Source organism: Pluralibacter sp. (genome assembly GCF_019237635.1).
Lineage (GTDB): Bacteria > Pseudomonadota > Gammaproteobacteria > Enterobacterales > Enterobacteriaceae > Enterobacter_B.
Genome location: NZ_JAFAGS010000186.1, coordinates 1 through 57,671 on the forward strand (window position 1 = coordinate 1; position 57,671 = coordinate 57,671).

A 57,671-nucleotide genomic window follows, 5' to 3' on the forward strand; every position below is an offset into this window, starting at 1 on the left:
AAAACCCCGGCGCAGGCCGCCGCTGGCGCGTCTGGCGAGCGCGATCGCATTTTCGCCCACTGCTACGGGCTGTACGATGCGCACCTGAAGGCCTGCAACGTGTTGGATTTTGACGACCTTATTTTGCTGCCGACGCTGCTGTTGCAGCGTAACGCCGAGGTGCGTGAGCGCTGGCAGAACAAAATCCGCTACTTGCTGGTGGATGAATACCAGGATACCAACACCAGCCAGTACGAGCTGGTGAAGCTGCTGGTGGGGAGCCGCGCCCGCTTTACCGTGGTGGGCGATGACGACCAGTCTATTTACTCCTGGCGCGGCGCGCGTCCGCAAAACCTGGTGCTGTTAAGCCAGGACTTTCCGGCGTTGCAGGTGATTAAACTTGAACAGAACTACCGATCGTCCGGGCGCATTCTGAAAGCGGCGAACATTCTGATCGCCAACAATCCGCACGTGTTTGAAAAGAAACTCTTTTCCGAGCTGGGCTATGGCGTGGAACTCAAAGTGCTGAGCGCCAACCATGAAGAACATGAGGCCGAGCGGGTGGCCGGGGAGCTTATTGCGCATCACTTTATCAACAAAACCCAGTACAAGGACTACGCCATCCTGTACCGCGGGAACCACCAGTCCCGGGTGTTTGAAAAGCTGTTGATGCAAAACCGCATTCCGTACCGCATCTCGGGCGGCACCTCGTTTTTCTCGCGCCCGGAAATTAAGGATCTGCTGGCTTATCTGCGCGTACTGACCAACCCGGACGACGACAGCGCGTTTTTGCGTATTGTGAACACGCCGAAGCGCGATATTGGCCCGGCGACGCTGCAAAAGTTGGGCGAATGGGCCACGACGCGCAACAAAAGCCTGTTTTCCGCCAGCTTCGATATGGGGCTTAACCAGACGCTGACCGGGCGCGGCTATGATTCTCTGACCCGCTTCACCCAGTGGTTGGGCGAGGTTCAGCGGCTGTCAGAGCGGGAACCCATTGCGGCGGTGCGCGACCTTATTCACGGTATTGACTACGAATCCTGGCTGTTCGAGACCTCGCCGAGCCCAAAAGCCGCGGAAATGAGGATGAAAAACGTCAACACGCTGTTCGGCTGGATGACGGAGATGCTGGAAGGCAGCGCCCTGGATGAGCCGATGACCCTGACGCAGGTCGTCACCCGCTTTACCCTGCGCGACATGATGGAACGAGGGGAGAGCGATGAGGAACTCGATCAGGTGCAGCTGATGACGCTGCACGCGTCAAAAGGTCTGGAGTTCCCGTATGTGTACCTGGTGGGAATGGAAGAGGGTCTTTTGCCGCATCAGAGTAGCATCGATGAAGATAACGTCGATGAAGAGCGCCGCCTGGCCTACGTGGGTATCACTCGCGCGCAGAAGGAACTGACCTTTACCCTGTGTAAAGAGCGTCGCCAGTACGGCGAGCTGGTGCGCCCGGAACCGAGCCGCTTCCTGCTGGAGCTGCCGCAGGACGATCTTATCTGGGAACAGGCGCGTAAAGTGGTGACGCCGGAGGAGCGAATGCACAAAGGGCAGGCCAACGTCGCCAATATTCGCGCGATGCTGGCAAAGGCGAAAGAGAAGTAAACGTTATTGTCTCACTCAGGAAGAGGGGGACGCTATTTCCAGAGGCCAGTGAACGTAGCTTTGCCACTGGCTTTCCTGCTCGACCATCTCGGTGCCGAGTGGGTGTTCTTCCAGCCAGCCTTGCGGTAGCTGCAGCGTCAGCGCTTCGCCGTGGGCGCCAAGCGAAACTTCCGGCAGCAAATCATCACGGCGACGGCTGGCGAAGAGAATGACCAGCCGCAGCAGACGGCAAAGATGTTCGGCAACCCGTGGCGGCACGGCATTTTGTTGGTGCAGCGACGGCAGATCGATGGTGCTGGTCTGATTGAGCACCAGCGTGGCCAACAGCTTTTTCTGCGCCGGGGTAAAGCCAGGCAGATCGAGATTTTTGACCAGATAGGCCGCGTGCTGCGGCGCGTATTTAAAATCAACGCTGAGGCCGATTTCATGCAGATGACAGGCGCTGAGCAGCAGCTCACGGCTTAACGGCTCCAGCTCCCACTGCGCGCCCACCTGATCGGCGAAATGCAACGCCAGCTGCGCGACGCGTTGCGCCTGTTCGGTATCCACCATAAAACGGCGCTGAATATTGCGCAGCGTACGGCGACGGATGTCCTGATCGACCGCAAGGTGCAGCATGCCGTAGACCAGACCTTCCCGCAGCGCACCGCCCGCAAGGGTCATGCACTGGATGTTGAGTTCGGTGAAGATGGCGATAAGAATCGCCAGCCCGCTGGGGAAAACCAGCGCGCGTTCGAGCGTCAGCCCCTGAATTTCCAGCTCTTCGAGACGTCCGCACTGGATGGCGCGCTGCTTAAGCTGCTGCAGCTTGGCAAGGGTGATCCGCTCATCCATACCCTGCGCCATCATGATTTCCTGCAACGCCTGTACGGTGCCGGATGCGCCGACGCAGACCTTCCAGCCATGACGACGAAGCTCGTCGGCGACCGGGCGCAGCACATCGCGCGCCGCCTGTTCTGCAGTATCGAAATGCGTTTGTTCGAGATTACGATCGGAGAAGTAGCGCTCAAGCCAGGTGACGCAGCCCATCGACAGGCTGAACAGCGACGTGGTTTGCGCCCCGGTGCCGGTGACCAGCTCGGTGCTGGCGCCGCCGATATCCACTACCAGACGCCGATCGTCGCCGCCTGTGGTGTGCGCCACACCCTGGTAAATCAGGCGCGCTTCTTCTTCGCCGCTGATGACCTGTACAGGACAGCCGAGGATCTCCTGCGCTTTTGCGATAAACGCCTGGGCGTTAACGGCAAGACGTAATGTAGCGGTCGCCACGACGCGAATTTGCGCCTGGGGGATATCTTGCAGACGCTCGGCAAACAGGCGCAGGCATTGCCAGCCGCGCTCCATCGCTTCCGGCGCCAGGACGTTATCGTGAGATAACCCGGCGGCCAGACGCACTTTGCGCTTAATTCGGGTCAGGGTCTGAATGCTCCCTGCTACCTCGCGCACAACCAGCATATGAAAACTATTAGAACCGAGATCAATGGCTGCATAGAGCGAGGTAGTGCTGAGCATATTTTCGTTAACCCGAACGACGACGGTTACGTGGCGCGCCGGTACGACGCGGACCATTACCCGGGCGCGAACGCGTCAGGCGGAACGGTTTCGGCAGCCCCGTCATCAGCGCGTCCGGATTGTACTTGCTCACCGGAATCGAGTGACCGATGTAGGTCTCGATAGCTGGCAGGTTCAGCGCGTACTCTTCACAGGCGAGGCTGACAGAGTGACCGCTGGCGCCAGCACGTCCGGTACGACCGATACGGTGAACGTAATCTTCGCAGTCATCCGGCAGGTCGTAGTTAAAGACGTGGGTCACGGCCGGGATATGCAGGCCGCGAGCGGCAACGTCGGTCGCGACCAGAATATCGAGATCGCCACGGGTGAATTCGTCCAGAATGCGCAGGCGTTTTTTCTGCGCCACGTCGCCGGTCAGCAGGCCGACGCGGTGACCGTCTGCGGCAAGATGGCCCCAGATATCTTCGCAACGGTGCTTAGTATTAGCGAAGATGATGGCGCGATCCGGCCACTCTTCTTCCAGCAGCGTTTGCAGCAGGCGCATTTTCTCGTCATTCGACGGGTAGAACAGCTCTTCTTTGATACGGTGGCCGGTTTTCTGCTCCGGTTCCACTTCGACGTACTCGGCGTTGTTCATCTGCTCGAACGCCAGTTCGCGTACGCGGTATGAGAGCGTGGCGGAAAACAGCATGTTCAGGCGCTGATTGGCTGGCGGCATGCGGCGGAACAGCCAGCGAATATCTTTAATAAAGCCGAGATCGTACATGCGATCGGCTTCGTCCAGCACCACGACCTGAATCGCGCCCAGGTTAATGTGGTTTTGCTTGGCGTAATCAATGAGGCGACCGGTAGTGCCGATCAGAATATCGACACCGCTTTCCAGCACTTTCAACTGCTTATCGTAGCCGTCGCCGCCGTAGGCGAGGCCCAGTTTCAGGCCGCTGGCGCTTGCCAGGGGTTCGGCATCCGCGTGGATCTGTACTGCCAGCTCGCGCGTTGGCGCCATGATCAGGGCGCGCGGTTGGTTCACCTGACGATTTTCCATCGCCGGATGAGAAAGAAGATAATGAAACGTTGACGTCAGGAACGCCATCGTTTTGCCAGTACCGGTTTGCGCCTGACCCGCAACGTCACGACCCGCAAGCGTTAGCGGCAGAGCCAGCGCCTGAATGGGGGTACAATTATGAAACCCTTTCTTTTCAAGGGCTTCGATCACCGTTGGGTGCAGGGCGAAGTCGGAAAACTTCTGTTCTGTTAAATGTGTTTTGCTCATAGTGTGGTAGAATATCAGCTTACTATTGCATTAAGAAAGCGTATCCGGTGAAATAACGTCAACCTTTCGTTGGCTAAAGCAACATCAACGAGGCGTTGAATGTTGATTAATGCTACACCAACACACCAGGCTTATTCCTGCGGAGTTAACTATGAGCGATAAAATTATTCACCTGACTGACGACAGTTTTGACACGGACGTACTCAAGGCTGACGGGCTGACCCTCGTCGATTTCTGGGCAGAGTGGTGCGGTCCGTGCAAAATGATCGCCCCGATTCTGGATGAAATCGCCGAAGAGTTCGACGGTAAACTGACCGTGGCCAAACTGAACATCGACCAGAACCCGGGTACTGCGCCAAAATACGGCATCCGCGGCATTCCAACCCTGCTGCTGTTCAAACAGGGCGAAGTCGTAGCGACCAAAGTGGGCGCGCTGTCCAAAGGTCAGCTGAAAGAGTTCCTGGAAGCTAACCTCGCCTGAGGATAGCGTCAATATCGCGGCGTTCACGGTTCCTAAAATAGAGGGATTGCTGGACGCCTGCGATAAGTCGTGCTAAGTTAAGGTTGACTTCGTTTTAAACATACCTAATGTAGTTTGAATCTGGTTTTACTCAGGCTTCCCGTATCACTCGCGTGAGGCTTAAAGATTTCAGGCTTATCGCTTATTCCGTCTCGTCGTTCCAGTTCTGTGTTCTTTCTTATGACCAGGCCGCGTACAGACATGAGTTGAAAGCCGTAAACAGGCATGGATGACCCTGCCATACCATTCACATATACGTTCGAGATTTACCCCTCACACCACTATGAATCTTACCGAATTAAAGAATACGCCGGTTTCTGAGCTGATCACTCTCGGCGAAAATATGGGGCTAGAAAACCTGGCCCGTATGCGCAAACAGGACATCATTTTTGCCATCCTGAAGCAGCACGCAAAGAGTGGCGAAGATATCTTTGGCGATGGTGTGCTGGAGATTCTGCAGGATGGATTTGGTTTCCTCCGCTCCGCAGACAGCTCCTACCTCGCCGGTCCTGACGACATCTACGTATCCCCCAGCCAAATCCGCCGTTTCAACCTCCGCACTGGTGACACCATTTCAGGTAAGATTCGTCCGCCGAAAGAGGGTGAACGCTACTTTGCGCTGTTGAAAGTTAACGAAGTTAACTACGACAAACCGGAAAACGCGCGTAACAAGATCCTGTTCGAGAACTTAACGCCGCTGCATGCGAATTCTCGTCTGCGTATGGAGCGTGGCAACGGGTCTACCGAGGACTTAACCGCGCGCGTATTGGATCTGGCATCGCCGATTGGTCGTGGTCAGCGTGGTCTGATTGTGGCGCCGCCGAAGGCGGGTAAAACCATGCTGCTGCAGAACATCGCGCAGAGCATCGCTTACAACCACCCGGACTGCGTGCTGATGGTGCTGCTGATTGACGAACGTCCGGAAGAAGTGACCGAGATGCAGCGTCTGGTCAAAGGCGAAGTGGTTGCCTCCACCTTCGACGAACCGGCATCCCGTCACGTTCAGGTCGCGGAAATGGTTATCGAGAAGGCGAAGCGTCTGGTTGAACACAAGAAAGACGTTATCATCCTGCTCGACTCCATCACCCGTCTGGCGCGCGCGTATAACACCGTGGTGCCGGCTTCCGGTAAAGTACTGACCGGTGGTGTGGACGCGAACGCCCTGCATCGTCCGAAGCGTTTCTTCGGTGCGGCGCGTAACGTGGAAGAGGGCGGCAGCCTGACCATCATCGCGACGGCGCTTATCGATACCGGCTCCAAAATGGACGAAGTTATCTACGAAGAATTTAAAGGTACAGGCAACATGGAACTGCACCTGTCTCGTAAGATTGCTGAAAAACGCGTCTTCCCGGCTATCGACTACAACCGTTCCGGTACCCGTAAAGAAGAGCTGCTCACCACGCAAGAAGAGCTGCAGAAAATGTGGATCCTGCGCAAAATCATCCATCCGATGGGTGAAATCGATGCCATGGAGTTCCTCATTAATAAACTGGCGATGACCAAAACCAACGACGATTTCTTCGATATGATGAAACGTTCGTAAAAACCGCCGGTTAGAAAACGCCACGTCTTTTTTTGCGTGGCGTTTTTGTTTTTCTAATACATGGCGTGAATGTAATAACGACAGAAACGTGGTGATAAATTTTGCACATCACAAGCGGCCATGGTGTTTTCTGATTAAGAAACAGATAAATCCATCTATTTCTCCCCTGTATTCCTCTTCAGGAGAAGCGCTTTCGTGAGTATACTTTCGCTATTAATTTTCGCAGAGAGCACGAATTGTGAATTTACTGACAGCGGGTGCTGATCTGATCAGTATTTTTCTATTCACAACCTTATTCCTTTTTTTTGCACGTAAAGCGGCTAAAAAGGTGGGTTTAGTGGATAAACCCAATTACCGTAAACGCCATCAGGGGATGATTCCGCTGGTGGGAGGGATCTCTGTTTACGCCGGGATATGCTTCACCTTCAGTATTATCGATCACTACATCCCTCACGCTGCGCTATATCTGTCCTGTGCAGGTGTTCTGGTGCTGGTCGGGGCGCTCGATGATCGTTACGACATCAGCGTTAAGATTCGCGCTGCCGTTCAGGCGGTCGTCGGTATTGTGATGATGGTCGTCGGCAAGCTGTATCTCAGCAGCCTCGGCTATATTTTCGGCTCGTGGGAACTGGTGCTGGGGCCGTTTGGCTATTTCCTGACGCTGTTTGCCGTGTGGGCTGCGATTAACGCATTCAATATGGTCGACGGCATCGATGGCCTGCTGGGCGGGCTCTCCTGCGTCTCGTTCGCCGCTATTGGGATCATCCTGTGGTTTGACGGTCAGACCAACCTCGCGATGTGGTGTTTTGCCATGATTGCCGCCATCGTCCCCTATATCATGCTTAACCTCGGCGTGCTTGGTCGTCGCTATAAAGTATTTATGGGCGATGCGGGCAGTACGCTGATTGGCTTCACGGTCATCTGGATCCTGATGGAAACCACCCAGGGCGTGACGCACCCGATAAGCCCGGTCACTGCGCTGTGGATTATCGCTATTCCGCTGATGGACATGGTGGCGATTATGTTCCGCCGCCTTCGTAAAGGCATGAGTCCCTTCTCGCCTGACCGCCAGCACATTCATCATCTGATCATGCGCGCCGGGTTTACCTCCCGTCAGGCGTTTGTGCTAATTACGCTGGCGGCTGCGCTGTTAGCGGGGATTGGCGTGGCTGGTGAATATACGCACGTCATTCCTGAATGGGTCATGTTGATCCTGTTTTTCTTTGCCTTTTTCTTGTACGGATACTGCATTAAACGCGCATGGAAAGTGGCGCGGTTTATCAAACGCGTGAAGCGCAGAATTCGCCGAAACAGCGGTAAGACGCCAAAATTAACCAAGTAAAACTGGAAGAACGATGACTCAACCATTACCGGATGCACACTCAGCAAACGCTGAAAATGAGCTGGATATTCGCGGTCTGTTTCGTACGTTATGGGCGGGAAAACGCTGGATAGTGGGGATAGCGCTGCTGTTTGCGCTGGTGGTGCTCGTGTATACCTTTTTCGCCCGCCAGGAGTGGAGCGCGACGGCCATTACGGACCGTCCGACGGTGAACATGTTGGGGGGATATTATTCCCAGCAGCAGTTCTTGCGTAATCTGGATAACAAAATGAATCCGGCCATCGCCGGGCAGCCCACGGTGATGGACGAAGCCTACAAAGAGTTCATCATGCAGCTGGCGTCATGGGATACCCGCCGCGACTTCTGGCTGCAAACGGATTACTACAAGCAGCGGATGTCGGGAAATTCAAGAGCGGATGCGGCGCTGCTGGATGATATGATAAGCGATATTCTGTACACCCCGGGCGATACGGCAAAAAGTATCAGCGACAGCGTGAAGCTGGTGGCGGAGACCGCGCCGGATGCGAATAACCTGCTGCGTCAGTATGTGGCGTTCGCCAGCCAACGCGCTGCCGGTCATCTCAACGAAGAGCTGAAAGGCGCATGGGCGGCACGCACTATCCAGTTCAAGGCGCAGGTGAAGCGCCAGGAGGCGGTGGCGCAGGCGATTTTTGACCGTCAGGTGCACAGCATCGAGGAAGCGCTGAAGGTCGCGCAGCAGCACAACCTGTCGCGCAGCGCGACCGATGTGCCCGCCGAAGAGTTACCGGATTCCGAGCTTTTCTTGTTAGGGCGACCCATGCTGCAGGCGCGACTGGAAAATCTGCAGGCAGTCGGGCCAGCGTTTGATCTCGATTATGATCAAAACCGCGCCATGCTGACGACGCTGAACGTGGGGCCGACGCTGGACCCGCGTTTTCAGACCTATCGCTATTTGCGTACTCCTGAGGAACCTGTAAAACGCGACAGCCCTCGCCGTACGTTTCTGATGGTGATGTGGGGCATTGTTGGTGGGCTCATCGGCGCTGGCGTTGCGTTGGCGCGCCGCCGTGAGTACTAGTGTCTTCCCCACATTGAAGGGTGGTTTGCCTTTATCATCTAATCGAAGAGAAGCGATGTGAAAGTACTTACTGTATTTGGCACTCGGCCAGAAGCTATCAAAATGGCGCCTCTGGTTCATGCGTTAGCAAAGGATCCTCATTTTGAGGCGAAAGTATGCGTAACCGCGCAGCATCGGGAGATGCTCGATCAGGTGTTGAAGCTGTTTGCCATTGTGCCGGACTATGACCTCAACATCATGAGTTCAGGCCAGGGGCTGACGGAAATTACCTGCAAGATCCTGCAAGGGCTTAAACCGGTGCTGGAGTCTTTCCAGCCGGACGTTGTCCTGGTCCATGGCGACACCACCACCACCATGGCGGCGAGCCTGGCGGCGTTTTATCAGCGTATTCCTGTGGGGCACGTTGAAGCGGGCCTGCGTACCGGCAACCTCTACTCGCCCTGGCCGGAAGAGGCTAACCGCTCGCTGACCGGACATCTGGCGGCGTGGCACTTTGCGCCGACGACCACTTCGCGTGAAAACCTGCTGCGGGAAAATATCCCGGAGCAGCGGATTGTAGTCACCGGCAATACGGTGATCGACGCCCTGTTCTGGGTTCGAGACAGCGTGCTGAGCGAAGCGTCGCTGCGCGCGGAGATGACGGCGCGCTATCCGTTCCTCAATAACGGTAAAAAGACGATTCTGGTCACCGGCCACCGCCGGGAAAGCTTCGGCAGCGGCTTTGAGCATATTTGCCAGGCGCTGGCGACGCTCGCCACGACCCATCCTGATGTGCAGGTTGTCTACCCGGTACATCTCAACCCGAACGTCAGCGAACCGGTAAACCGTATTCTGGGCCATGTGGAGAATGTGGTTCTGATTGAGCCCCAGGACTATCTGCCGTTTGTCTGGTTGATGAACCACGCGTGGCTTATTCTCACCGACTCCGGCGGCATTCAGGAAGAGGCGCCGTCGCTCGGCAAGCCGGTTCTGGTCATGCGCGAGACGACCGAACGCCCGGAGGCCATCGATGCAGGAACGGTGCGTCTGGTGGGGACCGATACACAACGTATTGTCGACGAAGTCACGCGTTTACTTCGCGACGACAAGGAATACCAGGCGATGAGCCGCGCGCATAACCCTTATGGCGACGGACAAGCCTGCGCACGCATTTTGTCAGCACTTAAAAATAATCAGGTAACGTTATGAATTTTTCGACCATCTCTGTGATTGGCCTGGGCTACATCGGGCTACCAACTGCGGTAGCGTTCGCATCACGGCGTAAACAGGTGGTGGGTGTAGATATCAATCAGCATGCAGTAGACACCATTAATCGTGGTGAAATCCATATTGTTGAACCGGAGCTTGATAAGGCGGTGAAAGCCGCAGTGACCGGCGGTTATCTGACCGCCAGCACCACGCCGGTTGAAGCGGATGCATGGCTGATTGCCGTACCGACGCCGTTTAAGGGCAATCACGAACCGGATATGGCGTACGTTGAAGCCGCCGCAAAATCGATAGCGCCAGTACTGAAAAAAGGCGCGCTGGTGATCCTCGAATCAACATCACCGGTGGGCGCAACGGAGCAGATGGCGCAATGGCTGGCGGAAATCCGTCCGGACCTGACGTTCCCGCAGCAGGTGGGGGAACTGGCCGATGTGAATATCGCTTACTGCCCGGAGCGTGTGCTTCCGGGGCAGGTGATGGTCGAACTCATAAAGAACGATCGGGTGATTGGCGGTATGACCCCAGCGTGCTCGGCGCGCGCCAGCGAGTTGTATAATATTTTTCTGGAAGGCGAATGCGTTATCACTAACGCGCGAACGGCGGAAATGTGCAAGCTCACGGAAAATAGCTTCCGCGACGTCAATATCGCGTTTGCCAATGAGTTGTCGCTGATTTGCGCCGATCAGGGCATTAACGTGTGGGAGCTGATTCGCCTCGCCAACCGCCATCCGCGCGTCAACATTCTGCAGCCGGGGCCGGGCGTCGGCGGCCACTGTATTGCGGTCGACCCGTGGTTTATTGTGGCGCAAAATCCTGAACAGGCGCAGCTGATTCGCACCGCGCGTGAGGTGAACGATCATAAGCCGCATTGGGTGATTAACCAGGTGAAATCCGCCGTGGCGGACTGCCTGATGGCCAGCGGAAAACGGGCGAACGAACTGACCATCGCCTGCTTTGGCCTCTCTTTTAAGCCGAATATTGACGATTTACGCGAAAGCCCGGCGATGGAAATCGCCGGGCAGATTGCGCGCTGGCACAGCGGGACGACCCAGGTGGTAGAGCCTAATGTACATCGCCTGCCAGTGAAACTGGAGGGACTGTGCACGTTCGTCTCTCTGGAAGAGGCGCTGCGTTCAGCCGATGTGCTGGTTATGCTGGTGGACCATAAAGCATTTAAGGCCGTCAGCGGCGACCGCGTAGAACAGGCGTTCATTGTCGATACCAAGGGGGTATGGCGTTGAGCAGGATACTGGTAACCGGTGGGGCAGGATTTATAGGTTCTGCGGTTGTTCGTTATATCATTAACGAAACGACTGATAGCGTGATGGTTGTTGATAAGCTGACTTATGCCGGCAACCTGGCATCGCTTGCACCTGTTGCCCGGAACCCGAGATTTGCTTTTGCACAAGTGGATATTTGTGAAAGGCAGGTGCTGGACCAGGTATTTGCCACCTATCAGCCAGAGTGCGTTATGCATCTTGCGGCAGAGAGTCATGTTGATCGTTCTATTGACGGTCCGGCTGCGTTCATTGAAACCAACATTGTTGGTACTTACACGCTTCTGGAAGCCGCTCGTTCCTTTTGGAGCACCTTGCCTGATGGAAAAAAAAGGGACTTTCGCTTCCATCATATTTCAACTGATGAAGTCTATGGCGATTTGCACAATAGCAATAACTTTTTCACTGAAACAACGCCTTATGCACCAAGTAGTCCCTATTCAGCGTCAAAAGCAGGTAGCGATCATCTCGTACGAGCCTGGTCACGAACCTACGGTTTACCTACACTGGTCACGAATTGCTCCAATAACTACGGGCCATACCACTTCCCGGAGAAACTCATTCCTTTGATGATTCTTAATGCATTGGCGGGTAAAGCGCTACCCGTTTATGGCGATGGTCAGCAGGTACGAGATTGGCTTTACGTAGAAGACCATGCACGGGCTTTATATCAGGTAGCGACGCGGGGTCAGGCAGGTGAAACCTACAATATCGGTGGGCATAACGAGCGCAAAAACATTGAGGTTGTGCACATGGTCTGCGCACTGCTGGAAGAGTTTGTGCCGCAGAAGCCCGCAGGTGTCGCTCATTACCAGGATTTGATCACCTTTGTTACTGACCGCCCAGGCCACGATGTTCGATATGCTATTGATGCTGCAAAAATAGAACGCGAGTTGGGGTGGATACCGAAAGAAACCTTTGAAAGCGGCATGCGTAAGACAGTGCAGTGGTACCTGTCTAATGATAAGTGGTGGAAGCAGGTGCTTGATGGTAGCTATCAGGGTGAGCGTTTGGGTCTGAAAGGTTAACGCCGGGGAGAGCAAATGAAAGGCATCATTTTGGCGGGAGGATCAGGGACCCGGTTGCATCCCATCACGCGCGGTGTGTCAAAACAACTGCTGCCGATTTATGACAAACCCATGATTTATTATCCCCTGTCGGTATTAATGCTGGCAGGGATCCGCGAGATTTTAATCATCACAACCCCAGAGGATAAAAACTATTTTCAGCGCTTGCTGGGTGATGGTTCTGAGTTTGGTATTTCTCTTCATTACGCTGAGCAACCGAGTCCGGATGGATTGGCACAGGCATTTATCATCGGTGAAACATTTTTGTCCGGGGAACCTACTTGTCTGGTGTTAGGGGATAACATTTTCTTCGGGCAAGGCTTTAGTCCAAAGTTACGAAGTGTGGCATCAAGGACATCCGGCGCCACGGTATTTGGCTATCAGGTGATGGATCCAGAACGTTTCGGCGTCGTTGAGTTTGATGATAATTTCCAGGCAATTTCGCTGGAAGAGAAGCCAAAGCAACCAAAATCTAACTGGGCCGTTACAGGATTATATTTCTACGACAATAACGTTGTGGAGTACGCGAAGCGAGTCAAGCCTTCTGAACGAGGTGAACTGGAAATTACCTCAATCAACCAGATGTATCTTGATGAAGGGGCTTTAACAGTCGAACTGCTTGGCCGTGGTTTTGCCTGGCTTGATACCGGAACTCACGATAGTTTGATTGAAGCAAGCATGTTTGTTCAGACTGTGGAAAAGCGTCAAGGCTTTAAAATCGCTTGTCTGGAAGAAATTGCCTGGCGTAATGGCTGGTTGGATGATGAGGGCGTGAAGCGTGCCGCAAGTCAACTGGTTAAAACGGGGTACGGTCAATATTTGCTGGAGTTACTCCGTGCTCGTCCTCGCCAATATTGAACCACTGAGCTGGGAAAACCAGTTCTTTGCGACTAACAGCAGCATCCTGCGTTTTGCGGAGCATGCGCCGGTGGTGACGCCAGAGGCGCTGTCGCCCTGGGCTCGGGTGCAGGCCAAAATCCCCGCCTCGCAGGTGGAACAACTTGATGCGCTACAGCATCTCGGGTTCCAGTTGGTCGAAGGTGAAGCCGATCTGGCCCTGCCGGTCAGGGAGCGCGGCGACACGCGGGCAGAGGTTGCGACAGCGCGGGATATCCCGCAGCTGCGCGAACTGGCTGCCAGGGCCTTTGCGCTCAGCCGTTTCCGTGCGCCCTGGTATGCCGATGACGCCAGCGGGCGCTTCTACGCGCAGTGGATTGAAAATGCCGTACGCGGCACCTTTGATCACGAGTGTCTGGTGTTTCGCGATGCGGCGGGCGATATCACCGCCTTTGTTTCGCTGCGTCAACTGGCGTGCGACGAAGCGCGTATCGGCCTGCTCGCCGGGCGCGGCGCGGGCGAAGCGCTGATGAATGCGGCGGTAGGTTGGGCGCACCAGCGAGGGCTTTCAACGCTGCGTGTGGCGACCCAGATGAGCAATACCGCCGCACTTAAACGTTACATTCAAAGCGGGGCGAATATCGTCAGCACCGCTTACTGGCTATACAGGTGACATGATGATCCCATTTAACGCACCGCCGGTGGTAGGCACCGAACTCGACTACATGCAGTCTGCAATGGGCAGCGGCAAGCTCTGCGGCGATGGCGGTTTTACGCGCCGCTGTCAGCAGTGGATGGAGCAGCGTTTCGGCAGCGCCAAGGTGCTTCTGACGCCGTCCTGTACCGCCTCGCTGGAGATGGCGGCGCTGCTGCTGGATATTCAGCCTGGCGATGAAGTGATCATGCCGAGCTACACCTTTGTTTCAACCGCCAATGCGTTTGTGCTGCGCGGGGCGAAGATTGTGTTTGTCGATATCCGCCGCGACACCATGAATATCGACGAAACGCTGATTGAAGCAGCGATCACCGACAAAACCCGGGTCATTGTACCGGTGCACTACGCGGGTGTGGCCTGCGAGATGGACGCCATTATGGCAATCGCCGATAAATACAACCTGTTTGTGGTGGAAGATGCCGCGCAGGGTGTGATGTCGACCTGGAAAGGACAGGCGCTGGGGACGATTGGCCATATCGGCTGCTATAGCTTCCACGAGACCAAAAATTACACTGCGGGCGGTGAAGGCGGCGCGACGTTGATTAACGATCCCGCGCTGGTGGAGCGTGCGGAAGTGATCCGTGAAAAGGGCACCAACCGCAGCCAGTTCTTCCGCGGGCAGGTCGATAAATACACCTGGCGCGATATCGGCTCCAGTTACTTGATGGCGGATCTGCAGGCGGCATACCTGTGGGCGCAGCTGGAAGCCGCGGACCGGATTAACCAACAGCGCGTGACGCTCTGGAATACCTATTATCAGGCGCTGAAACCGCTGGCGGATGCCGGACGCATCGAACTGCCGACCATCCCGGCGGGCTGCGAACACAATGCCCATATGTTCTATATCAAGCTGCGCGATAACGACGATCGCAGCGCGCTGATTAACTGGCTGAAAGAAGCCGAGATTCTGGCGGTATTCCACTATATCCCGCTGCATGCGTCTCCGGCGGGGGCAACCTTCGGCTATTTCCACGGCGAAGATCGCTATACGACGCAGGAAAGTGAGCGCCTGCTTCGCCTGCCGCTGTTCTACAACCTGTCGCCGGTGAACCAGCGTACGGTAATCAACTCGCTTCTGAGTTATTTCTCCTGATATGTCGTTGGCTAAAGCTTCAGTGTGGACGGCCGCGTCCACACTGGTCAAAATTGGCGCGGGCCTGCTGGTCGTAAAGCTGCTGGCGGTCTCGTATGGTCCGGCGGGCGTCGGTCAGGCGGGCAACTTCCGCCAACTGGTCACCGTGCTCGGTGTACTGGCCGGGGCCGGTATCTTCAACGGCGTTACCAAGTTCGTCGCCCAGTACCACGATTCACCGGAGCGCCTGCGCAGCGTGGTCGGGACATCGTCGGCGATGGTGCTCGGCTTTTCGACCCTGCTGGCGCTGATTTTTGTGCTGGCGGCGGCGCCCATCAGCCAGGGGCTGTTTGGTCATACCCACTATCAGGGACTGGTGCGGCTGGTGGCGCTGGTGCAAATGAGCATCGCCTGGGCGAACCTGCTACTGGCGCTGCTGAAAGGATTTCGCGATGCGTCGGGAAACGCGCTGGTGCTGATTGCCGGTAGCGTTATCGGCGTGACGGCGTATTTTCTCTGCTACCGTCTTGGCGGTTATGAAGGCGCGCTGCTCGGGCTGGCGCTGGTGCCGGCGCTGGTGGTGATTCCGGCCGCCATTATGCTGGCGAAGCGCAACGTTATTCCGCTGGCGTACCTCAGACTTCGCTGGGACGGCTGGATTGCGGGCCAGTTGGGTAAATTTACCCTGATGGCGCTGATCACCTCGGTGACGTTGCCGGTGGCCTACGTGATGATGCGTAACCTGCTGGCGGCGCATTACAGCTGGGATGAGGTCGGGATCTGGCAAGGGGTCAGCAGTATCTCTGACGCCTATCTGCAGTTTATCACCGCTTCATTTAGCGTCTATTTGCTGCCCACGCTGTCACGGTTAACCGCCAAAGCCGATATTACGCGCGAGATTGCGAAATCGCTCAGGTTTGTCCTGCCTGCGGTGGCGGCAGCGAGCCTGACGGTATGGCTTCTGCGCGATTTCGCCATCTGGCTGCTGTTCTCCGCAAAATTTACCGCCATGCGCGATCTCTTCGCCTGGCAGCTGGTTGGGGATGTACTGAAAGTGGGCGCTTACGTTTATGGCTATCTGGTTATCGCCAAAGCGTCGCTGCGCTTCTATATTTTGACGGAAATTAGCCAGTTCGCGCTGCTTACGGCGTTTTCGCACTGGCTTATCCCCGCGCACGGCGCCGTTGGCGCCGCGCAGGCCTATATGGCAACTTACATTGTTTATTTCACGCTCTGTAGCGGCGTGTTTTTGATCTGGCGTAAACGGGCATGACTGCACTGATACATGTACTGGGATCGGATATCCCGCACCACAACCGCACCGTTCTGCGGTTTTTTAATGATGAACTGGCGGCCTCCGGCGAGCACGCCCGGCAGTTTATGGTGGTGGGTAAAGAAGATGGACTTTGCGCCGAGAATCCGCTGCTGTCCCTGACGTTCTGGGAGAGTAAAAAGGCGCTGGCGCAGGCGGTTATCGCCCAGGCGAAAGCCTGCCGCTCACAGCGTTTTTTCTTCCACGGCCAGTTCAACACCGGTCTGTGGTTGGCGCTGCTGCTGGGCGGTATTAAACCCGAACAGTTCAACTGGCACATTTGGGGCGCGGACCTCTATGAAGTCTCTCGCGGCCTGAAATTCCGTCTGTTTTATCCGCTGCGCCGTCTGGCGCAGGGACGGGCAGGCTGCGTATTTGCCACCCGTGGCGATCTGACCTTGTTTGCCCGCCTGCATCCGAAGGTGCGCGGCGAGCTGCTCTATTTCCCGACGCGAATGGACCCGACGCTGAATACGGCGGCGCCATCTGACCATCGCGACGGTAAGATGACCATTCTGGTCGGCAATTCCGGCGATCGCAGCAATGACCATATTGCCGCGCTGAAGGCGATTCATCAGCAGTTTGGCGATACTGCCACCGTGGTGGTGCCGATGGGATATCCGGCGAACAACGAGGCGTACATCAATGAGGTACGCCTGGCCGCGCAGGCGCTATTTTCCCCGGAAAATCTGCAAATCCTCAGCGAAAACCTGGCGTTCGAGGATTATCTGGCGCTGCTGCGTCGTTGCTCCCTCGGCTATTTCCTGTTCCCTCGCCAGCAGGGGATCGGCACGCTGTGCCTGCTGATTCAGATGGGGATCCCCTGCGTGCTCAACCGGGATAACCCGTTCTGGCAGGATATGGTGGAGCAGCATATTCCCGTATTGTTTACTTCTGATACGCTTAATGAAGCCGTGGTGCGTGAAGCGCAGCGCCAGCTGGCCTGCGTGGATAAAAGCCAGATCGCTTTTTTCCGCCCGAACTATCTGAAACCCTGGCATCGTGCGCTGCGCGTTGCGGCAGGAGAGGCATTATGAGCCTGATGGCGTTTACGGGTCTGTTTGCGGTGTGGCTGCTGGCGTCGCTGTTTATCGCGACGTTAACCTGGTTTGAGTTCCGGCGCGTACGTTTTAACTTCAACGTCTTCTTCTCGCTGTTGTTCTTACTGACGTTCTTTTTCGGTTTTCCGCTGTCCATGACGCTGGTGTTCCGTTTTGATGTCGGGGTTGCACCGCCGGATATTTTGCTGCAGGCGCTGCTCTCCGCGGTCTGTTTTTACGCTATCTACTACGTTGCCTACAAAACGCGGTTGCGTCCGGCCTCCGTGCAAACGGCCCGCCGCCCGTTGTTTACCATGAACCGGGTGGAAACCCATCTGATGTGGTTTATGCTGGCGTTTATCGCGCTGCTTTGCGTCAGCGTTTTCTTTATGCGCAACGGGTTCCTGCTGTTTAAACTGCACTCCTACAGCCAGATCTTTTCCAGTGATGTCTCCGGCGTAGCGCTTAAGCGCTTCTTCTACTTTTTTATTCCGGCGATGCTGGTGGTTTACTTTCTGCGTCAGGACTACAAGGCATGGCTGTTCTTCCTTGTGAGCACCGTCGCGTTTGGCCTGCTGACCTATGTCATTGTCGGCGGCACGCGCGCCAACATTATTATCGCGTTCGCCATCTTCTTGTTTATCGGCATTATTCGCGGTTGGATCTCGCTATGGATGCTGGCGGCGGCGGGTGTGTTGGGTATTGTGGGCATGTTTTGGCTGGCGCTAAAACGCTATGGCCTGAACGTCAGCGGCGACGAGGCGTTTTATACCTTCTTGTACCTGACGCGGGATACCTTTTCGCCCTGGGAAAACCTGGCGCTGTTGCTGCAAAATTACGACAAGATCGATTTTCAGGGGCTGGCACCCATCGTGCGTGATTTCTATGTCTTTATTCCCAGCTGGCTGTGGCCGGACAGGCCGGGCATGGTGCTGAACACCGCCAACTACTTCACCTGGGAAGTGCTGAACAACCACTCCGGGCTGGCGATTTCACCCACGCTGATTGGTTCGCTGTTGGTGATGGGCGGCGTCTGGTTTATTCCTCTGGGCGCCGTGGCGGTAGGGTTTATCATTAAGTGGTTTGACTGGTTGTATACTTTAGGCAACCAGGAAACGAATCGCTATAAAGCGGCGGTTCTGCACAGTTTCTGCTTCGGCGCTATTTTCAATATGATTGTCCTGGCGCGCGAAGGGCTGGATTCGTTTGTATCACGCGTGGTCTTCTTTTTGGTGATATTTGGTCTCTGTCTGCTGATGGCCAAACTGCTGTACTGGTTGCTCGATAGCGCCGGGCTGGTTCACACACGGGAACCCAGAGCCTCAAGGACGCTGTCGCAAGTCTGACTAAGGATAATAATGACTGACAATACTTCTGCGCCGTTGTATGACCTGCGCGGTCTGAGATTAATCGGCTGGCGGGATATGCAGCATGCGCTGGATTACCTTTGCGCGGATGGCTCGATGAAATACGGCACGTTGGTGGCCATCAACGCCGAAAAAATACTGACCATTGAAGATAATGCGGAAGTCAGGCAGCTCATCGAGGCGGCGGAATTTAAATATGCCGATGGGATAAGCGTCGTCCGTTCTGTACGTAAAAAGTATCCTGATGCTAATGTTTCCCGCGTCGCCGGGGCCGATCTCTGGGAGGCACTGATGGCGCGCGCTGGCGCTGACGGCACCCCGGTATTTCTAGTGGGCGGTAAACCGGAGGTGCTCGCGCAAACCGCGCAGAAGCTGCGGACACAGTGGAACGTGAATATCGTCGGCAGCCAGGACGGCTATTTCAAACCGCAGGCGCGGCAGGCGGTGTTTGAACATATTCGCGACAGCGGCGCAAAAATCATCACCGTGGCAATGGGCTCGCCAAAGCAGGAAATCTTTATGCGCGATTGCCGTGCAGTACATCCGCAGGCGCTGTATATGGGGGTAGGCGGTACCTATGATGTCTTTACCGGCCATGTGAAGCGGGCGCCGAAAGTCTGGCAGGATCTGGGGCTCGAATGGCTGTACCGCCTGGTGTCGCAGCCCAGCCGCATTACCCGTCAGGTGCGTCTTTTGCGTTACCTTGGCTGGCACTACACCGGTCGTCTTTAATTTCTCCTTTGCAGCGCAATATGCTATTTGCGCTGCATCTTGCCGCAATAACTGCTGCATTCTTGGGCAATATATTCATTTTTTTAACGCGTCGTTTGCCATTTTATAGATTTTAAGAAACCATCTGCTCACCCATTGCAGTGCCGCGGCGTTTTTTTCGCCAGTCGTCAACGTAGACGACCGATGTCGCATGGGCTGCGGTGGCAACATCTTTACCCAAAATAATAACCGGCAAAGACCGGAACCATAGCAAACACAACCGAGGATTTATGGCAGAGAAAAAACCGGAGCTTCAGCGTGGGCTGGAAGCTCGTCATATCGAACTTATCGCCCTTGGCGGTACGATCGGCGTTGGCCTGTTTATGGGCTCCGCCAGTACGCTAAAATGGGCGGGGCCGTCCGTGTTGCTGGCCTATATTATCGCCGGGCTGTTCGTCTTCTTCATTATGCGTTCGATGGGTGAAATGCTGTTCCTGGAGCCTGTTACCGGCTCCTTCGCCGTGTATGCGCATCGTTACATGAGCCCGTTCTTTGGCTATCTTACCGCATGGTCGTACTGGTTTATGTGGATGGCGGTCGGTATCTCGGAAATTACCGCGATAGGCGTCTATGTTCAGTTCTGGTTCCCGGAGATGGCGCAATGGATACCCGCGCTCATCGCCGTCGGACTGGTGGCCGTTGCTAACCTCGCCGCCGTGCGTCTGTACGGTGAGATAGAGTTTTGGTTCGCGATGATTAAAGTCACTACCATTATCGTGATGATTATCGTTGGCCTGGGCGTGATTTTCTTCGGCTTCGGCAACGGGGGGCAGTCGATTGGCTTTGGCAACCTGACCGAACATGGCGGCTTCTTCGCGGGCGGCTGGAAAGGCTTTCTGACGGCGCTGTGCATCGTGGTGGCGTCTTACCAGGGCGTTGAGCTTATCGGCATCACCGCCGGTGAAGCGAAGAACCCGCAGGTGACGCTGCGCAGCGCGGTAGGCAAAGTGTTGTGGCGTATCCTGATTTTCTATGTCGGGGCTATTTTCGTCATCGTCACTCTCTTCCCGTGGAATGAGATTGGCAGCAACGGCAGCCCGTTCGTCCTGACGTTTGCCAAAATCGGAATTACCGCGGCGGCAGGGGTCATCAACTTTGTGGTGCTGACGGCCGCGCTTTCCGGTTGCAACAGCGGCATGTACAGCTGTGGACGCATGCTGTACGCGTTGTCAAATAACCGCCAGCTTCCGGCATTGGTCGGTAAAGTGTCCCGCGCAGGCGTACCGGTCGCGGGGGTGGCCATCTCTATCGCCATTCTGCTGGTCGGCTCATGCCTGAACTACATTATCCCGAACCCGCAGCGCGTGTTCGTGTATGTGTACAGCGCCAGCGTGCTGCCGGGCATGGTGCCGTGGTTCGTTATCCTGATTAGCCAGCTGCGTTTTCGCCAGGCGCATAAAAAGGCGATTGCCTGCCATCCGTTCCGCTCCGTGTTGTTCCCGTGGGCGAATTATTTGACGATGGCGTTCCTGATCTGTGTTTTGATCGGGATGTATTTTAATGGGGATACCCGCATGTCGCTGTTTGTCGGGGCCATCTTCCTTGCGGCCGTGACGGCGGGATACTCGCTTTTTGGTCCTGGTCGCCATGCCGCCGCCCAAAAGGTGGAGGAATAAGCGACAAAATGCGCAAAGCATAACCAAACACGCATTTTCTTTAAAAAAGCACTAGACAGCGGGGCGTGACGTCCGTATTATCCACCCCCGCAACGGCGCTAAGCGCCCGTAGCTCAGCTGGATAGAGCGCTGCCCTCCGGAGGCAGAGGTCTCAGGTTCGAATCCTGTCGGGCGCGCCATTTTGTCCCGGCGCTTGAGCTGCGGTGGTCTGTGAAGTTGGCAGGGCCGCGTGAAAGAATACAGTGGTGGCTATAGCTCAGTTGGTAGAGCCCTGGATTGTGATTCCAGTTGTCGTGGGTTCGAATCCCATTAGCCACCCCATTATTTAGAGTTGTGAAATGCGAAGGTGGCGGAATTGGTAGACGCGCTAGCTTCAGGTGTTAGTGTTCTTACGGACGTGGGGGTTCAAGTCCCCCCCCTCGCACCACGGCTCAAAGAATTGAACTAAAAATTCAAAAAAGCAGTACATCGGCGAGTAGCGCAGCTTGGTAGCGCAACTGGTTTGGGACCAGTGGGTCGGAGGTTCGAATCCTCTCTCGCCGACCAATTTTGAACCCCGCTTAGGCGGGGTTTTTTGTTTTCTCCCTCCCGGCTTCGTCGCTATGAAGCGACACCTCCTTTATTCCTAAAAACAACAATATCTCTGGATTCAGGGGTACAACCCCCACGACCAATGTGCGATAATAATCGGGTAGATGCTCATTCCATCTCTTATGTTCGCTTTCGGGCCTCATAAACTCAGGAATGATGCAGAGCCGTTTACGGTGCTTATCGTCCACTGACAGATGTCGCTTCGGCCTCATCAGACACCATGGACATAACGTTGAGTGAAGCACCCTTTTGTTGTCAAAACAGACCTGTTTTAACGCCTGCTCTTGAGCAGGCGTTTTTTTATGGGTTATGCCCTGTAGCGGGCCAGCAGTAGGGTGACCAGTGCGAACGCCGTCGCGCAAACCATATAGAGCGTCTGGATCGCGCCAAACCGTGCGGCCAACAGTACGGTGACCCCAGTTGCCAGCGCTGCGCTGAGCGTCTGCCAGCGTCCGGTCCTGGCGCTGGCTGATGCAACCTCTGTCGCGGAGAAGTGGTGCAGTACGCTGAAGGTGCCGAGTGCGAACACGACGTTGGAGGCGAGGTGTGCGATAAAGATGAGCAGCAGCGCGGCAACTGTCGTGCCGCCGGTGAGTGGTAGCACCCCATAGGCGCCAAGGAAAACCAGCAGGCATCCGAGCAGCAGCCGGTTACGTTTTGCGTATCCGGCAAGGCGATCGCCGTTGAGCAGCAGAGGGCCGAACAGCTGCCCCAGGCTGCGGCTAAACAACAGCGGCAGCGCGAGGCCGGTTGCATCATCGGGATTTAACTGCTGCGCCAACGCGGGCAGCAGCGCCATTGCTGGCGATCCGACCGCCGCCAGCGCCGGGAGCAGCAGCAGGCTACGCTTTTGTACCTTACTGAGCGTCGCCCATGCCAGCCCTCTGACTACAGGCGTCACCGGGGCCGATACCGCACCTTCAGGAAACCGTCGGCAGGCCAGCCACAGCAATCCCAATGAGAGCAGAAAGCTCAACACATCAATGCCCAGCAGCGCAAACGGCGAAACTCGGTCGAAAAGCAGCACGCCAATACCCGTGCCGAGTAGCACCTGCGACGCGAAGATCAGGCTCTCCATGGCGGTGGCGGCGGGCAGCTCGTCGTTGCGTAACCCTTGCTTAAAGATGAGCGCCAGCGCAGGCCAGGTGATGCCCCCCAGCAGCGCCTCAACGGATTGCATCATCAGAAGCGCAGGGATGCTCTGATGCTGCAGACCAAACCAGGGAATAAGCAGCGCCAGCATTCCGGCGGCTTCGGCTACCATTAGCACCGACAGCGGCGCAACCCTTCGACACAGCGTTTCCCCCAGCAGGCTACCGATAAATCCCGGCACCGTGGCGAAAAGCCAGGCGAGGGTGAGTAACGCAGGTGACGCCTGCCACTGCAGAAGCTGGCCGAACACCACAACTTGCGTCAGACCATTGCCTAATGACGACCAGATAAACGCCGCCGCCAGTAGCCGCAGCCAGGCATGGCAACGCAGCGCGCGTAATAGCGCGAACAGCAAAAAATTCATGAGAGATTATCTCCAGCAATAACATACCCACGCGCAGCGCGCGTAACGGAAAAACGATGAGGTGCTGGAGATAGCGTTACATTGGCGGGTTAAGTATCCGTCTCTAAGGGGAAAAATAAATCTAGCACAGGGAAGACGAAAAGAGAAAGGGGCCTTTTGGCCCCTTCATGATGTTACGCGGATGGGTTATTTTGCAGCGTCAGCAGCAGGCCGTCGCGGCGCATCGCAGCGGCTTCTTCTGGCTGGTGCAGCCTGTCCAGCGCATCGGCAAGCCAGGCATAATCAAACGCGTCAGGACGCTGTTTCAGCGCCGCGCGGAAGGCGAGGGCCGCCTCCTGCCATTCGCCGTGCTTCATCAGCGATTGTCCGAGCGTGCTCCACAGCAGCGGGCGGTCGCCCACGGTTTTAATCTGCTGACGCAGCACTTTTTCCAACTGCTCCGGGTTATTGGTTTTGAGACGCGGAATTGGTGCCAGCAGGCGATCGTCATAGTGGCGCTTCAGACCGTCGATAACGATCTGCTGGGCGGTGTTATGATCGTCACATTCGATGAGATGCTCCGCCATGGCGACCTGCAGCGCGACGTCGTGGCGTGTTTTGCGGCTCTGGTTTTTCCACCAGTTACGCAGTCCTTCGCTACCCTGATCGGCGCGCGCCTTATCCATCAGCCCAATCCAGGCTTGCTGTTCCAGCGCCGCGCGGTGGGCATCGTCGGCGACATTGGCTTTGGCCATTGACGGGATAATATCGAGGATCGAACTCCAGGCGCCGGTGCGGGTATAGGCCTGCCCGGCAAGACGCAGCGCTTCCGGATGGCGTGGCGCTATCTCCAGCAGCTTATCAACGCCGTGGCGCGCAGCGTGGTTTTCATTGCGCGCCAGCTGCAGGCGTACCCGGGTTATCTCTACCGGAATCAGGTCATTACCGGCGATTTCCGCCGCGCGCTCCAGGTGCTGGTTGGCGCGAGCTTCGTCACCGCGTTGTTGCGCGGCTTCGGCGGCGAGCAGATAGTTGACTACCGGCTGTTCGGCGTGGTCGGCATTTTTCGACATCAGCTTCTCGACCTGCTGATAGTCGCCTTCTGCCAGCTTAAGCAGCGCCTGTTCGGTTTGTTTACGCGCGCGACGACGCTTACGGCCGACAAACCAGCCGCGAGTGTGGGCGCCGGTACGGAAGAGGCGGCGTAAGACCCACTCGATGGCGAACAGGACGGCCATGGCGAGGATCATAATGATCACAAGGCCAGTGACGCTGGTTTCAATGTTATAGGCATCGGTTTGGATCAGCACATAACCCTGGTGGCCCGCGATCATGGGGCCGACCACGATCCCGGCGATCAGCAGTGCAAAGAGCAACAATACTTTCAACATGCTTATTCTCCTTGCGGCGCGGCCGGCGCTTCAGATGGCGCGGGTGCGGGTGCAGGCGCGACGGTTGTCGGCGCTGCCGCAGGCGCAGGTTGCGCCAGCAAGTTACGCACGCGAGTCTGCATCAGTTTTTCCAGAATTTGCTGGCTCTGCAGGGTTTCCGGTACGTTCATGTTGATGCTCTGCTGGCTGAGTTTATCCACTTCATCCAGGAAGGCTTTGGTCGTGGCGTCCTCGGTGTCGTAGTAAGCGCGCACCCAGGTAGAGACGTTATCCAGCGCCTGTTTGTAGGTTTCTTCCTGATGGCGGGGAACGGCCTGAGCCGCGACCAGCAGGCGGGAGCGGATATTCTCGCGCAGGTAGATGTCCTGATTCGGCGCCAGCAGGGGAACGGCGGTTTCATCACGGCGACGGATAGTGATAAAGCTGTCCATAAAGTTCTGCCAGCTCTTTTGCAGGTTCACGCGCCATTCGCTAATGGAACTTGAAAGCTCGTTGCTGTCCGAATCCATCGGCGCATCATCGTCGTTGTTGTCCGCCAGACGCAGATTATCAATCTGGTTCGACAGCTGATTGACCTTCAGGATAATACCGTCGTAATCCACCTGGGATACCGACGACAAGCTGGCGATGTCGTCAGTGATGGCGCGACGGGCGTTGATAAGGCTGGGATCGTTCATGTCCGCCAGGCTGGCGTCGGCGCTTTTCAGCAGCGCGGCGGCGGTGGTGACGTCCTGATCGCTCCACAGCTTGCGTCCGGCCAGTTTGACCAGAAAATCCGCCTGTGCGAGCAGCCAGGTTTTGGCATCACTGCCGGAAATTGTGGCGACTTTCTGCTGGATTTCACCGAGCTGTTTGCTCAGGGCGTCCTGCTGGCGTTTGGCATCGGCAAGCTGCTCCGCCTGCTGCTTAATCACGCCTTCCAGTTCGTTTTTCTGCGTTTCCTGCGCCTTTTGCAGGGCGGTGACCTGATTAACCAGCACGTCGTTGGCGGTGGTTTGATTGACGCCTTGCTGCTTCATCAGACTATACAGACCAACGCCCGCAGCCAGCGCAATGGCGATGGCGACAGCGCTCAGGACAAGGCTGGTTTTATTGCTGCCGTTTTTTTTCTCAGCATGTTCCTGCTGTGGCGAAGTGTCCACGGCTTCCCTGGTCTCTTCAACCACGGCGGAGTTGTCTTTTTGTTCCGTCATTATGGCTTCCAATTATGAGAGTTATATATACCCAAATAACTTAGGGTATAGCACGCAGCAGCGCGTCGTTGTCGGCGCTATCAGCCACCTGAATATCCTTCCAGCCCAACTCGCGGGCCAGACGGGCGAGCCGCTCGCTGACGACCACCATTTTGCACTCCAACAACCAGCGTTCGCGATACCACGGCGGGATCAGCGACCAGAGTTGTTGTAACATTTCCCCGCTGGTGGTGACCAGCGTCGTCACCCCGCGCGCTTGCCAGCGCATGGCTTCTTCTGCGCCGTCATAGTGTCGTGGAGTACGTTGATAACATTCACAAAACGTCACATCGGCGCCGCGGGCGCTCAGCGTATCGCCCAGCAGTTCCCGTCCGCCGTTGCCGCGCAGAATCAGCGCCTTTTTGCCCGTAATATTTTGTAATTCAGGTAATTGTAGCAAGACTTCGCTGATTTCCCGATCCAAAGGATAACGAACGTCGATGCCGCTGACGGTATGCAGCGCCAGCGCGGTGGTGCGTCCGATGGCGAAGTAGCCAGGCTGCGACGGCCAGCGCTGACCGGACTGCTGCAACTGCCCGTGGGCGAAGTCGACGGCATGCTGCGACAGGGCGAACAATAAATCGCCTGCGCCCAGCGCGGACATCGCCTGCGTGAGGCCGGGAAGGTCGCGGCCGGGGGTAAATTCAATAAGCGGAAAGCTCCAGGCCTCTCGCCCCAGCGCCTGCAGACGGCGGACCAGTTCTTCTCCTTGTGGAGAGGGGCGAGTGACCAGAATACTCATTGCGGGGCTTCTCCGTTATACACGTCAGCGAGGATCTCGCGCGCGCCATTGTTGAGCAGTTCTTCGGCAAGCGATACGCCAAGGCGATCTGCCTCTTCCGGCTTGCCGCGGCGCTCTCCGAGCACCATACGGCTGCCGTCCGGAGCGCCAACCAGCGCGCGCAGCCACAGCTCACCGTCGTGTAATTCAGCATAGCTACCAATAGGCACCTGACAACCGCCCTCCAGGCGGGTATTCATGGCGCGCTCTGCGCCGACGCGGACCGCGGTTTCCGGATGGTTCAGCGGTGCCAGCAGGGCGCGCGTGACGTCATCATCCAGTCGGCACTCGATGCCGACTGCGCCCTGGCCGACGGCGGGCAGCGACTGTTCTGGCGACAGAGCCTGGCGAACACGCGATTCAAGGCCAAGTCGTTTCAGACCGGCGACAGCCAGGATAATGGCGTCGTAGTCGCCGTTATCGAGTTTGCTCAGGCGCGTGCCGACGTTGCCGCGCAGAGAGCGGATCACGAGGTCCGGGCGCTGTGCGGCCAGCTGGCACTGGCGGCGTAAACTTGATGTGCCAACGATGCTGCCGACAGGCAGCGCATCTAAGGAGGCATACTGATTTGAGACAAACGCATCGCGAGGGTCTTCGCGTTCGCAGATGGTCGTCAGGCCGAGTCCATGCGGGAACTCGACCGGCACATCCTTCATCGAGTGAACGGCGATGTCGGCGCGATGCTCAAGCAACGCCAGCTCCAGTTCTTTGACAAACAGCCCTTTTCCACCCACTTTGGCCAGCGGAGTATCAAGGATGACATCACCGCGGGTGACCATGGGAACCAGTTCAACCTGTAGCCCCGGGTGACACGCGACCAGGCGGTCTTTGACATAATGTGCCTGCCATAGCGCCAGGGGGCTTTGCCGGGTGGCAATTCTTAAAACTTTGTCTAACATGCTTGTTACCGTCATTATCGTCTACTAAGCATCCTAACATTGTTGCCATAAGGATGTTAGTTTTCACCGATTTCCGAATTTTGCATAAAAAAGCGGGACGAGCCGTATTAAGGAATTTACACGTTGCAAACGGTGCTAGACTTGTATGTAGCGCATCTTTCTTTACGGTCAAACCGCAAGGTGTTAAATTGATCACGTTTTAGACCATTTGTTCGTCACTACTACGCTAACTATCTCTGACGACAAACGGGAACGGTTCTTGTTGAAATACTGAAAACCCCTATCTCATGCGCACCTGTGGCCTGGACGATACGGCGGTTTTGAACATCAGGCGATATGTCTTGTACCTCTATATTGAGACACTGAAACAGAGACTGGATGCCATTAATCAATTGCGTGTGGATCGCGCACTTGCTGCCATGGGGCCTGCTTTTCAGCAGGTCTACAGTCTACTGCCGACATTACTGCACTATCATCATCCGCTGATGCCGGGTTACCTTGATGGTAACGTTCCCAAAGGCATTTGCCTCTACACGCCTGATGAAACCCAACGCCACTACCTCGACGAACTTGAGCTGCATCGCGGCATGCCGCCGCAGGAGACCGCTAAAGGGGAACTGCCGATCACCGGCGTGTACTCCATGGGCAGCACCTCCTCGGTCGGGCAAAGCTGCTCTTCCGACCTCGACATCTGGGTCTGCCACCAGGCATGGCTGGATAACGAAGAGCGTCAACTGCTGCAACGTAAGTGCAACCTGCTGGAAAGCTGGGCGGCATCGCTGGGCGTTGAAGTCAGCTTCTTTCTGATCGACGAAAACCGTTTCCGCCATAACGAAAGCGGCAGCCTTGGGGGTGAGGACTGCGGTTCCACTCAGCATATCCTGCTGCTTGATGAGTTTTACCGTACCGCTGTGCGCTTGGCCGGGAAACGTATTCTGTGGAATATGGTGCCGTGCGAGGAAGAAGAGCATTACGACGATTATGTCATGACGCTTTACGCGCAGGGCGTACTGACGCCAAACGAATGGCTGGATCTCGGCGGGCTTAGCTCGCTGTCGGCGGAGGAGTACTTCGGCGCCAGCCTGTGGCAACTGTATAAAAGCATCGACTCTCCGTATAAGGCGGTGCTGAAAACGCTGCTGCTCGAAGCCTATTCCTGGGAATACCCCAACACGCATCTGCTGGCGAAAGACATCAAACAGCGCCTGCACGACGGCGAAATTGTGTCGTTTGGTCTCGATCCTTACTGCATGATGCTTGAACGCGTTACCACCTACCTGAAGGCGATTGATGACGACACGCGCCTTGACCTCGTACGCCGCTGTTTCTACCTCAAGGTCTGTGAAAAACTGAGCCGCGAGCGCGCCTGCGTCGGCTGGCGTCGCGAAGTCGTGGGGCAACTGGTGAAAGAGTGGGGCTGGAGCGAAGAGCGCCTCGCCATGCTGGATAACCGGGCGAACTGGAAAATCGATGAGGTGCGTAAAGCGCATAACGAACTGCTCGACGCGATGATGCAGAGCTATCGTAACCTTATCCGCTTCGCGCGTCGTAACAACCTGAGCGTATCGGCAAGCCCGCAGGATATTGGCGTGCTGACCCGTAAGCTGTATGCCGCGTTTGAGGCGCTGCCGGGTAAAGTGACGCTGGTGAACCCGCAGATTTCCCCGGACCTGTCCGAGCCGAATCTGACGTTTATCTACGTGCCGCCGGGACGCGCCAACCGTACGGGCTGGTATCTGTACAACCGCGCGCCGAAGATGGAGACTATCGTCAGCCATCAGCCGCTGGAATATAACCGTTATCTTAATAAGTTGGTGGCCTGGGCCTGGTTTAACGGCCTACTGACCTCGCGCACTCGCCTGTTTATTAAGGGCAACGGTATTGCCGACCTGGCAAAACTGCAGGAGATGGTGGCGGATGTGTCTCACCACTTCCCGCTGCGTCTGCCGGCGCCGACGCCGAAAGCGCTGTACAGCCCGTGTGAAATTCGCCATCTGGCGATCATCGTCAACCTGGAATATGACCCGACGGCGGCGTTCCGTAATCAGGTCGTTCATTTCGATTTCCGCAAGCTGGACGTCTTCAGCTTTGGCGAAGAGCAGAATTGCCTGGTCGGCAGCGTTGACCTGCTGTACCGCAACTCGTGGAACGAAGTGCGTACTCTGCACTTCAACGGCGAACAGGCGATGATCGAAGCGCTGAAAACGATCCTCGGCAAAATGCACCAGGATGCCGCGCCGCCGGACAGCGTCGAAGTCTTCTGTTACAGCCAGCACCTGCGCGGCCTGATCCGCACCCGCGTGCAGCAGCTGGTTTCCGAATGCGTCGAGCTGCGTCTTTCCAGTACCCGCCAGGAAACCGGGCGCTTTAAAGCACTGCGGGTCGCCGGGCAAACCTGGGGACTGTTCTTCGAACGTCTGAACGTCTCAGTGCAGAAGCTGGAAAACGCCATCGAGTTTTACGGCGCGATTTCGCATAACAAACTGCACGGCTTGTCGGTACAGGTCGAGACCAACCAGGTACAGTTGCCGCAGGTGGTGGACGGATTCGCCAGCGAAGGGATCATCCAGTTCTTCTTTGAAGACACCAGCGATGACAACGGCTTTAACATCTATATTCTCGATGAAAGCAACCGCGCTGAGGTGTATCACCACTGTGAGGGGAGTAAAGAGGAGCTGGTGCGCGACGTCAGCCGTTTTTATTCGTCATCGCACGATCGCTTCACCTACGGCTCAAGCTTTATTAACTTCAACCTGCCGCAGTTCTATCAGATTGTGAAAACCGATGGCCGCGCCCAGGTGATTCCTTTCCGTACCCAGGCGATTAGCGCAGCCGTTCCGGCAAACCAGGAAGTGACTGCCCCCCTGCTGCAGCAGTATCTCTCTTAGCATTATCGGTCTTGATAGACCTTGGCATCATCCATAAAATCGAAATATATACTCTGGTTCAGTTCTTCAGAAGTGGATAGTGTGAATTGTTACGCACAGGCAAGCGTAGTTATAACGCAGAATAACTTGGGAAAATACAAATCAATAGCAAAATTAATCAATTGTACGGCTTCGCACTCCCGCGCTGTTGTCAGTGCTTTTACCCAAGCTCTCTGAATAGATATTTTTTGGACATGTCTGCAGCATGAACTTTGTAATTATCACATGTCTATCAGCTAAGGATAGTATGAATGTTAATATATCGGCCGAATTATCCATAAGCATCCAGTAAAATTTTTTATCTATAATTCTATATTCTTAATGTCATAAATTAGCATTTATTTCTTTTATTTCTTTCTTTAAAAAATCAACGAATGCTTTAACTCTCGCTGATAGATGTCTATTTTGAGGGTAGAGTATTGAAAATTGCCTTGTTCGGCCTGAGTAATTCTTCAAAACTTCCACTAATTTCCCACGGTAAGATGATGATTCAGCAATAAAATGATATGTTTGAAATAATCCGCCATTTGATACAGCCCAGTTTACCGTACCTAAAACATCATCAGATACGCTATAACAACTTTTAATTGGCATATCAATATCATTACCCCTCTCGTCTTTAAAAACCCATGGCCTGGGTTTACCTGTGCTGGGTAGTATAAATGTAATGCAGTTGTGATTACAAATATCATCTAAAGTAACAGGTTCCCCCCATTTTTTAAGATAATCTGGTGAGGCAAAAATTCCTAGTGTAGCGTCTTCAAGTTTATGTGCGATGAGTCTAGAATCCTTAGGTTTCCCTAATCGGATTGCCAGGTCGAATCCGTCATCAACAAAGTCTATAACTCTATTTGATATACTAATTTCGAGTTCAATCTGTGGATATTGTGACTGAAACTTTGAAATTAAGGGTAAAAGTCGATGATGTGCGTAAGGAGTACCAACACTTATGCGCAAATTTCCGCTCAGAACTTTTTGTGTGCCCGTAATCAAGCGTTCTACTTCAGCGATCTGTTCCAGTGCTTGCTGGCATTGCCTACGGTAAATTTCACCTTCAGTTGTAAGTCTGATGTGCCGGGTAGTTCTGGCAAACAGCCGAACACCCAATCTCGACTCAAGTCTGCTTATCGAGCGACTGATTGACGCTGGCGTTAAGCCTAAAACTTCAGCTGCCGAACTAAAACTGTGAAGTTCTGCTGCTTTACAAAAGATTTCTATACTGCCTAATTGTACTGGATCGAAGCTTCTCATTTATTCATTCGTGTAATAAGTGAATTGTGATAATGATACTTTATTATCTTTTACTATTGCAATAGAGTCTGCCTAACGGCGATTAGCTGGTTTCAATCTGTTGCACACGAATCTCCAATATTGAAAAGATAGGTAAAAATGAAAAATACATTAAGAAAAATTGTAACGATTGCTCTCTTAGCAGTTAGCGCAACATCTGTTGCTGCAACGAAAGGGGAGGTGTTAGTTTTGCTTTCAAGTGAAACAGAATTACCTCTACAGAACGGTAAAACCTTTCCATCTGGTTACTATTTAAATGAATTTGGTGTGCCAGCAGATGCGCTCATTCGTGCAGGTTATCACCTCACTATTGTAACCCCAAAGGGTAATCAACCTCAGCCAGATAAACGTTCCATTAAGCCAGTATACTTTGGCGGAAATGTTAAAGAAATGGATAGGATACAAAAGGTTGTAAATGGTATAACACAACCTGGAAATATAAAATCCCTCAAGTCAGTTATTTCTAATGGATTGGACCGTTATGACGCAATTTTTATTCCAGGCGGCCATGCTCCATTAATTGATCTTTCAAATAATCCAGAAGTAGGTACGTTGCTTCGTTATTTCCATAAAAATAGTAAGCCGACAGCGGCTATTTGTCATGGTCCAATAACCCTACTTGCTGCTCAAGATGATCCAAAAGGGTATGAAAATGGATTAGTTTCAAAACAAAACATCGGTGCAGATAATTGGATTTATAACGGATATAAAATGACTATTTTTGCTGATGATGAAGAGAAAGCATTCGAATCTTCCTTGAACGGCGATAAACTTCGTTATTACCCAGCTAAAGCAATGGAACTCGCAGGTGGATCAATGATTTTCTCACCGGCATGGCAACCAAATGTAGTTGTTGACCGTGAATTGATCACTGGCCAAAACCCTTACTCAGATCATCTTATTGCTTCAGAATTACTGAAAGCACTTAATACACGTAAATAATTTAATAGCTAAAGGATAAAGGTAGAATATGTCATCTAAAGTATTAATGATTGTCACATCCAGGCAGTGTCCCTTAATTGCATAATCTTTTGTAAAACAGTCTGATGCAACCCAGTTTTACCATCGCCAGATAATTTCTCGCTGTTTTGTCGTAGCGTGTGGCGATGCGACGGTATTCTTTCAGGCGACCAAAGCAACGTTCAACAACGTTGCGATTGCGGTAGGCATCATGATTGAGCTGTGAACGACCATCCGTCGCCATTTTCTCATTTGATTTGCGGGGATGACAGTTTTTATACCTTTGTTTTTCAGTTCGTTACGTAAAGCATGTCCGGAGTATAATGCCGATCGTTTAAGGGTACTTGAACGATCCAGCCAGTGAGAGACAATCCGGGATCAGCCCTCTGATTCCGGATTTTTTTATGTCTGAGCACAATGCTTTTTCCCGCTCGCTTGATCCTGCATGGATCCATCAGGCACTCACGGTCTGTAACAAGGCCAGCATTCGCCGCCGCCTCCCTGCTGAGCAGGCTGTCTGGCTTGTCCTGATGATGGGATTGCTCCGCGATTTGTCCATTAGATGTCTGCCATTACCTGGATGTCGTTCTTCAGCCTGATGAAGGCTATCAGAGCCTGGTACACAGCGTTCTTACCGCTGGCCCATCGTCTGTCAATGCTGCTTTTTTCCTTGAGTGGCAACAGGCTGGGACTCTGACTCACTGGCTGACACTGGTAAAAAGTAAGCATCGTTATAAAGTTATCGAACACTACAGCGATTATGACATGCTGATTGAGATTCCGGTTTCTCCGCAGGCGCGCAGGGCAGCCCAAAACAGGCCAAGCCATTTGGCATCAATGGACGGTTTCTCCGCAGGCGCGCAGGGCAGCCCCCCATTTGCCATCAGTATGGAGGGCAAGAATGGTGAGTTATGTCAGCGGCAGCAATAAAGGGAAATTGAGCTGGGTTACGGAGAGCTGAAACAGCGGCAATTAAAGGGTGAGGTCACGCTGAGAAGTCGTTTTCCGGAAGGTGTGAAGCAGGAGTGGTGGGGGGAGCCTGGTGGCCTACAGTGTTGGGCGCCGCGTTTACCTGGCTGGGCGATAAACTGTAGCTGTATATTATGAAGAGCAAAAATGACCAGCAATCCCAATCCGCGAGACTGGCACAATGGGAAGTGCCTGTCGCGTATGGCGATCGGGTATCGGCAGGAGCGTTACCCGATCAGATGTTCTGTCTTGCCGACGAGTAATGCTTTATTAACGAAAACGTACCGCTTCGCCGGCCTGTTGGCTGGCGGCGTGTTCCAGCAGATCCCAGAAGGTTTCGCCGCTGCGATCGCAGACCCACGTATCACCTTTGAGACTGAAGTGGTAGCCGCCCTGGCGGGTCGCCAGCCATACCTGATGCAGCGGCTCCTGGCGATTGATAATGATTTTGCTGCCGTTTTCGAAGCTTAAGGTCAGCACGCCGCCGTTAATCTCACAATCAATGTCGCTGTCGCCGTCCCAGTCATCCAGACGCTCTTCAATGGTGAGCCACAGGGCGTCGGCAAGGCGATGAAATTCACTGTCGTTCATTTTTATTTCCCATTATTGCGTGATGGCGGCAGTATAACGCTAAACGCTTGCTTTTACGTCTTCTCCTGCGATGATAGAAAGCAGAAAGCATCAACTACAGGCACTTTAGAATGAAGAACGTTTTTCGACCTTTGGTCATGTTGACTGTGCTCTTTACCCTTGCCGGTTGTGGTTTGAAGGGGCCGCTTTATTTTCCGCCAGCGGACAAGACGGCGCCTCCGCCGACGAAACCGGTCAATCCGGGGACGCAAAGCGCGGAACCAAGCCGCAACGATCGTGGCGATACGGGTGGACCATCACAGGTCAATTATTAATACTGAGCCGCTGTTTCTGCGTGTATGGAGTTGATGATGCAGTTCTCTAAAATGCATGGCCTCGGTAACGATTTTATGGTCGTTGATGCGGTAACGCAGAATGTGTTTTTTTCGCCGGAACTGATTCGCCGCCTGGCGGATCGGCACCTTGGCGTGGGGTTCGATCAACTGCTGGTGGTTGAGCCGCCGTACGATCCCGAACTGGATTTCCACTACCGTATTTTTAACGCCGACGGTAGCGAAGTGGCGCAGTGCGGTAACGGTGCGCGCTGCTTTGCCCGGTTTGTACGCCTGAAGGGGCTGACCAATAAACGCGATATTAATGTCAGCACCGCCAATGGGCGCATGGTGTTGAGCGTCACCGACGACGACCTGGTGCGGGTGAATATGGGCGAACCTAACTTTGAACCCTCGCAGGTGCCGTTTCGCGCCAACAAAGCGGAAAAGACCTATATTATGCGGGCGGCGGAGCAGACAGTATTGTGCGGCGTTGTTTCCATGGGCAACCCGCACTGCGTGATTCAGGTCGATGATGTCGACACCGCAGCGGTAGAGACGTTAGGACCGGTGCTGGAAAGCCACGAGCGTTTTCCGGAGCGCGCCAATATCGGCTTTATGCAGGTGGTGAAGCGTGAGCATATCCGCCTGCGCGTTTTTGAGCGTGGCGCCGGGGAGACGCAGGCTTGCGGCAGCGGCGCCTGTGCGGCGGTCGCCATCGGCATTCAGCAGGGGCTGCTGGCCGAAGAAGTACGCGTGGAATTACCAGGTGGGCGTCTTGATATCGCCTGGAAAGGTCCGGGTCAACCGTTGTTTATGACTGGCCCGGCGGCACATGTCTACGACGGATTTATTCATCTATGAAACTCATCGGGGAAGAACAGCAGACCGAACTTGCCGCGCTCGACGATCGCGCGGTCGTCGAGTATCTGCTGCATCATCCTGACTTTTTCATTCGCAATGCGCCAGTGGTTGAGCAAATACGCGTACCGCACCCGGTACGCGGTACCGTTTCGCTCGTGGAATGGCACATGGCGCGAGCGCGCACGCACATTAACGTGCTGGAAGAGAATATTTCTCAGTTGGTGGAGCAGGCTACCGCCAACGAGAGCCTGTTCTACCGTCTGCTTCAGCTGCAGTCCCGGCTTGCCGGTGTGGATAGCCTGGAGGCATTTCTTAACCAGTTTCATCGCTGGGCAAGAGAGCTGGGGCTGGCGGGTGCCTCGGTGCGGCTGTTTGCCGATCGCTGGCGTATCGGCGCGCCCTCCAGATTCACGCAGCTGGCGCTTTCCCGCCAGGCGTTCGAACCGATTCGTATTCAGCGCCTGGGCCAGGAGCGGCACTACCTCGGTCCGCTCAACGGGCCGGAGCTGCTGGTGGTGATGCCGGACGCCAAAGCGATCGGCTCGGTAGCGATGTCGATGATGGGCAGTGATGGCGACCTTGGCGTAGTGCTGTTCAGCAGCCGCGATGCGCACCATTATCAGCCCGGACAGGGCACCCACCTGTTGCAGGAGATTGCGCTGCTGCTGCCGGGGATGCTGGAGCGCTGGATTGAACGGGTATGAACGACTCGCCGCTTTCCGCCGCTGTTGAGCGCTTCCTGCGTTATCTGGGCGTTGAGCGCCAGCTCAGTCCCATGACGCTACTGAATTATCGGCGTCAGCTTGATGCCATCATGGCCCTTGCCGGTGAAAGCGGCGTGGCGCGTTGGCAACAATGTGATGCTGCAATCGTCAGGAACTGGGCGGTACGCAGCCGCCGTAAAGGGCTGGGCCCGGCAAGCCTGGCGCTGCGTCTGTCGGCGCTGCGCAGTTTTTTCGACTGGTTGGTCAGCCAGGGCGAGCTTCCGGCGAATCCGGCCAAAGCTGTCTCTGCGCCGAAAGCGCCGCGTCACCTCCCTAAAAATATCGACGTCGATGACGTGAACCGTCTGCTGGATATCGATCTTAACGATCCGCTGGCGGTGCGCGACCGGGCGATGCTGGAAGTGATGTATGGCGCTGGTCTGCGTTTGTCTGAGCTGGTGAATCTCGATCTCCGCCATCTCTCGCTGGAATCCGGTGAAGTGTGGGTGATGGGCAAGGGCAGCAAAGAGCGTCGCCTGCCGATTGGCCGCAGCGCTGTACTGTGGTTAGAGCATTGGCTCGATCTTCGCGGCCTGTTCGGCGCTGAAGAAGAGGCGCTGTTTTTGTCTAAGCTCGGCAAGCGTATTTCCACGCGCAATGTGCAAAAACGGTTTGCCGAGTGGGGGATCCGGCAGGGGCTCAACAGCCATGTTAATCCGCACAAGTTGCGCCATTCGTTCGCCACGCACATGCTGGAGTCGAGCGGCGATCTGCGTGGGGTGCAGGAGCTGCTGGGGCACGCGAATCTCTCCACCACGCAGATCTATACCCATCTTGATTTTCAACACCTTGCCTCGGTGTACGATGCGGCGCACCCACGCGCCAAACGGGGGAAATAATGCGTTTTTACCGTCCATTAGGCCGAATCTCAGCCCTGACATTCGACCTTGATGACACCCTTTATGACAACCGCCCGGTTATTCTGCGCACTGAACAGGAAGCGCTGGCGTTTGTGCAAAACTACCATCCGTTGTTAAAAAACCTGCAAAACCGCGATCTTCAGCGCGTGCGCCAGTTGCTGCGCGAGCAGGAGCCGGAGATTTATCACGACGTGACCGAATGGCGGCGTCGTGCGGTCGAGCAGGCGATGCTTAGCGCTGGCCTGAGCGCGCAGGAAGCGGCTGCAGGCGCGGTGGAGTCGATGGCGCACTTCGCCCACTGGCGCAGCCGTGTCGATGTGCCGCAGGAAACGCACGATACCCTGCAAAAGCTGGCGGCAAAGTGGCCGCTGGTGGCGATCACCAACGGCAACGCGCGACCGGAACGGTTTGGTCTTGGCGACTATTTCAAATTTGTGCTGCGCGCGGGCCCGGACGGACGTTCGAAGCCGTTCAACGACATGTATCATCTGGCGGCGGAAAGGCTCGGCCTGCCGCTTTGCGAGATCCTGCATGTCGGCGACGACCTGACCACCGACGTGGCGGGCGCCATTCGCTGCGGTATGCAGGCCTGCTGGATCAGGCCGGAAAACGCCGACCTGATGCAGACGCTCGACAGCCGCCTGCTGCCGCACATTGAAATTTCGCGGTTGGCATCCCTCACGACGCTGATATAATCACCAGCAGTATTGTATAAATCAACAGTATGCCCGCCAGGCTTTCCGCCAGCGGGCAGCGCATTTTTCGGCGGTGCCAATGGACGTTTCTTACCTGCTCGACAGCCTCAATGACAAACAGCGTGAAGCCGTGGCGGCGCCACGTACCAATATGCTGGTGCTGGCGGGCGCAGGCAGCGGTAAAACGCGCGTTCTGGTGCACCGTATCGCCTGGCTGCTGAGCGTGGAAAACAGCTCGCCGTACTCCATCATGGCGGTGACGTTTACCAACAAAGCGGCGGCGGAAATGCGCCACCGTATTGGTCAACTGATGGGTACATCGCAGGGCGGGATGTGGGTTGGCACCTTTCACGGGCTGGCGCACCGCCTGCTGCGTGCGCACCATCTGGATGCTAACCTGCCGCAGGATTTTCAGATCCTCGACAGCGAAGATCAGCTCCGCTTGTTAAAACGCCTGATTAAGGCGATGAATCTCGATGAGAAGCAGTGGCCGCCGCGCCAGGCGATGTGGTACATCAACAGCCAGAAAGACGAAGGTCTGCGGCCGCACCACATCCAGAGCTACGGCAACCCGGTCGAACAAACCTGGCAGAAAGTCTATCAGGCCTATCAGGAAGCCTGCGATCGCGCCGGGCTGGTGGATTTCGCCGAGCTGCTGCTGCGCGCCCACGAGCTATGGCTTAACAAACCGCATATCCTCCAGCACTACCGCGAGCGCTTTACCAACATCCTGGTCGACGAATTTCAGGATACCAACAACATTCAGTATGCGTGGATCCGCCTGCTGGCCGGTGACACCGGCAAGGTGATGATCGTCGGCGACGATGACCAGTCTATTTACGGCTGGCGCGGCGCGCAGGTGGAAAACATCCAGCGTTTCCTCAACGATTTTCCCGGGGCGGAAACCATCCGTCTTGAGCAAAACTACCGTTCGACCAGCAATATTCTTAGCGCGGCGAACGCCCTGATCGAAAACAACAACGGGCGTCTGGGCAAAAAACTGTGGACCGATGGTGTCGATGGCGAGCCGATTTCGCTCTACTGCGCGTTCAACGAGCTCGACGAAGCGCGGTTCGTGGTGAACCGCATCAAAACCTGGCAGGACAACGGCGGCGCGCTTGAACAGTGCGCTATTCTGTACCGCAGCAACGCCCAGTCGCGCGTGCTGGAAGAGGCGCTGCTACAGGTCAGCATGCCGTACCGTATTTACGGCGGCATGCGCTTCTTCGAGCGCCAGGAGATTAAGGACGCCCTCTCTTACCTGCGTCTTATCGCTAACCGTAACGACGATGCGGCGTTTGAGCGGGTGGTCAATACCCCGACGCGCGGCATCGGCGACCGCACGCTGGATATCGTGCGCCAGACCTCCCGCGATCGCCAACTGACGCTGTGGCAGGCCTGCCGCGAACTGCTGAAAGAGAAAGCGCTGGCGGGCCGCGCGGCCAGCGCCCTGCAGCGCTTTATGGAGCTGGTCGACGCGCTGGCGCAGGAAACTGTCGATATGCCGCTGCACGTGCAGACCGACCGGGTGATTAAGGATTCCGGGCTGCGGATGATGTACGAGCAGGAGAAAGGCGAGAAAGGCCAGACGCGTATTGAAAACTTAGAGGAACTGGTGACGGCGACGCGCCAGTTCAGCTACAACGACGAAGATGAAGATCTGATGCCGCTGCAGGCTTTTTTGTCCCATGCGGCGCTGGAAGCCGGAGAAGGCCAGGCGGATACCTGGCAGGACGCGGTACAGTTGATGACCCTGCACTCGGCCAAAGGGCTGGAGTTCCCGCAGGTGTTTATCGTCGGCATGGAAGAGGGAATGTTCCCCAGCCAGATGTCGCTGGATGAAGGCGGACGTCTGGAGGAAGAACGGCGTCTGGCCTATGTCGGCGTGACCCGGGCGATGCAAAAGCTGACCCTGACTTACGCGGAGACCCGTCGTCTGTACGGCAAAGAGGTGTACCATCGACCGTCGCGCTTTGTCGGCGAGTTGCCGGAAGCCTGCGTTGAAGAGGTGCGCCTGCGGGCGACGGTCAGCCGACCGGTCAGCCACCAGCGCATGGGTACCCCAATGGCGGAAAACGACACTGGCTATAAGCTCGGTCAGCGCGTGCGCCACCCGAAATTCGGTGAAGGCACCATCGTTAACCTGGAGGGAAGCGGCGAACACAGTCGTTTGCAGGTCGCATTTCAGGGGCAGGGAATCAAATGGCTGGTCGCGGCGTATGCCCGGCTGGAAAATGCGTAACTTTAAGAAAAATATAATAAATTCTTCATTTTCTGCTAGTCTTATAGGCCAGAAGGGGCTAAATACCTTCTGGCGCTTCGCTGTGTGTTGACGCTGCATTTCGGCTGGCGTAACATGCGCGCACGATTACGCTAAGAGGACATTCGCCTTGGACACACCCAGTAGATGCTGGCTCATTTTCCTGTCATCCAGGAACAACTTCTAAGGCTATCCTCCTGTGCTGATGGCCTTAGTGGTTGTCAGCGACCTGTTCTATTCCCGTCGCGCTGAGTCAGGCTTTATGGTCTGAAACCCAATTTGTTTCTGTGTGCCCACCGAACTGTCCGATAATTTTTTGCATTGGGAGTCCCGGTCATGCTGAGCGCATTTCAACTGGAAAACAATCGCTTAACGCGTCTTGAGTCTGATGAAATCAAACATCTGGCCAGCTCAGTCTGGGTCGATTTGGTGGAGCCGGATGACGACGAACGTAACCGCGTACAGGCAGAACTGGGTCAGAATCTGGCGACACGCCCTGAACTGGAAGACATCGAAGCATCGGCACGTTTCTTTGAAGACGAAGACGGCCTGCATATTCACTCCTTTTTCTTCTTTGAGGATGCCGATGATCACGCCGGTAACTCCACCGTGGCGTTTACCATCCGCGAAGGCCGCCTGTTCACGCTGCGTGAGCGCGAACTGCCCGCCTTTCGTCTTTACCGTATGCGCGCCCGCAATCAGGCGATGGTGGAAGGCAACGCCTTCGAGCTGCTGCTCGATCTGTTCGAAACCAAAATCGAACAGTTGGCGGATGAAATCGAAAACATCTACAGCGATCTGGAAAAGCTGAGCCGCGTCATCATGGAAGGCCATCAGGGCGATGAGTATGACGAAGCGCTCTCGACGCTGGCGGAGCTGGAGGATATCGGCTGGAAGGTGCGTCTGTGTCTGATGGATACCCAACGCGCGCTGAACTTCCTTGTGCGTAAGGCCCGGTTGCCTTCGGGGCAACTGGAGCAGGCGCGCGAGATCCTGCGCGATATCGAGTCCCTGCTGCCGCACAACGAATCGCTGTTCCAGAAGGTGAACTTCCTGATGCAGGCGGCGATGGGCTTTATCAACATCGAGCAGAACCGCATCATCAAGATCTTCTCGGTGGTGTCCGTGGTGTTCCTGCCGCCGACGCTGGTGGCCTCAAGCTATGGTATGAACTTCGAGTTTATGCCGGAGCTGCACTGGAGTTTCGGCTATCCGGGGGCGATTGTCTTTATGCTCCTCGCGGGCCTGGCGCCATACCTCTATTTCAAACGCAGAAACTGGCTGTAACGCTCGCGACGCCCGGTGGCCCGGGCGTCGGCGCGTCAGGATTTCGGCGTGCGGTGCAGCGTGTAGACCGCATCCATAATGAAGATGGCCAGCGCCGCCCAGATAAAGCCGAAGGTGACCATTTTGTCCGCTCCCGGCGTTTCACCGTAGAACATCACCGCCAGCAGGAACATCAGCGTCGGGCCGATGTACTGGAAAAAGCCCAGCGTTGAAAGGCGCAGTTTGGTGGCCGCGCCGGTAAAGCACAGCAGCGGTATGGTGGTGACGATACCCGCCGCCATCAGCAGCAGATTCAGCGACCACGGGTTTTGCGTTAAATGGCTGGTAGGGCTGTCGGCAATCCCGAACAGCCAGATAGCGGCTACCGGCAGCAGCCACAGCGTCTCCACCAGCATGCCGGTCTGCGCATCGACAGCTATCTTCTTGCGCACCAGGCCGTAGAAGGCGAAGCTGAACGCCAGCCCCAGGGCTATCACCGGCAGTGATCCGAACGTCCATAGCTGCACCAGTACGCCGCAGGCGGCGAGCAGTACCGCCAGCCACTGCATACGACGAAAGCGCTCGCCGAGGAACACCATGCCCAGCAGGATATTCACCAGCGGGTTAATAAAGTAGCCGAGGCTGGCTTCCAGCATATGGTGATTATTCACCGCCCAGATAAACAGCAACCAGTTTCCGCCGATCAGCACCGCAGAGAGCGCCAGGAAGACGATTTTCTTCGGCGTTTGCCACAGCTTTTTCAGGCCGTTCCACTGTCGGCTAACGGTGATCAGCGCCACCATAAAGAAAAACGACCAGATAATACGGTGGGTCAGAATTTCATCCGCCGGAACGTAGTGGATAAGCTTGAAGTAGGCCGGAGCGATGCCCCAAATGAAATAAGCGGCAAGGGCCAGTAATACGCCCTGCCGCGTTTGTTTAGCGTCCATCGGTTAAATCCGTGACAGAAAAGTAAAGCAATGTTACCCGATTTCACCCGCTCAACCCACCATATAAGTGGCGGTCGCGCTGGCGATATAAAGCTGCTCTTCGTTATGGAGTTCTACGCGCGCGACCGCCACTTTATTGCCCGCGCGCAGCAGGCTGCTGCTGGCGGTAAAGCGGTTGCCGCGGCCAGGGCGAAGATAATCGACGCGCAGATCGATAGTCCCCATGCGGGAAAGACGCTGGCGCAACTCGTCTTCATTGATCGTGTCGTGACGCGTCAGCGTGCTGCCGACGCAGACCAGGCCTGCGGCAACATCCAGCGCTGAGGCGATAACGCCGCCGTGGAGAATGCTCTGGGTCCAGTTGCCGACCATCATTGGCTGGTTATTAAAACTGAGTTGCGCGAAATCTTTCTCATAGCGCTCAAGCTCAAGGCCGAGCGCGCGGTTAAACGGCATGTGATAAACGAACATTTCGCCCACCAGCCTGAGGACGGCTTCGGCCGTCAGTTCTGCAGACATGAAACTTTTCCGATGGTTATGAAAATGTTGATTTTATGCTTATTAAATGTTGATTTCCACCATTGTGACAGAACTGAAGGGCAGAAAGGGGTAAACAGGTAAGATGACGCCATCGCGAGAAATATTGATAAACCATTTTGCTCAGGAGAACAGCATCAATGCGAACCCGTCCGGGCGGGTTGCTGGTGGGAGAGCGTGGGTGACGACCCGGTGCGGAGCGATTTGTTCTAGCCCCCTCGAAGGATTTTGCGTTAAACGTTGCAGTTTCTTGCTCAGACGCTGAAAATAGCGCCTGTTTTAATTTTGGCAATGGGGTTAACGTGGCGCAGGCGGAAGTATTCAATCAGGCATCGCTGGCGAAGCAGGTTTTGCAGGAAACCTTTGGCTACCAGCAGTTCCGTCCGGGCCAGGAAACCATCATTGAAACCGCGCTGGAAGGCCGCGACTGTCTGGTCGTCATGCCCACCGGTGGCGGTAAATCGCTGTGTTATCAAATCCCCGCGCTGGTACTCAACGGCCTGACGGTTGTCGTGTCGCCGCTCATTTCTCTGATGAAAGACCAGGTCGACCAGTTGCTTGCCAACGGCGTGGCCGCCGCGTGCCTGAACTCGACTCAGAACCGCGAACAGCAGCTTGAGGTCATGGCGGGCTGCCGTACCGGTAAAATCCGCCTGCTGTATATCGCGCCGGAACGCCTGATGCTGGATAACTTCCTCGAACACCTGGCGCACTGGAACCCGGTGATGCTGGCGGTCGATGAAGCGCACTGTATTTCCCAGTGGGGCCATGATTTCCGTCCGGAATATGCCGCGCTGGGTCAGCTTCGCCAGCGTTTCCCGGCGGTGCCGTTTATGGCGCTGACCGCCACGGCGGATGACACCACGCGTCGCGATATCGTGCGGCTGCTGGGGCTGAGCGACCCGCTTATCCAGCTCAGCAGCTTTGACCGCCCGAACATCCGCTACATGCTGATGGAGAAGTTTAAACCCCTCGATCAACTGATGCGCTACGTCCAGGAACAGCGCGGCAAGTCCGGTATTATTTACTGTAACAGCCGTTCGAAGGTGGAAGACACCGCCGCCCGCCTGCAAAGCCGCGGCTATAGCGCGGCGGCCTATCATGCCGGGCTGGAAAACAATATCCGCGCCGACGTGCAGGAGAAGTTCCAGCGCGACGACCTGCAAATCGTGGTGGCGACCGTGGCGTTCGGTATGGGGATCAACAAACCCAACGTGCGTTTCGTGGTGCATTTTGATATTCCCCGCAACATCGAATCCTACTATCAGGAAACCGGACGTGCCGGGCGCGACGGCCTGCCTGCCGAAGCGATGCTGTTTTACGATCCGGCCGATATGGCGTGGTTGCGCCGCTGCCTGGAGGAGAAACCCGCCGGGCAGTTGCAGGATATCGAACGCCACAAGCTTAACGCGATGGGCGCGTTTGCCGAGGCGCAAACCTGCCGCCGTCTGGTGCTGCTGAACTACTTTGGCGAAGGGCGTCAGGAGCCCTGCGGCAACTGCGATATCTGTCTCGACCCGCCGCGCCAGTACGACGGGCTGGAGGATGCGCGCAAGGCGCTGTCGACCATTTACCGCGTCAACCAGCGCTTCGGCATGGGCTATGTGGTGGAGGTGCTGCGCGGCGCGAACAGCCAGCGCATCCGCGAGCTGGGGCACGACAAGCTGCCGGTGTACGGTATTGGCCGCGAGCAGAGCCATGAGCACTGGGTCAGCGTGATCCGCCAGCTGATTCACCTCGGCTTCGCCACCCAGAATATCGCGCACCATTCGGCGCTACAGCTTACCGAGGCGGCGCGCCCGATACTGCGCGCCGAAGCGCCGCTACAGCTGGCGGTGCCGCGTATCGTCGCCCTCAAGCCGCGGGTGGCGCAAAAATCCTATGGCGGCAATTACGACCGTAAGCTGTTTACCAAACTGCGCAAGCTGCGTAAAGTCATCGCCGATGAAGAGAATATTCCGCCTTATGTGGTCTTTAACGACGCCACGCTTATCGAAATGGCCGAGCAGATGCCGGTCAGTCCCAGCGAAATGCTGAGCGTCAACGGCGTCGGGATGCGTAAGCTTGAACGTTTTGGCCGGGAATTTATGGCGCTTATTCGCTCCCACGTCGACGGCGATGATGAGGAGTAGTCAGTTGGATAAAAAAGTGCCAGGATAATGACTCGGTAAACTATTCTCCCCGGGTATCCCATGTTAATGCTATTTATGACCGTTGCGCTGGTGCACATCATTGCGCTGATGAGCCCCGGCCCGGATTTCTTCTTTGTATCGCAAACTGCCGTCAGTCGTTCCCGTAAAGAGGCGATGATGGGGGTGCTCGGTATTACCGCAGGCGTCATGGTGTGGGCAGGCGTTGCGCTGCTTGGCTTACATTTGATCATCGAAAAAATGGCCTGGCTGCACAACATCATCATGCTCGGCGGCGGTCTGTATCTGTGCTGGATGGGTTATCAGATGCTGCGCGGCGCGCTGAAGAAAAACGAAGCGCCGGGAGATGCGCCGAAGGTCGAGCTGGCGAAAAGCGGCAAAAGCTTCCTGAAAGGGCTGCTGACCAATCTTGCGAACCCAAAAGCGATTATCTATTTCGGCTCCGTGTTTTCGTTGTTCGTGGGGGATGACGTGGGCACCGCCCAGCGCTGGGGCATCTTCCTGCTGATCATCGTCGAGACCTTCGCCTGGTTTACTATCGTGGCGAGCCTCTTTGCCCTACCGACCATGCGCCGCGGCTATCAGCGCATGGCGAAATGGATTGACGGCGTTGCAGGTACCCTGTTCGCCGGTTTCGGCATCCACCTGATCATCTCCCGCTAATCACGCATGGCGTGCTGACGCGAGCAGCGCGCCTACCAGCATAAACAGCGAACCAAACACTTTATTCAGGGCTTTCATCTGCCGTGGGCCTTTGATCCATGCCGCGATGCGCGTCGCAAGCGTTGCATAGCCAATCATCACGATGATATCCACCACAATTGTAGTCACGCCCAATACGACATACTGCATCACCTGGGGCTGGTTCGGCATGATAAACTGCGGAAACAGCGCAGCGAGGAAAACGATGCTCTTCGGGTTGGTGAGGTTGACAAACACGGCGCGTTTAAACAGCCGACCGCGCGATTGCGTTTGCGCCAGCGCGTTCAGATCGATTGCGCCAGCGGCACGCCACTGCTGTATCCCAAGCCAGATAAGGTAGGCGGCGCCCGCCCACTTCAGTACTTCGAAGACAAGGACCGAGCGCGAAAACAAGGTGCCCAGACCCACGCCCACCAGCACAATATGAATACCCAGCCCGGTTTGCAGACCCGCAATCGACGCGCCCGCGCCGCGATAGCCGTGGTTAATGGCGGTCGTCATGGTATTAATGGCGCCGGAGCCGGGTGAAAGGCTGAGAATAATGGACGTCAGCAGGTAGGCGAACCACCACTCAAAGGTCATGAGAATCTCCCTGATTGTCTGTTTTTATGCCACAATACGCTATTGTCTGTGTGTTGTGTGACACGCCATAAAAAAACGATCTTCCGCGGTTAACGAGGGCGGATACCCGATGTTTCGGCAGCAAAAGGACTGGAGTACAAGAGAAAACGCGTTTGCTTCCTTCACGATGGGGCCGCTCAATGATTTTTGGCGCCAGCGAGAAGAGGCGGTCTTTACCGGCGTGGACGGCGTCCCGGTGCGTTTTGTGCGCTTCCATGCGAGCTATCACGATCGGGTGATTGTCGTTTGTCCCGGGCGTATCGAAAGCTATGTTAAGTACGCCGAACTGGCGTACGATCTGTTCCGCTGCGGGTTTGACGTTCTGATTATCGACCACCGCGGGCAGGGGTTCTCCGGACGCATGCTCTCCGACACCCATCGCGGGCACGTGGTGAACTTCAGCGACTATGTAGACGACGTCGCCGCGTTCTGGCAGCAGGAGGTGGCGTCAGGGCCCTGGCGTAAGCGCTTTATTCTCGCGCATTCAATGGGCGGCGCGATTGCCACGCTGTTTTTACAGCGCCATCCCGGGGTGTGCGACGCGATGGCGCTTAGCGCTCCGATGTTCGGCATCGTGATGCGTTTTCCGGACTGGATGGTGCGCCATATTCTCGACTGGGCTGAGGGCCATCAGCGTGTTCGGGAAAGCTATGCCATGGGCACCGGGCGCTGGCACGCCCTGCCGTTTAGCCTCAATATCCTGACGCACAGCCGTGAACGTTATCGACGGAACCTGGGGTTTTATGCCGATAATCCCGATTTGCGCGTCGGTGGGCCAACGTACCACTGGGTGCGTGAAGGGGTACTGGCGGGCGAAGAGATCCTCGCTGGCGCCAGCGACGACAGGACGCCTGTGTTGCTTATTCAGGCGCAGGAAGAACGCGTTGTGGATAACCGCATGCACGACCGTTATTGTGAATTACGCGCCGAAGCCGGCCATCCCTGCGAAGGGGAGACGCCGCTTGTCATCAAAGGCGCTTACCATGAGATCCTTTTTGAAAAGGACGTTATGCGCTCAGTCGCGCTCCATGCCATCGTCGATTTTTTTTGTCGACATGATTAATCCGGCGATAACGCCGCTCTTACTTAGAGGTTGAATTCTTTTATGTACCAGGTTGTTGCGTCTGATTTGGATGGCACGCTCCTTAATCCCGACCATCGTTTGTCCCCCTACACCAAAGAGACCCTGAAGCTGCTGACGGAAAAGGGCATTAATTTCGTTTTCGCCACCGGCCGCCATCATATCGACGTGGCGCAAATCCGGGACGGTCTGGGGATCAAAGCGTTTATGATCACCTCCAACGGCGCGCGCGTACACGACACTGACGGTAATCTGATTTTTGCGCATAACCTCGATCGCGATATTGCCGCCGATCTGTTCGGCGTAGTGAGTAACAACCCGGATATCGTCACCAACGTGTATCGCGACGATGAGTGGTTTATGAACCGCCACCGCCCGGAAGAGATGCGTTTTTTCAAAGAGGCGGTCTTCAACTACGCGCTGTACGAACCGGGTTTGCTGGAGCCAGAGGGTGTCAGCAAGGTGTTTTTCACCTCGCCGGACCACGACGTGCTGCTGCCGCTGGAGCAGGCGATTAACGCGCGCTGGGGCGATCGCGTCAACGTCAGTTTCTCCACCTTAACCTGTCTGGAAGTCATGGCGGGCGGCGTATCGAAAGGTCATGCGCTGGAAGCGGTGGCGCAAATCATGGGTTACAACCTGAAAGACTGTATCGCTTTTGGCGACGGCATGAACGATGCGGAGATGCTCTCTATGGCGGGCAAAGGCTGCATCATGCAAAACGCCCACCAGCGTCTGAAAGATCTGCACCCGGAGCTGGAGGTCATTGGCAGCAACGCCGATGACGCCGTGCCGCACTACCTGCGCCATATGTTCCTCCATCAGGACTGACTGCGTCTGTCAGCACACCACTGAATAAAAGCCCTGCTGGCCAGGGCTTTGCTGTAATACCACCCTTGCGCATAAACCACGCCCAGCGTTTTCAACCGGTTGCGCTGCGCCGGGGTCTCCACGCCTTCCGCCAGCGGCTCCAGCGATAGCGAGCGCGCGAACGCGATGAGTTGCGGCAGCACGCTGTTGTCCGGCGCGGCGCTGACCAGCGTCTTGTCTATTTTTAGCATGTCGAAGGTCAGCGCCTGAAGATAATTCATATTGGCGTAGCCGCTACCGAAATCATCGAGAAAAAGCGCATGCCCGGCCTGGCGATAGCGGGCGGCGGTCTCGGCAATATCCCAGGGGTTTATTTCGCTGTTCTCGGTTAACTCAAGGGCGATTTGCTGCGGGCGAACCTGATGCGTTTGGCAGAGGAAGGCGAGGCGGTCGAGCAGCGCCGTCGTTGACAGGTCGTCAGGTTCGATGTTGATGGAGACGTAGTACTGCGGGTGCTGACGTAGCCAGCCGCCCACATCGACGAAAACCTGGTCGACAATCCAGCGTGTCATCAGATTGAGCAGGCCGGTTTCGCGGGCAAAAGGGATAAAGCTGTCCGGCGGGATGCACTGGCCGTTGCGCTGCGGCCAGCGAACCAGCGCTTCGGCGCCTGCGACGCTGTCGCCGTCAAGACGCATGATGGGCTGGTAGCGCATCTCCAGTTGCTGGTTGCGAATCGCGTGCAGGAGCCTGGCGCGCGAGGCGGCGAGTTGGCCGAACAGGCCTGGCAGGAGGTGATGCTCATCCACAAAGTCCATTTTACACGCGAAACCCTCAGCAAATAGTGGCGTTCAGTATTGGGGCTTTTCCGCAAGGGGACCATCAGCGAGGGATCAATCTTGTCCAGGAAAACGCTGAATCTGATTGTCTTCTTTTTGCTCAGTTGTCAACTTATTGATTCGCTACAATGCGTTTTCATTCTTCAAAGAGAGTTTCATTGTGGCGTTACTGATCGTTACCACCATTTTGTGGGCCTTCTCATTCAGCCTAATTGGCGAGTACCTGGCCGGGCACGTGGACAGCTATTTCTCAGTGCTGATGCGCGTGGGGCTTGCCGCGCTGGTTTTTTTGCCGTTCCTGCGCGCGCGCGGTCAGTCGCTACGTACACTGCTGTTGTATATGCTGGTCGGCGCATTGCAGCTCGGCATCATGTACCTGTTCAGCTTCCGGGCTTACCTCTATTTGACGGTATCGGAATTTCTGCTGTTCACCGTGCTCACGCCGCTCTACATCACCCTGATCTATGACTTGCTGAGTAAGCGTAAGCTGCGCTGGGGCTATCTTCTGAGCGCGCTGCTGGCGGTGATTGGCGCCGCGATTATTCGCTATGACAAAGTCAGCGATCATTTCTGGACCGGGTTAATGTTCGTACAGCTTGCCAATATCAGCTTCGCTGTCGGGATGGTGGGCTACAAGCGGTTGATGGAGGTTCATCCTATGCCGCAGCACAATGCGTTCGCCTGGTTCTATCTGGGGGCGTTTATCGTGGCGGTAGCGGCCTGGTTTATGCTCGGCAACCCGCAGAAGCTGCCGACCACCACGCTGCAGTGGGGGATTCTGGTGTGGCTGGGCGTTGTTGCTTCCGGCCTCGGCTACTTTATGTGGAACTACGGCGCGACGCAGGTCGATGCCGGTACGCTGGGGATCATGAATAACGTGCATGTTCCGGCTGGCCTGCTGGTGAACCTGGCTATCTGGCAACAGCAGCCGCACTGGTCGAGCTTTATCACAGGCGCGTTGGTGATAATGGCTTCACTGTGGGTCCATCGCCACTGGGTCGCTCCGCGTTCCGCACAAACGGTAGATGATCGCAGGCGTGGCTCCGCGCTGAACGAATAAACGCATCGACGATCGGCTGGCGCTGTTCGCCATCGCGAACCGCGGCGTACAGTCGACTCCACAACCCCTCGCCCAGGGTTTTGGTCACCACCAGGCCCTGGCGCTCAAAGCTCTCCACCACCCAGTGTGGCAGCGCGGCAATCCCCATTCTGGCGGCAACCATCTGGATCAGCAGCAGCGTATTATCGACGCTCTTAAGCTGCGGGCTAATCCCGGCAGGTTGCAGAAAATGGCGCCAGATATCCAGGCGACTGCGTTGTACCGGGTAGATAAGCAGCGTTTCGCTGGCGATATCTTCCGGTGTCACGCGCGTCCTGGCCGCCAATGGGTGTTCCGGCGCGAGGACGAGACGCACTTCATAATCGAACATTGGGGAATAGTGCAGACCGCTGCGCGGCAGAATATCGGAGGTCAGGACCACATCCAGCTCCCCTTGCTGTAGCGCAGGCTGCGGGTCAAACGTCACCCCGGATTTAAAATCCATCTCCACCTGCGGCCAGCTGGCGCGAAAATTCTCCAGCGCGGGCGTCAGCCACTGAATACAGCTGTGGCATTCGATGGCGATGCGAAGCGTGGTTTGCTGCGGTTCATTACAGGCCTGTAGCGCGCGGTTTATCTGCGGCAGCACCTGGTTGGCCAACTGCAACAGGATCTCGCCCTGCGGGGTAAAGCGCAGTGGTTGACTCTTGCGGACAAAAAGCCGAAAGCCAAGGCGTTGTTCCAGATCGCTGAACTGGTGAGAAAGCGCGGATTGCGTCTGATGCAGCGTCGCGGCCGCCGCCGCCAGCGATCCGCTGTTTCGCAACGCCAACAGCGTTTTCAGGTGTTTTATCTCGATCATGAATGTCCTTCACTTCGGCATGAATAAATTGCGCTTGAGGAATATACAGTACCTGCTGATTATGGATGTGTAAACATCTGGATGGCTAAATACATCAAAACCGCATCAGACAAGGGGCATCACATGACAGTTCGTAACCACACCCTCGGGTTTCCTCGCGTCGGCCTGCGTCGCGAATTGAAAAAAGCGCAAGAGAGCTACTGGGCGGGCAATTCCACCCGTGAAACGCTGCTGGCTGTGGGGCGCGAGCTGCGCGCTCGTCACTGGGAACAGCAGAAAGAGGCCGGTATCGACCTGCTGCCGGTCGGTGATTTTGCCTGGTACGACCATGTGCTGACCACCAGCCTGCTGCTCGGCAACGTGCCGACTCGTCATCAGAACAACGACGGCTCCGTGGATATCGATACCCTGTTCCGCATCGGTCGCGGTCGTGCCCCGACCGGTGAGCCGGCGGCGGCGGCGGAAATGACCAAATGGTTTAACACTAACTACCACTATATGGTGCCGGAGTTCACGAAGGGCCAGCAGTTCAAACTGACCTGGACTCAGTTGCTGGATGAAGTGGACGAAGCGCTGGCGCTCGGCCACAGCGTGAAGCCGGTGCTGCTGGGGCCGGTGACTTATCTGTGGCTGGGTAAAGTGAAAGGCGAGCCATTCGACCGTCTGAGCCTGCTAAACGATATCCTGCCGGTGTATAAGCAGGTGCTGACTGATCTGGCTAAACGCGGCGTTGAGTGGGTGCAGATTGATGAACCGAGCCTGGTGCTTGAGCTGCCGCAGGCGTGGCTGGACGCTTTTAAGCCAGCCTATGACGCACTCGCGGGGCAGACGAAACTGCTGCTGACCACCTATTTCGAAGGCGTGACGCCGAACCTCGATACCATCACCGCGCTGCCGGTACAGGGCCTGCACGTTGATCTGGTACACGGTAAAGACGCGGTTGCCGAACTGCACCAACGTCTGCCAGCGGACTGGCTGCTCTCTGCCGGTCTGGTGAACGGTCGTAATGTCTGGCGCGCGGATCTGAGTGAGAAATATGCGCAGATTAAGGACCTCGTGGGTAAACGTGAGCTGTGGGTGGCGTCGTCCTGCTCCTTGCTGCACAGCCCTATCGATCTCAGCGTTGAAACGCGTCTGGATGCGGAAGTGAAGAACTGGTTCGCCTTCGCGCTGCAAAAATGCCACGAACTTTCCCTGCTGCGCGATGCGCTGAACAGCGGCGAGACGGCGGCGATTGCCGGGTGGAGCAAACCGATTCAGGCTCGCCGCCATTCTACGCGTGTACATAATGCCGCCGTTGAGAAACGCCTGGCGGCGATCACCGCCCAGGACAGCCAGCGCCAGAACCCGTATCCGCAGCGCGCGAAAGCCCAGCGCGAGCGCTATAACCTGCCAGCATGGCCGACGACGACCATCGGCTCTTTCCCGCAAACCACAGAGATTCGCGGTCTGCGTCTGGACTTCAAAAAGGGCGCGCTGGATGCCAACCACTACCGTACCGGCATTGCCGAACACATCAAACAGGCGATTGTTGAGCAGGAGCGCCTGGGGCTGGACGTGCTGGTGCATGGCGAAGCGGAACGTAACGACATGGTGGAGTATTTCGGCGAGCATCTGGACGGATTCGTCTTCACCCAGAACGGCTGGGTGCAGAGCTACGGTTCACGCTGCGTGAAGCCGCCAGTGGTTATCGGCGATATCAGCCGTCCGCAGGCGATTACCGTTGAATGGGCGAAGTATGCTCAGTCGCTCACCGACAAGCCGGTAAAAGGCATGCTGACCGGCCCGGTGACGATCCTCTGCTGGTCATTCCCGCGTGAAGACGTCAGCCGTGAAACTATCGCCAAACAGATTGCGCTGGCGCTGCGTGATGAAGTGGCGGATCTGGAGGCGGCAGGGATTGGCATCATTCAGATTGATGAACCGGCGCTGCGCGAAGGTTTACCGCTTAAGCGCAGCGACTGGGATGCTTATCTGGCCTGGGGCGTAGAGGCGTTTCGCATCAACGCCGCGGTGGCGAAAGATGACACGCAGATCCACACCCATATGTGCTACTGCGAGTTCAACGACATCATGGATGCTATCGCGGCGCTGGATGCTGACGTGATCACCATCGAAACCTCGCGTTCGGATATGGAACTGCTGGAGTCGTTCGAAGAGTTCGAGTACCCGAATGAAATCGGCCCGGGCGTGTACGACATCCATTCCCCGAACGTCCCGAGCGTGGAATGGATTGAAGCCCTGCTGAAGAAAGCCGCCCAGCGTATCCCGGCGGAACGTCTGTGGGTGAACCCGGACTGCGGCCTGAAAACCCGCGGCTGGCCGGAAACGCGCAGCGCGCTGGCGAACATGGTGAAAGCGGCACAGAATTTGCGTCAGGAATAAGCAAGGCATTATCTGTAAACAGGCCCGGGAAACCGGGCCTGTTTTGCTTTATTTTTTGGCGCCGTAGCGCGAAAACCATTCCAGCATCCGCTGCCAGCCGTCTTTCGCCGATTCTTCGTGATAGCTCGGACGGTAGTCCGCATTGAAGGCATGCCCGGCATCCGGATAGATGATGATTTCCGCATGGGCATTGGCTGCCCGTAACGCGTGGCGCATGGTCTCCACGCTCTCTGGCGAAATACTGGCATCCTGGCCGCCGTACAGTCCTAAGACCGGCGCATTCAGCTCAACGGCAATATCCACCGGGTGTTTCGGCGAGTTCAGCGATTTCTCGCCAACCAGCTTGCCATACCAGGCCACGGCGGCTTTAAGCTGCGGATTATGCGCGGCATACAGCCAGGCGATACGCCCGCCCCAGCAAAACCCGGTAATCAGCAGGCGATGGACATCGCCGCCGTTGCGCGATGCCCAACTGGCGACATGATCGAGGTCGGCCAGCACCTGGGTATCGGGAACTTTAGACACCAGCCCGCTGAACAGTGAGGGGATGTCAGCATAATCGTCAGGATTGCCCTGGCGGAAATAGAGTTCCGGCGCAATGGCCAGATAGCCCTCCAGCGCCAGGCGACGACAGATATCGCGGATATGCTCATGCACGCCGAAAATTTCCTGTACCACAATAACTACCGGCAGCGGGCCAGTCGCCTGTTTGGGGCGGGCATGGAACGCCGGCATGTTGTCGCCTTGCGAGGGGATTGACGTCTCTCCTGAGGAAATCGCGTCTTCTGGGGTACTGACGATGGTAGAGGCCAGGGGGGAGGCCGCAGGTGCAAAACCTGTTTTTTGAGTCATGGTATTCTCCGTACCTTCTGAAACTGTGCCATGTCGCGCAATGTTAACTATAGACCGCAGGTTAACGATCCACAGTGCCAGAAACGGGCTATCTTTTGTGCAGTAACGGAAGGGACAGTCTGTTAATGTGATTGAGGTCACCATTTAACGGAAAATTAATGCAATCATTTTCATTGGTGGTGATAGGCGTCACGAAAAGAGTCCCGTGGCTTCTGTAAAGTACCTTTTTGCTTGTGCTGACAAATCGACCCACAGAGGAGTTTTATATGTCCAAGTCTGATGTTTTTCATCTCGGCCTCACCAAAAACGATTTACAAGGGGCCCAGCTTGCTATCGTCCCTGGCGATCCTGAGCGAGTGGAAAAGATCGCCGCGCTGATGGATAAGCCGGTAAAACTGGCATCACATCGTGAATTTACGTCCTGGCGCGCTGAGCTTGATGGCAAACCGGTTATCGTGTGCTCCACCGGTATCGGCGGCCCGTCCACCTCCATCGCGGTCGAAGAACTGGCACAGCTGGGCATTCGCACTTTCCTGCGCGTTGGGACGACCGGCGCTATTCAGCCGCATATCAATGTCGGCGACGTGCTGGTGACCACCGCTTCTGTGCGTCTTGATGGCGCCAGCCTGCACTTCGCGCCGATGGAATATCCGGCGGTGGCGGATTTCACCTGTACCACGGCGCTGGTTGACGCGGCGAAAGCCGTTGGCGCGACCACCCACGTGGGTGTGACCGCGTCTTCAGATACTTTCTACCCAGGTCAGGAACGTTATGACACCTTCTCCGGCCGCGTGGTGAACCGCTTCAAAGGCTCCATGGAAGAGTGGCAGTCCATGGGCGTGATGAACTACGAAATGGAATCCGCAACGCTGCTGACCATGTGCTCCAGCCAGGGGCTGCGCGCCGGTATGGTGGCGGGCGTTATTGTTAACCGTACCCAGCAGGAAATTCCGAACGCGGAAACCATGAAGCAGACGGAAAGCCACGCGGTGAAAATCGTGGTGGAAGCCGCCCGTCGCCTGCTGTAATCGACCCCTCCCTTATTAAGGCCGACATGTTCGGCCTTTTTCTTTTTGCGTAGCGCCTCGCAGGAAACTCCTTTCAAACTGGACGTTTATACAGCACAATTCTATTTTGTGCGGGTAATACCTTGATGCAGGGGGCGTTGTGGATATCTCTATCATTATTTATGCCGTTGTGGCGCTTGCGGCCATGCTGGTCGGGTGGCTGGCGGCAAGCTACCGTCACGCGCAGCAGCAGGCGGATTTACTGGCCGAACAACGGGATATCTTTGGTGAGCTAAGCGCGGCAAAACAACAGCTTGCGCAAAATGAGCACTGGCGCGACGAGTGTGAGCTGCTGAACAATGAGCTGCGCAGCCTGCGTGAAATCAACACCTCTCTGGAGGCGGATCTCCGTGAAGTCTCTACCCGTCTGGAATCCACCCAACTGCACGCCGAAGATAAAATTCGCCAGATGATGAACAGCGAGCAACGTCTTAGCGAGCAGTTTGAAAACCTTGCCAACCGCATCTTTGAACACAGCAACCGGCGGGTAGATGAGCAAAATCGCCAGAGCCTGCATGGGTTGCTGACGCCGCTGCGTGAGCAACTGGACGGCTTTCGCCGCCAGGTGCAGGAGAGCTTTGGCCAGGAGGCGAGGGAGCGACACACGCTGGCCCATGAGATTCGCAACCTGCAGCAGTTGAATGCGCAGATGGCGCAGGAAGCCGTCAACCTGACGAAGGCGCTGAAGGGCGACAACAAAACCCAGGGCAACTGGGGAGAAGTGGTGTTAACCCGCGTGCTGGAGGCTTCGGGGCTGCGCGAAGGCTATGAATATCAGACCCAGGTCAGCATTGAGACCGAGTCCCGCGCGCGTATGCAGCCGGATGTCATCGTCCGTTTGCCGCAGGGTAAAGATGTGGTTATTGACGCCAAAATGACGCTGGTGGCCTATGAGCGCTATTTCAATGCGGAGGATGACGGCGTGCGGGAAGTCGCGCTGCAGGAGCATGTCGCCTCGCTGCGCAACCATATCCGACTGCTTGGCCGCAAAGATTATCAGCAGCTTCCGGGACTGCGCAGCCTTGATTATGTCCTGATGTTTATTCCGGTCGAACCCGCGTTTTTGCTGGCGATAGACCGCCAGCCGGAACTGATTACCGAAGCGCTGAAAAACAACATTATGCTGGTCAGCCCCACGACGCTGCTGGTGGCGCTGCGCACGATAGCCAATCTGTGGCGCTATGAGCTCCAGAGTCGCAATGCGCAACAGATTGCCGACCGTGCCAGCCGCCTGTACGACAAAATGCGGTTGTTCGTCGATGATATGTCTGCAATTGGGCAGAGTCTCGACAAAGCCCAGGACAACTATCGGCAGGCAATGAAAAAATTGGCCACCGGACGTGGCAATTTACTGGTACAGGCGGAGTCCTTTCGCCACCTCGGCGTTGAGGTCAAACGCGAGATTAATCCGGATTTAGTCGAGCAGGCCACGGCAGCAGAGGAAGAACCGCGCCTGCACGATGCTCAGGCGTCAAATGAAGACCGCACGTTAACCTCGTCTGATGCGGCGCACGGCGTTTCCCCGCGCTTTTCGCAGCAAGGTTGAACCATAGGGTAAACGCGCCCAATCTGTTACACTCGACGAACATTTTTTGGATAAGCAGGCATTGAGATGGTTGAGGATTCACAAGAAACGACGCACTTTGGCTTCCAGACGGTCGCCAAATCGCAGAAGGCTGACATGGTGGCACATGTATTCCATTCTGTTGCCGCTAAGTACGATGTCATGAATGACCTGATGTCATTTGGTATCCATCGTTTGTGGAAACGCTTCACCATCGACTGCAGCGGCGTGCGCCGTGGGCAGAAAGTGCTCGATCTGGCTGGCGGAACCGGCGACCTGACCGCGAAGTTTTCGCGTCTGGTTGGTGAAACGGGCCGCGTCGTTCTTGCTGATATCAACGACTCTATGCTCAAAATGGGGCGTGAAAAGCTGCGCAACATCGGTGTGGTCGGTAATGTGGAATATGTGCAGGCGAACGCCGAAGCGCTGCCTTTTCCGGATAACACGTTTGACTGTATCACCATTTCCTTTGGTCTTCGCAACGTGACAGATAAAGACAAAGCCCTGCGCTCCATGTACCGCGTACTGAAGCCGGGTGGGCGTCTGCTGGTGCTGGAGTTTTCCAAACCGATTATCGAGCCGCTGAGTAAGGCCTACGATGCCTACTCGTTCCACATACTGCCGCGTATTGGTGAAATGGTTGCTAACGATGCGGAAAGCTATCGCTACCTGGCAGAATCTATCCGTATGCATCCGGATCAGCCGACCCTGAAGGCGATGATGCAGGATGCGGGTTTTGACAGTGTGGATTACTACAACCTGACGGCGGGCATTGTGGCGCTGCATCGCGGCTACAAGTTCTGACAGGAGTGCATCATGCCTTTTCAACCCTTAGTGACCGCAGGTATTGAAAGCGCGTTGAATACTTTCCTGTGGCGCGAACGCGCGCTGAAACCGGCGCGCCAGCGGCTCTTGGGGAAAGTGCTGCGTGTGGAGTTGAAAGAGTTCACGT

52 protein-coding genes, 4 tRNA genes and 1 pseudogene (1 of these 57 running past the window's edge) are annotated in these 57,671 nt (G+C 55.9%); 41 read left to right on the forward strand and 16 right to left on the reverse strand.

From position 1 onward, the window contains the following. On the forward strand, positions 1-1,584 hold a 1,584-nt coding region (locus JO226_RS22520; protein ID WP_296407675.1), incomplete at its 5' end, for a 3'-5' exonuclease. A 15-nt stretch (positions 1,585-1,599) separates the two neighbouring features. Here the strand turns inward: JO226_RS22520 and gppA are convergent. After that, positions 1,600-3,096 carry a guanosine-5'-triphosphate,3'-diphosphate diphosphatase gene (gene gppA, locus JO226_RS22525; RefSeq protein ID WP_296407814.1) on the reverse strand — a complete coding sequence of 499 codons (1,497 nt, stop codon included), beginning with the start codon at positions 3,094-3,096 and terminating at the stop codon, positions 1,600-1,602. Between the two features lie 7 nt (positions 3,097-3,103). Continuing rightward, positions 3,104-4,369, reverse strand: a complete 1,266-nt coding sequence (gene rhlB / locus JO226_RS22530; protein WP_296407676.1) for an ATP-dependent RNA helicase RhlB — start codon at positions 4,367-4,369, stop codon at positions 3,104-3,106. Positions 4,370-4,520: 151 nt separating this feature from the next. Here rhlB and trxA point away from each other — a divergent pair, with 151 nt between their 5' ends. The 19 genes from trxA (at position 4,521) to JO226_RS22625 (ending at position 21,660) form a co-directional block, all read left to right on the forward strand. Then, the gene (trxA, locus tag JO226_RS22535; protein ID WP_013368191.1) at positions 4,521-4,850 is read left to right on the forward strand and encodes a thioredoxin TrxA; all 330 of its coding nucleotides are present in this window, start codon (positions 4,521-4,523) and stop codon (positions 4,848-4,850) included. A gap of 322 nt (positions 4,851-5,172) precedes the next feature. Further along, the gene (gene rho, locus JO226_RS22540; protein ID WP_002437993.1) at positions 5,173-6,432 is read left to right on the forward strand and encodes a transcription termination factor Rho; all 1,260 of its coding nucleotides are present in this window, start codon (positions 5,173-5,175) and stop codon (positions 6,430-6,432) included. A gap of 238 nt (positions 6,433-6,670) precedes the next feature. After that, complete coding sequence (gene wecA / locus JO226_RS22545; RefSeq protein ID WP_296407714.1) at positions 6,671-7,774, forward strand: UDP-N-acetylglucosamine--undecaprenyl-phosphate N-acetylglucosaminephosphotransferase; 1,104 nt, start codon at positions 6,671-6,673, stop codon at positions 7,772-7,774. 13 nt (positions 7,775-7,787) lie between these two features. After that, entirely contained in the window at positions 7,788-8,834 is a 1,047-nt protein-coding gene (wzzE, locus tag JO226_RS22550; RefSeq protein ID WP_296407716.1) for an ECA polysaccharide chain length modulation protein, read from the forward strand. A gap of 57 nt (positions 8,835-8,891) precedes the next feature. After that, positions 8,892-10,022 (forward strand): non-hydrolyzing UDP-N-acetylglucosamine 2-epimerase, encoded by a 1,131-nt coding sequence (wecB, locus tag JO226_RS22555; protein WP_296407718.1) that lies wholly within the window; start codon positions 8,892-8,894, stop codon positions 10,020-10,022. Further along, positions 10,019-11,281: a UDP-N-acetyl-D-mannosamine dehydrogenase gene (gene wecC, locus JO226_RS22560; RefSeq protein WP_296407721.1), complete on the forward strand. Its 1,263-nt coding sequence runs from the start codon at positions 10,019-10,021 to the stop codon at positions 11,279-11,281. The genes wecB and wecC overlap by 4 nt, the downstream gene beginning before the upstream one ends. Further along, positions 11,278-12,345, forward strand: coding sequence for a dTDP-glucose 4,6-dehydratase (gene rffG / locus JO226_RS22565; protein WP_296407723.1), 1,068 nt, complete (start codon positions 11,278-11,280; stop codon positions 12,343-12,345). The genes wecC and rffG overlap by 4 nt, the downstream gene beginning before the upstream one ends. A 15-nt stretch (positions 12,346-12,360) precedes the next feature. Further along, positions 12,361-13,242 carry a glucose-1-phosphate thymidylyltransferase RfbA gene (rfbA, locus tag JO226_RS22570; RefSeq protein ID WP_296407725.1) on the forward strand — a complete coding sequence of 294 codons (882 nt, stop codon included), beginning with the start codon at positions 12,361-12,363 and terminating at the stop codon, positions 13,240-13,242. Further along, positions 13,220-13,894: a dTDP-4-amino-4,6-dideoxy-D-galactose acyltransferase gene (gene rffC, locus JO226_RS22575; RefSeq protein ID WP_296407727.1), complete on the forward strand. Its 675-nt coding sequence runs from the start codon at positions 13,220-13,222 to the stop codon at positions 13,892-13,894. The genes rfbA and rffC overlap by 23 nt, the downstream gene beginning before the upstream one ends. Positions 13,895-13,898: 4 nt before the next feature. Continuing rightward, on the forward strand, positions 13,899-15,029 hold the full coding sequence (gene rffA, locus JO226_RS22580; protein ID WP_296407817.1) for a dTDP-4-amino-4,6-dideoxygalactose transaminase: 1,131 nt from the start codon (positions 13,899-13,901) through the stop codon (positions 15,027-15,029). Position 15,030: 1 nt separating this feature from the next. Continuing rightward, positions 15,031-16,281: a lipid III flippase WzxE gene (gene wzxE, locus JO226_RS22585; protein ID WP_296407729.1), complete on the forward strand. Its 1,251-nt coding sequence runs from the start codon at positions 15,031-15,033 to the stop codon at positions 16,279-16,281. Beyond that, complete coding sequence (locus tag JO226_RS22590) at positions 16,278-17,357, forward strand: TDP-N-acetylfucosamine:lipid II N-acetylfucosaminyltransferase (RefSeq protein WP_296407731.1); 1,080 nt, start codon at positions 16,278-16,280, stop codon at positions 17,355-17,357. Before wzxE ends, JO226_RS22590 begins: the two co-directional genes overlap by 4 nt. Further along, positions 17,354-18,706 (forward strand): ECA oligosaccharide polymerase, encoded by a 1,353-nt coding sequence (gene wzyE / locus JO226_RS22595; RefSeq protein ID WP_296407734.1) that lies wholly within the window; start codon positions 17,354-17,356, stop codon positions 18,704-18,706. Before JO226_RS22590 ends, wzyE begins: the two co-directional genes overlap by 4 nt. 12 nt (positions 18,707-18,718) lie before the next feature. Beyond that, positions 18,719-19,459, forward strand: a complete 741-nt coding sequence (gene wecG / locus JO226_RS22600) for a lipopolysaccharide N-acetylmannosaminouronosyltransferase (protein WP_296407736.1) — start codon at positions 18,719-18,721, stop codon at positions 19,457-19,459. A 269-nt stretch (positions 19,460-19,728) separates the two neighbouring features. Beyond that, on the forward strand, positions 19,729-21,114 hold the full coding sequence (locus tag JO226_RS22605; RefSeq protein ID WP_296407738.1) for an amino acid permease: 1,386 nt from the start codon (positions 19,729-19,731) through the stop codon (positions 21,112-21,114). Between the two features lie 102 nt (positions 21,115-21,216). Next, a tRNA-Arg gene (locus tag JO226_RS22610) sits at positions 21,217-21,293 on the forward strand. Between the two features lie 66 nt (positions 21,294-21,359). Next, positions 21,360-21,435 (forward strand) — tRNA-His (locus tag JO226_RS22615). Positions 21,436-21,454: 19 nt separating this feature from the next. Beyond that, positions 21,455-21,541 (forward strand) — tRNA-Leu (locus JO226_RS22620). 42 nt (positions 21,542-21,583) lie between these two features. Next, positions 21,584-21,660 (forward strand) — tRNA-Pro (locus tag JO226_RS22625). A 352-nt stretch (positions 21,661-22,012) separates the two neighbouring features. On the opposite strand, the gene JO226_RS22630 is transcribed toward JO226_RS22625, so the two are convergent. The 5 genes from JO226_RS22630 to hemC form a co-directional block, all read right to left on the reverse strand. Next, the gene (locus JO226_RS22630; RefSeq protein WP_296407740.1) at positions 22,013-23,221 is read right to left on the reverse strand and encodes an MFS transporter; all 1,209 of its coding nucleotides are present in this window, start codon (positions 23,219-23,221) and stop codon (positions 22,013-22,015) included. Positions 23,222-23,394: 173 nt separating this feature from the next. Then, positions 23,395-24,591: a protoheme IX biogenesis protein HemY gene (gene hemY / locus JO226_RS22635; protein ID WP_296407742.1), complete on the reverse strand. Its 1,197-nt coding sequence runs from the start codon at positions 24,589-24,591 to the stop codon at positions 23,395-23,397. Positions 24,592-24,593: 2 nt separating this feature from the next. Continuing rightward, positions 24,594-25,784 carry a uroporphyrinogen-III C-methyltransferase gene (gene hemX, locus JO226_RS22640; protein WP_296407743.1) on the reverse strand — a complete coding sequence of 397 codons (1,191 nt, stop codon included), beginning with the start codon at positions 25,782-25,784 and terminating at the stop codon, positions 24,594-24,596. 40 nt (positions 25,785-25,824) lie between these two features. After that, complete coding sequence (hemD, locus tag JO226_RS22645) at positions 25,825-26,565, reverse strand: uroporphyrinogen-III synthase (RefSeq protein WP_296407744.1); 741 nt, start codon at positions 26,563-26,565, stop codon at positions 25,825-25,827. Next, positions 26,562-27,503 (reverse strand): hydroxymethylbilane synthase, encoded by a 942-nt coding sequence (gene hemC, locus JO226_RS22650; protein ID WP_296407745.1) that lies wholly within the window; start codon positions 27,501-27,503, stop codon positions 26,562-26,564. The genes hemD and hemC overlap by 4 nt, the downstream gene beginning before the upstream one ends. A 341-nt stretch (positions 27,504-27,844) precedes the next feature. Between hemC and cyaA the strand changes: the two genes are divergently transcribed. Beyond that, positions 27,845-30,391, forward strand: a complete 2,547-nt coding sequence (gene cyaA / locus JO226_RS22655; RefSeq protein WP_296407748.1) for a class I adenylate cyclase — start codon at positions 27,845-27,847, stop codon at positions 30,389-30,391. Between the two features lie 363 nt (positions 30,392-30,754). On the opposite strand, the gene JO226_RS22660 is transcribed toward cyaA, so the two are convergent. Then, positions 30,755-31,681, reverse strand: coding sequence for a LysR family transcriptional regulator (locus tag JO226_RS22660; RefSeq protein ID WP_296407749.1), 927 nt, complete (start codon positions 31,679-31,681; stop codon positions 30,755-30,757). A gap of 138 nt (positions 31,682-31,819) precedes the next feature. Here JO226_RS22660 and JO226_RS22665 point away from each other — a divergent pair, with 138 nt between their 5' ends. Further along, entirely contained in the window at positions 31,820-32,662 is an 843-nt protein-coding gene (locus tag JO226_RS22665) for a type 1 glutamine amidotransferase domain-containing protein (RefSeq protein WP_296407750.1), read from the forward strand. Positions 32,663-32,735: 73 nt separating this feature from the next. On the opposite strand, the pseudogene JO226_RS22670 reads toward JO226_RS22665, so the two are convergent. Then, positions 32,736-33,001, reverse strand: a pseudogene (locus JO226_RS22670) (transposase); the annotation flags it as partial. A gap of 83 nt (positions 33,002-33,084) precedes the next feature. Here JO226_RS22670 and JO226_RS22675 point away from each other — a divergent pair. Beyond that, complete coding sequence (locus JO226_RS22675; protein ID WP_296407751.1) at positions 33,085-33,279, forward strand: transposase domain-containing protein; 195 nt, start codon at positions 33,085-33,087, stop codon at positions 33,277-33,279. A gap of 640 nt (positions 33,280-33,919) precedes the next feature. On the opposite strand, the gene cyaY is transcribed toward JO226_RS22675, so the two are convergent. Next, positions 33,920-34,240, reverse strand: a complete 321-nt coding sequence (gene cyaY / locus JO226_RS22680; protein WP_296407752.1) for an iron donor protein CyaY — start codon at positions 34,238-34,240, stop codon at positions 33,920-33,922. A gap of 110 nt (positions 34,241-34,350) precedes the next feature. Here cyaY and JO226_RS22685 point away from each other — a divergent pair, with 110 nt between their 5' ends. The 8 genes from JO226_RS22685 to corA all read left to right on the forward strand — a co-directional run bounded on the left by JO226_RS22685 (position 34,351) and on the right by corA (position 41,281). Continuing rightward, on the forward strand, positions 34,351-34,554 hold the full coding sequence (locus tag JO226_RS22685; protein WP_296407754.1) for a lipoprotein: 204 nt from the start codon (positions 34,351-34,353) through the stop codon (positions 34,552-34,554). Between the two features lie 36 nt (positions 34,555-34,590). Then, complete coding sequence (gene dapF / locus JO226_RS22690; protein WP_296407820.1) at positions 34,591-35,415, forward strand: diaminopimelate epimerase; 825 nt, start codon at positions 34,591-34,593, stop codon at positions 35,413-35,415. Then, positions 35,412-36,119: a DUF484 domain-containing protein gene (locus JO226_RS22695; RefSeq protein WP_296407756.1), complete on the forward strand. Its 708-nt coding sequence runs from the start codon at positions 35,412-35,414 to the stop codon at positions 36,117-36,119. Before dapF ends, JO226_RS22695 begins: the two co-directional genes overlap by 4 nt. Beyond that, entirely contained in the window at positions 36,116-37,018 is a 903-nt protein-coding gene (gene xerC, locus JO226_RS22700) for a tyrosine recombinase XerC (RefSeq protein WP_296407758.1), read from the forward strand. The genes JO226_RS22695 and xerC overlap by 4 nt, the downstream gene beginning before the upstream one ends. Continuing rightward, a complete protein-coding gene (gene yigB / locus JO226_RS22705) occupies positions 37,018-37,734 on the forward strand; it encodes a 5-amino-6-(5-phospho-D-ribitylamino)uracil phosphatase YigB (RefSeq protein ID WP_296407761.1) in 717 nt (238 codons plus the stop codon). The genes xerC and yigB overlap by 1 nt, the downstream gene beginning before the upstream one ends. A gap of 79 nt (positions 37,735-37,813) precedes the next feature. After that, the gene (uvrD, locus tag JO226_RS22710; protein WP_296407762.1) at positions 37,814-39,976 is read left to right on the forward strand and encodes a DNA helicase II; all 2,163 of its coding nucleotides are present in this window, start codon (positions 37,814-37,816) and stop codon (positions 39,974-39,976) included. Between the two features lie 148 nt (positions 39,977-40,124). Continuing rightward, positions 40,125-40,181: a YsgD/CorL family protein gene (ysgD, locus tag JO226_RS23395; protein ID WP_367273577.1), complete on the forward strand. Its 57-nt coding sequence runs from the start codon at positions 40,125-40,127 to the stop codon at positions 40,179-40,181. Between the two features lie 149 nt (positions 40,182-40,330). Continuing rightward, positions 40,331-41,281, forward strand: coding sequence for a magnesium/cobalt transporter CorA (gene corA, locus JO226_RS22715; protein ID WP_296407763.1), 951 nt, complete (start codon positions 40,331-40,333; stop codon positions 41,279-41,281). Positions 41,282-41,316: 35 nt separating this feature from the next. On the opposite strand, the gene rarD is transcribed toward corA, so the two are convergent. After that, positions 41,317-42,210, reverse strand: coding sequence for an EamA family transporter RarD (rarD, locus tag JO226_RS22720; protein WP_296407764.1), 894 nt, complete (start codon positions 42,208-42,210; stop codon positions 41,317-41,319). Between the two features lie 51 nt (positions 42,211-42,261). Further along, on the reverse strand, positions 42,262-42,729 hold the full coding sequence (gene yigI, locus JO226_RS22725) for an acyl-CoA thioesterase YigI (protein ID WP_296407765.1): 468 nt from the start codon (positions 42,727-42,729) through the stop codon (positions 42,262-42,264). Between the two features lie 320 nt (positions 42,730-43,049). On the opposite strand from yigI, the gene recQ reads away from it, so the two are divergent. Both recQ and rhtC read left to right on the forward strand, forming a co-directional pair. Beyond that, positions 43,050-44,879: an ATP-dependent DNA helicase RecQ gene (gene recQ / locus JO226_RS22730; RefSeq protein WP_296407766.1), complete on the forward strand. Its 1,830-nt coding sequence runs from the start codon at positions 43,050-43,052 to the stop codon at positions 44,877-44,879. Between the two features lie 60 nt (positions 44,880-44,939). Continuing rightward, positions 44,940-45,560 (forward strand): threonine export protein RhtC, encoded by a 621-nt coding sequence (gene rhtC / locus JO226_RS22735; RefSeq protein WP_296407767.1) that lies wholly within the window; start codon positions 44,940-44,942, stop codon positions 45,558-45,560. Here the strand turns inward: rhtC and rhtB are convergent, their stop codons facing one another. Then, positions 45,561-46,181, reverse strand: a complete 621-nt coding sequence (rhtB, locus tag JO226_RS22740; protein WP_296407768.1) for a homoserine/homoserine lactone efflux protein — start codon at positions 46,179-46,181, stop codon at positions 45,561-45,563. It lies immediately after the preceding gene. Between the two features lie 109 nt (positions 46,182-46,290). Between rhtB and pldB the strand changes: the two genes are divergently transcribed. Continuing rightward, positions 46,291-47,283, forward strand: coding sequence for a lysophospholipase L2 (gene pldB / locus JO226_RS22745; RefSeq protein ID WP_296407769.1), 993 nt, complete (start codon positions 46,291-46,293; stop codon positions 47,281-47,283). Between the two features lie 42 nt (positions 47,284-47,325). Then, positions 47,326-48,132: a sugar/pyridoxal phosphate phosphatase YigL gene (gene yigL, locus JO226_RS22750; RefSeq protein ID WP_296407770.1), complete on the forward strand. Its 807-nt coding sequence runs from the start codon at positions 47,326-47,328 to the stop codon at positions 48,130-48,132. Here the strand turns inward: yigL and JO226_RS22755 are convergent. Beyond that, positions 48,123-48,929, reverse strand: a complete 807-nt coding sequence (locus JO226_RS22755; RefSeq protein WP_296407771.1) for an EAL domain-containing protein — start codon at positions 48,927-48,929, stop codon at positions 48,123-48,125. The two genes, yigL and JO226_RS22755, sit on opposite strands and share 10 nt — an antisense overlap. Before the next feature lie 181 nt (positions 48,930-49,110). On the opposite strand from JO226_RS22755, the gene JO226_RS22760 reads away from it, so the two are divergent. Continuing rightward, positions 49,111-50,010, forward strand: coding sequence for a carboxylate/amino acid/amine transporter (locus JO226_RS22760; RefSeq protein WP_296407773.1), 900 nt, complete (start codon positions 49,111-49,113; stop codon positions 50,008-50,010). Here JO226_RS22760 and metR read toward each other — a convergent pair. Then, on the reverse strand, positions 49,898-50,851 hold the full coding sequence (metR, locus tag JO226_RS22765) for an HTH-type transcriptional regulator MetR (RefSeq protein ID WP_296407774.1): 954 nt from the start codon (positions 50,849-50,851) through the stop codon (positions 49,898-49,900). The genes JO226_RS22760 and metR overlap by 113 nt on opposite strands. A 123-nt stretch (positions 50,852-50,974) precedes the next feature. Here metR and metE point away from each other — a divergent pair, with 123 nt between their 5' ends. Then, complete coding sequence (gene metE, locus JO226_RS22770) at positions 50,975-53,236, forward strand: 5-methyltetrahydropteroyltriglutamate--homocysteine S-methyltransferase (protein WP_296407776.1); 2,262 nt, start codon at positions 50,975-50,977, stop codon at positions 53,234-53,236. Between the two features lie 48 nt (positions 53,237-53,284). Here metE and JO226_RS22775 read toward each other — a convergent pair whose 3' ends face one another. Then, positions 53,285-54,088, reverse strand: a complete 804-nt coding sequence (locus tag JO226_RS22775; RefSeq protein ID WP_296407778.1) for a dienelactone hydrolase family protein — start codon at positions 54,086-54,088, stop codon at positions 53,285-53,287. 266 nt (positions 54,089-54,354) lie between these two features. Here JO226_RS22775 and udp point away from each other — a divergent pair, with 266 nt between their 5' ends. The 4 genes from udp to JO226_RS22795 all read left to right on the forward strand — a co-directional run. Next, entirely contained in the window at positions 54,355-55,116 is a 762-nt protein-coding gene (gene udp, locus JO226_RS22780; RefSeq protein ID WP_296407780.1) for a uridine phosphorylase, read from the forward strand. A gap of 139 nt (positions 55,117-55,255) precedes the next feature. Next, positions 55,256-56,701 (forward strand): DNA recombination protein RmuC, encoded by a 1,446-nt coding sequence (rmuC, locus tag JO226_RS22785; RefSeq protein WP_296407782.1) that lies wholly within the window; start codon positions 55,256-55,258, stop codon positions 56,699-56,701. A gap of 66 nt (positions 56,702-56,767) precedes the next feature. After that, positions 56,768-57,523, forward strand: coding sequence for a bifunctional demethylmenaquinone methyltransferase/2-methoxy-6-polyprenyl-1,4-benzoquinol methylase UbiE (ubiE, locus tag JO226_RS22790; protein ID WP_013368148.1), 756 nt, complete (start codon positions 56,768-56,770; stop codon positions 57,521-57,523). Between the two features lie 12 nt (positions 57,524-57,535). After that, positions 57,536-57,671 carry the 5' portion of an SCP2 domain-containing protein gene (locus JO226_RS22795; protein ID WP_296407785.1) on the forward strand. Its footprint extends 470 nt past the window's final position, so 136 of the gene's 606 nt are visible here — the first part of the coding sequence; the start codon lies at positions 57,536-57,538; its stop codon lies off the right edge, out of view.

Coding starts and splice junctions, on each gene's coding strand:
- gppA (WP_296407814.1), bottom strand. CDS start 3,096: ATGCTCAGCACTACCTCGCTCTATGCAGCCATTGATCTCGGTTCTAAT.
- rhlB (WP_296407676.1), bottom strand. CDS start 4,369: ATGAGCAAAACACATTTAACAGAACAGAAGTTTTCCGACTTCGCCCTG.
- trxA (WP_013368191.1), top strand. CDS start 4,521: ATGAGCGATAAAATTATTCACCTGACTGACGACAGTTTTGACACGGAC.
- rho (WP_002437993.1), top strand. CDS start 5,173: ATGAATCTTACCGAATTAAAGAATACGCCGGTTTCTGAGCTGATCACT.
- wzzE (WP_296407716.1), top strand. CDS start 7,788: ATGACTCAACCATTACCGGATGCACACTCAGCAAACGCTGAAAATGAG.
- wecC (WP_296407721.1), top strand. CDS start 10,019: ATGAATTTTTCGACCATCTCTGTGATTGGCCTGGGCTACATCGGGCTA.
- rfbA (WP_296407725.1), top strand. CDS start 12,361: ATGAAAGGCATCATTTTGGCGGGAGGATCAGGGACCCGGTTGCATCCC.
- rffA (WP_296407817.1), top strand. CDS start 13,899: ATGATCCCATTTAACGCACCGCCGGTGGTAGGCACCGAACTCGACTAC.
- wzxE (WP_296407729.1), top strand. CDS start 15,031: ATGTCGTTGGCTAAAGCTTCAGTGTGGACGGCCGCGTCCACACTGGTC.
- JO226_RS22590 (WP_296407731.1), top strand. CDS start 16,278: ATGACTGCACTGATACATGTACTGGGATCGGATATCCCGCACCACAAC.
- wzyE (WP_296407734.1), top strand. CDS start 17,354: ATGAGCCTGATGGCGTTTACGGGTCTGTTTGCGGTGTGGCTGCTGGCG.
- wecG (WP_296407736.1), top strand. CDS start 18,719: ATGACTGACAATACTTCTGCGCCGTTGTATGACCTGCGCGGTCTGAGA.
- JO226_RS22605 (WP_296407738.1), top strand. CDS start 19,729: ATGGCAGAGAAAAAACCGGAGCTTCAGCGTGGGCTGGAAGCTCGTCAT.
- JO226_RS22630 (WP_296407740.1), bottom strand. CDS start 23,221: ATGAATTTTTTGCTGTTCGCGCTATTACGCGCGCTGCGTTGCCATGCC.
- hemY (WP_296407742.1), bottom strand. CDS start 24,591: ATGTTGAAAGTATTGTTGCTCTTTGCACTGCTGATCGCCGGGATCGTG.
- hemX (WP_296407743.1), bottom strand. CDS start 25,784: ATGACGGAACAAAAAGACAACTCCGCCGTGGTTGAAGAGACCAGGGAA.
- hemD (WP_296407744.1), bottom strand. CDS start 26,565: ATGAGTATTCTGGTCACTCGCCCCTCTCCACAAGGAGAAGAACTGGTC.
- hemC (WP_296407745.1), bottom strand. CDS start 27,503: ATGTTAGACAAAGTTTTAAGAATTGCCACCCGGCAAAGCCCCCTGGCG.
- JO226_RS22660 (WP_296407749.1), bottom strand. CDS start 31,681: ATGAGAAGCTTCGATCCAGTACAATTAGGCAGTATAGAAATCTTTTGT.
- JO226_RS22665 (WP_296407750.1), top strand. CDS start 31,820: ATGAAAAATACATTAAGAAAAATTGTAACGATTGCTCTCTTAGCAGTT.
- JO226_RS22675 (WP_296407751.1), top strand. CDS start 33,085: ATGTCTGAGCACAATGCTTTTTCCCGCTCGCTTGATCCTGCATGGATC.
- cyaY (WP_296407752.1), bottom strand. CDS start 34,240: ATGAACGACAGTGAATTTCATCGCCTTGCCGACGCCCTGTGGCTCACC.
- JO226_RS22685 (WP_296407754.1), top strand. CDS start 34,351: ATGAAGAACGTTTTTCGACCTTTGGTCATGTTGACTGTGCTCTTTACC.
- dapF (WP_296407820.1), top strand. CDS start 34,591: ATGCAGTTCTCTAAAATGCATGGCCTCGGTAACGATTTTATGGTCGTT.
- JO226_RS22695 (WP_296407756.1), top strand. CDS start 35,412: ATGAAACTCATCGGGGAAGAACAGCAGACCGAACTTGCCGCGCTCGAC.
- xerC (WP_296407758.1), top strand. CDS start 36,116: ATGAACGACTCGCCGCTTTCCGCCGCTGTTGAGCGCTTCCTGCGTTAT.
- yigB (WP_296407761.1), top strand. CDS start 37,018: ATGCGTTTTTACCGTCCATTAGGCCGAATCTCAGCCCTGACATTCGAC.
- uvrD (WP_296407762.1), top strand. CDS start 37,814: ATGGACGTTTCTTACCTGCTCGACAGCCTCAATGACAAACAGCGTGAA.
- corA (WP_296407763.1), top strand. CDS start 40,331: ATGCTGAGCGCATTTCAACTGGAAAACAATCGCTTAACGCGTCTTGAG.
- rarD (WP_296407764.1), bottom strand. CDS start 42,210: ATGGACGCTAAACAAACGCGGCAGGGCGTATTACTGGCCCTTGCCGCT.
- yigI (WP_296407765.1), bottom strand. CDS start 42,729: ATGTCTGCAGAACTGACGGCCGAAGCCGTCCTCAGGCTGGTGGGCGAA.
- rhtC (WP_296407767.1), top strand. CDS start 44,940: ATGTTAATGCTATTTATGACCGTTGCGCTGGTGCACATCATTGCGCTG.
- rhtB (WP_296407768.1), bottom strand. CDS start 46,181: ATGACCTTTGAGTGGTGGTTCGCCTACCTGCTGACGTCCATTATTCTC.
- pldB (WP_296407769.1), top strand. CDS start 46,291: ATGTTTCGGCAGCAAAAGGACTGGAGTACAAGAGAAAACGCGTTTGCT.
- yigL (WP_296407770.1), top strand. CDS start 47,326: ATGTACCAGGTTGTTGCGTCTGATTTGGATGGCACGCTCCTTAATCCC.
- JO226_RS22755 (WP_296407771.1), bottom strand. CDS start 48,929: ATGGACTTTGTGGATGAGCATCACCTCCTGCCAGGCCTGTTCGGCCAA.
- metR (WP_296407774.1), bottom strand. CDS start 50,851: ATGATCGAGATAAAACACCTGAAAACGCTGTTGGCGTTGCGAAACAGC.
- metE (WP_296407776.1), top strand. CDS start 50,975: ATGACAGTTCGTAACCACACCCTCGGGTTTCCTCGCGTCGGCCTGCGT.
- JO226_RS22775 (WP_296407778.1), bottom strand. CDS start 54,088: ATGACTCAAAAAACAGGTTTTGCACCTGCGGCCTCCCCCCTGGCCTCT.
- udp (WP_296407780.1), top strand. CDS start 54,355: ATGTCCAAGTCTGATGTTTTTCATCTCGGCCTCACCAAAAACGATTTA.
- ubiE (WP_013368148.1), top strand. CDS start 56,768: ATGGTTGAGGATTCACAAGAAACGACGCACTTTGGCTTCCAGACGGTC.